Consider the following 57,671-nt stretch of genomic DNA (forward strand, 5'->3'; position numbering starts at 1 on the left):
AGCTCCTCCTGCAGGGCGAGGGTGACCTGGTCGACGTGCAGCCAACTGAACGCCGAGCCGGTGAGGTCGGGCCGCGTCGCCCACCGCCGGGCGAGCCGGCCGATATCGGTCCGGACCTGGTCGGCGGCCAGCCCGGTCCCGAGCGCACGCGCCAGCGTGAACCAGTGGGCGAGCTCCTCGTCCGGAGCGGCCGCGAGCACCTGGCCGATCAGGTCGGCCGCATGCGCCGCCGAGTCGGCGTCCGCCCAGTTCAGCTGCCGCTCCTCCGACGCACTACGCGGCAGCGGGTGCGAGCGGGCCCAGGCACCGGCGGCGGCGGGCACCTGCACGGCCCACTCCAGGCCAGCCAGCGCCAGGCCCGCGGCGAGCGCGCCCTCACCAGCCTCGTGCAGCCGCCACAGCGCCGTCGTGAGCGCGGCGATGTCGTCGTCGGGCTGCGGGCGACGGCCGACGACGACGTCGAGCAGCGCGTCGCCGTAGGCCTCCAATTCGTCGCCGTGCGCACCGTCGGCCAGCGCCCCCAGAGCGACCAGGGCCGCCGCGAACCCCGGGCGGCCAGCCTGCTGCTCGGCACCCTCCAGGCAGGCCACCGATGCGGCCAGCGCCGCCGACCCCGCGGGGACGACGGCGGCCCAGCGGCGGCTGGTCTCCACGGCGTCGAGCGCCTCGTACGGGTCGTGCTCGAGGAACCAGGCGGCGTGTAGGGCCGCCGAGGGTGACACCTCGACCGCCGTGGCCACCCGCTGGTCGAGGTCGACGACGTTGCAGCCGACCGCCCGGTCCGGCGTGAGGTCGGGCGAGAGCGCCGGGTGGGCGCCCACGATGTGCGCGGACTCGGCCAGCGGGTTGGCCGCGTAGACCCGGAAGGTGAGCTCCAGCGCCCGGGGGCCGTCCTCGAACAGCGAGGCCAAAGCGATCCACCGCATGACGACGTCCTGGTCGGGGTGGACGACGATCAGCTTGACCCGCTGCTCGGCCGTCGCCTGCTCGACCATGGTCAGGAACCGGGGCAGCAGGTCCCGGGACCACGATTCGGAGACGACCAGCTGGTGCAGCCCGGCCGTCTCGAAGGCGGGGTCGATCTCCAGCGGGGCCTCCCAGCCGGGCACCTCCCGGGCGGGTGCGCGCTGAAGCGACCATGAAGACGACGAATACAGCTGCGCCGGCCGCAGCGGCAGAATGTCGGCCGCCGACTCGGTGACGATCGCCTGGGTCACCTGGTTGCCCGGCCGGCCGCTCAGCGTGCGGCCGGTTGACCGGCCGCGCGCGAGGTAGAACCGGCCGTCCACGGCGGTGTAGGCGCAGGTCGGCGGATGCTTCTCCGGCCGCTCCGGAGCCAGGCCCATCGGGACGACGTGCAGCAGCCCACTGCTGATCCGGTGCTCGTCGGTGGGGGTCGCCTCCGCGGACTCCGCCTGGAACTGAAAGCCGCTCCGCCCGCTGACCGACTCGTCGGCCGCGCAGTCGGTGTAGGTCAGGACCGCGAACACGCCGCTCACTTCTCCTTGGGCAGGAAGCCGCGGTCGGCCATCAGCCACAGCAGCGGCTCAGCTACCCGGTGCGGTCGCAGCCCCCTGTTGTTGGCCCGCGCGCTGGCGTATTCGGGCTCGGCCCCTAGCGCGGAGGCGACGAAGAAGCGGTAGCTGGTGTAGTTGTGCCGCAGGTGGCGGAGCACGTCGTCACCGCCCCACCGGTCGACCAGCGACTCCACGTGGTGGTGCAGGTCCAGTGACTCCTGCTCGTCGAACACCGGCAGCGCGGCCGGCACCCGCCGGATCGGGTCGTCCGCGCCCACGTCGGCGAAGAAGGCGTCGATCTTGGCCAGCACGACCGCCAGCGGGCGCTTGATCTTCTTGTTCGGTCCCAGCCGGTCGGCCTCCTGCAGCATCCCGGTGACCGCGGTCAGTACCTGGATGGGCGTGTCCCTCAGGTTCTGCGGGTCGATGCCGCGGGCCAGCGCGGTGTCCCGGTTGGCCGGCAGTCCGAAAGGGTCCAGCAGCAGGATCAGCCCGTCGGTCGCCGCCAGGTAGTGCTGATTCCGCGCCCGGTCCAGCGTGGCGAGGTCCTCACCGGAGGTGTCGTAGAAGGAGATGATCGTCGACGCACTCCCCCCGCCCAGCCCCCGGCGTTGCGTGGTCATCTGCCACTCGAAGACCGCCGGGACTGTGTCGGTCTTGGTGAACTCTGGGGTCTGCTCGGGCAGCGTCCCGTCGCCCCCGGGCTCCAGGGCTCGGCGGTAGCCGTCCAGCCGGGTCAACAGCGCCGAGTTGCCCACGGTGTCGATGGCGGCCCCGAAACGGCGGGCGACGCTGCTGGTCAGCTCCTTCGACAGCACCGACAGCAGCACCGTCTTGCCGCTGCCGCGTACGCCGATCAGCCCGAACAACGGGCTGTTGCCGGTAAAGTTGGCCGGCAGCGGCGAGTGGCAGGTGGGGCACAGCCGGATGCCGGTGCGGCTGAAGCAGTGCGGGCACTCCGCTTCGACCAGGGAACCAATCCGCCGTCCCTTCTGTGGCCGGAAGACCGGGAACGTTGGCGTGGCGTCGGCCAGAACTTCGTCCCGGACGTCGTCCCGCTGCTTCTCGCACGCCTTCCGGCCCGGCGCCGGCCGGCCCGTGCAGCGGAACGCAGGGGTGCTGGTGTCGACCCCCTCGTAGCAGTAGGGGCACGGGGCCAGTCGTCTGCCGCCGAACATCAGGCTCCTCGAAGCTCTCGGGCCGGGGGGTCGACCAGTCGGAAGTCGGTCGGGCGCTGGGGGAACGCCCGGATCCAGAAGTGCGGCCCGAGGCCGCTGAGCGGGACGGTCAGGGTGGCCGGCCCGGCGGAGAGGTCGAGGGACCGCTCGGCCAGCACCACCCCGCTCTCCTTGGCGTAGGGCATGACCTCCCCCGCCTGGCCGACGACCACGACCGGCACGGCCCCGGGCCGCTCGTCGCTGTCGAAGGTGAGAGTGACCTCGCTCGGCGGGCGGAGCAGCCGCTTGTGCCACGCGACGGTGTACCGGACGCCCGGCGGGGCCGCCGGGACGTCCACCACAGTCTCCGGCGAGGACCAGACCTTGTCGCCCGAGGCCGGCACCGTCTGCAGCCAGAGCCGGGTGCTGCCGGTGCCCGCAATGATTCGCAGACCGCCCTCGGCGGCGTACTGCGGGCGGGTCAGCCGGCGTTCGCCGGGGGTCTGCCCCTCCCACACCACGTGGACGTCGAACTCCTCGCCGGGCCACGCGAAGCTGACCACGACCGTGTCGTGGAACCGCTCGGCCGTCACGTCGGTGAGGCGGGGGCAGACCCCCACCTCGTTGACCTGGCCGACCACACCGCTGTCGCCGTCCCGGGTGACCGGGAAGTAGTGCCGCAGCCCGGGCATGACCGCCCCCAGGACGCCGTCCCGCCGCCCGCCGCCCGCGGTGCCGCCGGTCAGCCGCGCTGCGCCCGCGCTGATCTCCGCCATGGGCACCCGAGCGCCGTAGGGCCAGCGCGGCGTGCCCGCGGTGTGCCAGACCTCGACGGCGAAGCCGGTGAGTGGTTGCCAGGTGGCCTCGAGCGCAACGTCACCGGCGCCGCCGGGCCGCAGCCGGAGGTTGACGAAGGGCACCGGCCGCACCTGGCCTCGCGGCGTGCCGGTGACCCGGCACGGCTGGGCGGCCAGCTCGCCGGCGGCCGTGGCGTACAGGGCCGTGAGCAGGTAGGTGTACGTCGCCCCTGTGGTCAGCCCGGTGGAGGTCACCCCACCCTGGCTGTTGGGCCGCAACTCGGTCTGCTGGCCGTCCGGCGCCGTCTGCAGCACACGCACCGCCCGGGCGCCGAGCGGCGGGTTCCAGCTGAGCGTCACGCTGTCCGGGTCGGCGGTCACGCGCACGTCGCGCACCGGCGGAAGCACCGTGATCGCCTGGGAAACGACCGGTGAAAAGCCGGCCCCCCGGGTCGCGGCGACGCCGTAGTAGACGAGCGTAGCCAGTTCCGGCGTGCGGTGGTCGAAGCGGGTCCCGGTCACGTTCTCGGCGACGATCGTGCCGTCGTGCGCGTTCTTCGGTGGCACCCCGGCCCGGCAGACTATGACGTAGACCACGTCCGAGGTGGTGCCAAACCCCGGCTCCCACATGACCTGGACGGTGCGGCCGTCCTCGCTGGTCGTCACCGCCAGGTTCAGCGGTGCGGCCGGGGGCAGCCCCGCGTGCATGTCGGCGAGCGACTCGTCGTCGGTGCAGATGGTCAGCGCCTCGTTGAGGGCCTGCGCGGCTACCCCCAGGTCACCGGCCTCCACTGCTGCCTGGGCTCGGGCCCGCAGTTCGGTGACTCGGCGCTCGGCGCCTTCCAGGGCCTGCTGGGCCTCGGTCCGCGCGTCGGTGACCGAGTCGGCGGCGGCGGCCGACAGCGCCTCGAAGAGTCGCCGGGCCTCCTTGAGCACCCCCTCGGCCACCTTCTGCTGGACCTCGGGGAACCCGGCTCGGCTCTGCCCGTCGGCGAAGAGGGTGAGGATCCGGGCGGCGTCCTGCTTGTCCAGCCGCGTATCGGTCAGCCGTTTGAGCGCCAGCGCCAGCGCCGGCTCGGACTGCGCAGCCTGCCGCCCCAGCTCGATGAACCACGCGCGCACAACCTGCTCGAGGGCGGCGTCGTCGGGCAGCCCTTTGAGCACGCCCAGCGCCCGCTTGATCGCGCCGTTCTCGTTGTCGTTGGACGAGCGCTGGTCGGTGATCTGCCGGCTGTCGGTCACGGTCTGCAGGGACAGCCGCTCCCCACCCTCGCCGACGAAGCCGTCGACCACCGTGAAGCTGGCCGGTGGGGCCTGCAGAAAGACGGCATCGACGATGCTGGCGCAGGAGGTCGACCCCAGCTCCTTGAGAACCGCGGCGGGCACCGCAACAGGCGAGGGCGTCACCGGCGGGACCACGTCCACCCCGGCGGCCTGCACCGCGGCCTCAATGTCGGGAGCAGAGACGTACCCGGCGATCCCGACGTCGGCGGCCAGCCCCGCCAGCTTTGTCGTGGTGATCAGTCCGAGGACCCCGACCTCGGCGACCACCACCCCGACGAAGTCGGCCAGCCGCTGCTGGCCGCGGGAGGCGCGGTCGGCCAGCCGCTCCTGCCAGAAGGCGGCGATCGCCAGGTCTGGGTTGCGCTCGGCCAGCAGCTGGTTGATCTCCACCAGCGTCGGGCCAATCTTCTTGATGCTCTGGGTGTTCAGGCTCTTGGCGAACACGTCCTGGACGCTTGCCACGTGCGCGGCGACCTCAGCGTCGGACCCGACCGTGGACAGGTCGTAGAGCTCGACAATGTCCAACGACGCCGGGACCTTCGCCCGTGGGTCCCGCTTCAGCTCCCGGAGGCCGGCCTGAAGTTCGGGCAGACGCTTGTTCTTGAACGGGGTCAGGACCCGCTTGCGGTACTCCGCGGCCACTGCTTCCGGGAAGGCCATGTCAGACGGCCCGCTGCATGCCGGCGACGATCTTAGTGGCCGCCGCCAGCTCCTCCTTCTGCATGACCGACAGGGTGGCCGTGACGGTCAGTTGCTGACCGCTCCGGGGCTCCACAGCGGAGAGCGTCGCCAACCCCTCCGCGTCGATCGCCAGGCGGACCTCGATCGGGGACCCCTTCGGCAGCCGCGGCAGGCCGGTGAAGGTCGCCCCGGCCTCGGGCGTGATCTCCCGGTTGTCGGCGATCGTCTCCGACTCCGCCTCCCCGGTCTGCTCGAAGATGCGGATGCTGAGCTCGGTGGTGTCGTCGCTGTAGGTCTCCGGCGTTTCGCGGATCTCCAGCGGCAGCGAGGCCTGGGCGTGGGCGAGGAAGCCGATGTACTCCTCCACCTGCCCCGGGTGTGCGCCGTCGCGCACGAACTGCACGCCGATGCTGCGGGACAGCACGTTGGCGATGGTCATCGCCCGGCCACCGATGAGCAGCGTCCGGCCCTGGCTGTCGTCCTGCGGCACGTCGCCGAGAGCCGCCGCGGCGCCGGTGTCGGCGCCGGTCACCGGGTCGACCCAGCCAGCCGTGCCCTGGCCGTAGATGGCCGCGCCCTTGGCCACCGCGAGGTCGAACTCGGTCTTGGTCAGCGTCCAGCCGAACCGCTCGTGCAGCGACGTCTCGATCATCGGCATGCGCGAGGAACCGCCGACCAGCAGGACGTCGTCGTAGCCCAGCCCCGGCGACTTCTCCTGGGCCGCCTCCATCGCCCGGGCGACGATGTCGAGGGTCTGGTCGACCAGGTGCCGGGTGCCGGACTCAAACTCGGCCCGGGTGATCTCGACCATCTCCACCGCGCTGCCGAAGCTGCACTTGATGCTGGCCTTCTCCTTGCGGCTCAGCGTCATCTTGCAGGTCTCGACCTCGGTGAGCAGGCGCTGCGCGAAGTCCTCGTCGTCCACCGGGTCTTCGCTGAGACCGGCCTGGTTGCGGAACTTCTCAGCGACCAGGTCGAAGAGCATGGAGTCCCAGTCGGCACCACCGAGCAGCCGGTTGCCGTCGGTCACGAGCACCTCGATGCCGTCGGGTGAGACCCGCATGATCGTGCAGTCGAACGTGCCGCCGCCGAGGTCGTAGACGAGCAGCGACTTTTCCGCATCGCCCTTCAGCCCCGTCGAGAGGGCGGCCGCCACCGGCTCGGTGATGACCCCGACGACGTTCAGGCCGGCGATCTCCCCCGCCTGGCGGGTCGCCTCCTTCTCGGCCAGACCGAAGTAGGCAGGCACGGTTATGACGACGTCGTTGGTGTCGATGCCGGTGGCGTCCCGGGCGCTGGCCACCAGGTCCTTGAGGATCACCGCGGAGATCGTCTCCGGGAAGAAGGGCTGGCCGAAGAACTCCAGCTGCGTCGCCGTCCCCATCTGCCGCTTGATCAGGGAGACGGTCTGGTCGCGGTAGACGATCGCGCCGTTCTTGGCCTCCCGACCCACGACGTAGTTGTACTCGCTCTCGAAGAAGACGACCGACGGGGTCGTCTCGTCGCCCTCGCTGTTGCGGATGACCTCGGGTCGGCCGTAGTCGTTGATGTAGGCGATCGCCGAGTAGGTGGTGCCGAGGTCGATGCCGAAGACGTGCTCACTCATTGGTCGACTCAACTTTCGTGGTAGCCCGGCGGGACGGGCGGCAACGGAACGTCGGGAGGCCGAGGGGCCGGCGAAGGTGGACCGGCCACGGCGGTCACCGCGTTCGGCTGAGGTGCTGCAGGAGGGGTCGGTGTGGGGGCGACCGGCGGCAGGGGGACGGCGGCGGGCGGCGTCGGAGCTTGGGACGGCGGCACCGCGGTGGGTGCAGCGGAGGCGTCGCCGGCGGCCAGCGTCGGGTCGTACTGGTGGATGGTCACCCGCGCCATCACGGTGGCCCGCGTGGAGCCCTCCGCACCGAAACCCTGGCGAACCACGGCGGCGATGGTCCCGTCGCGGTCGGGGTCGCCGGTGGGCACGCGCCGCGTCGCGGTGTGCCACCGGCGGTCGAAGGCGACCCCGGGAGCCGCTCCGACGGTCTCCATGCCCAGCAGCTCTAGGCCGGACTCGACGCGGTGGACGAGCATGCCGACCTCCTTGGCCAGCTGCTCCGCGGTCATGGTGGCCGGGTCGCGGCCGGCGATCTCGGACAGCTCGCCGTGGAGCGTCGCCAGCTCCGTGGCCACCGGTCCCAGCAGCGCGCGCACCTGGTCGGCCTGCAGGTCCTCGATGCGCTCCTGCATGCGCTCGATGACCTGCTCTTGGGCCTGGGCCCGGTCGTGGAACCGCTCCACCTGGCCGCGCAGCTCGGCCAGTGCGGCCGTGTACGTCGCCAGGGCGTCGGCGACCACGGCTTCCGCCGCGGGAATTTCCATCACCGCGGCGTCGGCGGAAGCGGCGTCAGTGGAGGCGGCGTCGGGAATCGCGGCGAGCGGGGCCGGCTCGGCCGACGCGTCGGTGACCATCGGCTCGACCGTGGCGGCGTCCACCCCTGGGTCGGGAACTCCGGCGGACGGCCGGGCACCACCGTCCAGCACGGGGTCCAGTGGGGTGTCTGCGGCGTGGGTCATGCGTGCGCAGATTCGTCGACGCGCAGCAGCGCCGGACAGCCGGCCGACAGCTGAAACAGGACAGAACAGGGCACAGCGTCGAATCGCATGGATCCCCCCGTCGCACCCGGGCCCCCGGGGCGACAAATCTGACCGTCTCGCCCGCGCACTGTCAATACCTTTGCGGGCAGTAGCCGTGTTTTCGGGCAGGAGCTACGCCGGCTCTGCACCCCGCTGCCCGGCATCCCGGGCAGCGTTCGGCAGGGTGCTCCAATGCACCGATAAGCCGCTGATGCGGCCGGCGATGAGGGAGTAGGTAGTAGAGCTCGCTGGCGATCAGTCGCTTGGGGCTGCGGATCATGTGCTGTCTTCGACAGGCCTTCCTCGGTGCGGCGCTGGACGTAGGCGCGGGTGCGGGGATCCCAGCGCATCCCGCAGAGCGTGACCCGGTGGATCGCGGCATTGGCCTGCCGGTCACCGCCGCGGTTGAGCCCGTGCCGGTGGGTGCGCCCGGAAGATGTGGGGAGTGGTGAGACGCCGCAGAGGGCGGCGAACGAGCGAGCGGACAAGACGGTGACGGGTGCCTGCTGGCGCGAGCTCCTATGAAGTCACGAACCCTCGACCGGTGAGTGCGAACCAGCCCTGCAGCGGCCGAACCGACAGATCGGCTTGAAGACCCGAAGTCAGTCAGGCGGTGGGTGAGGAACGACCGCTGCGGGGCTCGTTCGCATCCTCACGTTCATGGGGCTAGTTTTTAGGCGCCGTCGGCACTCGTTACGACGAATTGGCTCACCTGAGATGCAGAAGGTGTGGCACTCGACCCCGACTTCCTTCAGTGCAAGGCGGCGAGGTCGCCGGCAAACGCCCGGAGCCGGGGCGGCCCTGTCCCAACAGCAGGCGAGACGTCAGCTCAAGACGTGAACATTCCCCTCAAGGTCGGTTCGCTGTCGGCCGATGTAGTTCCCGCTGGGGTGCTCGCCTGACCGAGGGAGCGCCGAGCTCTGTGGGAATGAGGTTGCCTTGGGCGGGGTCCCGGCAATGCCTGCGCAAAGTCAGACGGTGGCTCCGCGAGCCAGAATGGCGCAGGCGGCGCTGGCAATCGCCGACGGCGTGCGGCAGGCGGCCGCCGAGTCGTCGCTGACGGCGGACGCCGCCAAGGACGCGCTGCGGGCCATCGATGCACTCGCGGGTATGGAAGCGGCGCAGCAGGGTTGCCGTGATGCGACCGCTCGGGTCATCGAGGCTGTCCAGCAGGCGGATGTGCTCAGCCGCGGTCACCTCGTCATGCAGGCCAACTTGCTGGCCCGATTGGGAGACGGCGCCGCGGCGGCGGAGGTATTGGTCGCCGCGCATGCCACGTTCCCGGACGGGTTCACCGAAACGCACGGGCTGACCGCGTGGCGACACCTCTCCAAGCGCGGCACTGAGCAGGCGGAGGCGTTGGTCCGGATTCTCCTCCGTGCAGGGGTGCCACTCGCTACCGAGGGTGATACGACGGCGTTCCTCTCCGGTCTGCAAAGGGCGCGGGGGCGTTCGCAGCTGACCGAGGCCATCGAGTATCTAGAGCGCTCCGGTGGCTTCTCCAGCGTCATCGCAGCCGGACGCGCAATGAACATCGTGCGGACGGCGCAGGGTCGCACCGCCGAGCACGTGATGCGTCTGACCCAGCTGGCGACCGCGACCTGCGGACTCAGCGTCCGTGTGGTGAACGACGCCCTCGTCGTCCTTGCAGAGCTCGGCGCCGCCGATGAAAGCGAAGCAGTCCTCAGAAAGGCCGTGGCGGCCGGCCTGGATCCGACCGCCGAGCATCGACTGGCCCATGTGACGGCTCTCGCCAACGCCATGCGGTTCGAAGCAGCTCTCGCCGCCTATCAGCAGTACCTGGACGACGGCTTCCCGGCGTCGATCAAGGCACGCCGGGTCCAGGTCTACGCATTGTTGGCGATGGACGAGACGGGCCGAGTGTGTTGTGCGCTGCTCGACTGGGCCGCCGACCTCCGTGACAGCGGCGGCGTCGACCCACCGGCGAGCCTGCTCACAGCGGCACTGAGCGCCCTGCTTCGAGACGACGTCAGCGTCGCCCTGCGGCTGGTCGAGGGCTCGGCGGATGTCTTCACCTACAACGGCACACACCGCAAGCTCGTCCTCGACAGTGCCGCGAGGACGCGCGCTCCGGAGACGCTAGCTGCCGCACTGGCCGCATTCGCGCGCGGTGGGGCGGTCCCCTCCGAGACCGACCTCGAGCGCCTCATCGATCTGACTGCCGACTGCCACGCCGTCGATGTCGAGGCCGCACTGATGCACCTCGTCGAGGCGGCGCCCGAGACGCTGTCCCGGCTCGCCCTTCCCTTGGCGCTGGCTCAGATTGCCGGGGGAGACCTGGCAGCGGCAGAGGCCACGGCCCGTCTCTCCGGCAATCCCGCTGTGGTCCAGGCGGTCGTGACCGGGCATTTGTCCGGCGATGACCTCGATGGCGCGCTTCGGACCAGCGAGATCCTCGACGTGGAGGACGACGGCCTCGGCGCCCGGGCGAAGGTGCGACGGCACATGCCGCATCCGCCGGTGATGGTGGCGCACCTGGTCCGCGTGTTGGCCGTGCGCACTGGGCCGCCAGCGGCGGAGACGTGGATGCGTCGCTACCCACAGGTCGCCTGGCCCATGGAGGCATGGGAGGCGCTCGCCCTGGCCTACCGACGCGACGGAGGGAAGCACAAGGCGATCGAGCGGCTCATGGAGCGGATGCGCCGGGTGGGCCGCACGCCATCGAGTGCTGTGTGGACGCAATGGCTGTCGGCCTTCCCGCGTGCCCGCCGCACGGACCGTGTCGATGAGGCGCTGCGTCAGATGGCCGCCGACAAAGTTGTCGCGATGGCCGGCTTCCACACCGCGGCGATCGTCGGCGCGCTGCTTCCCGAGAAGGTCCTGCCGCAACCCGACCGCGCCACCGAGGACGTGGCCTGGGAGAACGCACGGAAGGCGCTGTGCACGGCGGAGGAGTTGCTGGTCCGGGCGGTCCGAGCGCTCAGCCGGCACCGTGGCACCGACCCCGAGGCCTGGTTCACCCCCGCTCAGCTGCTCGAGATCGCCCGGAGCTACCCCCTGCGCCGCCGTCCGTTCGCCCAGCTGGACGCCGTGGTCGAGGTGCGGCTGAACGAGGACGACGACGCGGATGAGCAGTTCGCCGCATTCCTCGGCGCCGTGGCATCGGCACATGCACGGGCCCTGTTGCCCGCGGGTGTCGAGCGACTCCGTGAGGCGGCTCGTCCGCTCGGCCTGGCCGATCGCCCAGACCTGGTGGGCGCCCTCTTCGATGCGCACGGCGGAAGCCCCCAGGATGGCCTCCTCGTCGTCCAGACCGAGGTGGCCGCCGGCGCCGTCCAGTTGCCTGCGGTCGCGCAGGCCGCCGGGCGGCTGCTGGCAGGCGTCGGTTCTCCGGACGCCGTGCTGCAGGTCCTCGACCTGCCGAGCGGGACCTCCCTGGACAGGGAACTGGCCGAGGAGCTGGCCAGCGCCGCGGTGCGCGCCTTCCACGAGGCGGGGCAGGCGGACCTGGCGCAGGAGCTGGGGCGGGCCGCCGCGCAGCGCAACCTGGTCCTGTCGACCAGCGCGCAGGCGAGCCTGATGACCACCTACCAGCCGCAGGAGGCGTTGAGCTCTGCCGACGAGGGTCCGGTCTGGACCACCGCTGAGCTGGCCGCCTACAACTCCCTGCTCCAGCACGAGCTGGCCAACCACCTGCGGGTGGGCCGGAACCGGACCGACACGCTGGCCACGGTCGTCCGCAAGCTGCGGGAGCAGATGCCGCCCGAGGTGCAGGCGGACATGTTGCGGTACCTCGACCTCCTGGACAAGGTGGAGCGCGGCCTCCGGGTGAGCCTGGACCACCAGCAGCGGAGCATCGACAAGATCGCCGCGGCGGCCGAGCAGGAACGCGTCTCCGCCGGGGCCGTGAACGTGCGCGACTCGATGGACGTCGTCATCGAGCAGCTGGGCAACGACGCCGAGGGGGCCAACAGTCGCCTCGTCATCCAGGATCGCGACGGCTGCGCGTCCATGGCTGTGCGTGCGCACGCGACCTTGCTGCAGTTCGCGCTGCACAACCTCGTGACGAACGCGCTGAAGGCCCACGGGCGGCGCAAGGACGACGTCGAGCGCGATGTCGAGCTGCTTGCGACCTTCGACGAGTCCGACCGGGACGACCTGACCGTGGCCCCGTACGGCTGGGTCGTCGTCTCGGTGCGCGACCACGGGGACGGCGTCCCTGCCGACCTGCCCGACAACGTCGCCAACTGGACCATTCCGGGTCAGCCCGGCCAGGGAGCCGGCATCGGGCTGCGGGTCACCGAGAACATGATCCGTCAGGCCGGCGGTCAGCTCTGGGTCGACACCGCGGTCACCGAAGGCAGCCGCTTCTGCTTCCGACTTCCCTCCGCCGCGCGCCGTCAGGGGCGGGCCTCCCGACCGATCCCCCGAAAGGACAACAACAATGACTGAGCGACTTCCGGTCGTCGTCGTCGACGACAAGGACGACCAGCTCGCCGGCGCCGTCGACCTGCTGGAGGCGGAGGACTGGGACGTCACCACCTTCGACGACATCGACGAGGCCGCTCGCGTCCTGGTCAACCGGACGGATCCCTTCGTCATGGTGCTGGATCACGACTTCGACCGGCCGGACGGGCGAACCGGGCTCGACCTCACCGAGCTCCTCCGGTCGGCGCACCCGTGGGGGCTCGTGCTCCCCATCTGCTACTGGAGCGGACGCATCGGCGGGGCCGAGTTCCTGGCGGTGCAGCGCGACCGCCAGCTGATCTCCCCCAGCTCCTACACCTACAAGGGTGGCGACGAGTCCCTCGTGCAGGTCGTGGAGCGCGCCGAGAAGACCTTCCAGGACCACCGTGCCACCCTCGAGCGTCAGGCGCTCCGGCGGGCGTTGCTGAGCGCTGACGAGGACCTGCTGGAGGAGGACCTGTGACCGCCGGGCTCCTCACCACGCCGATCGGGATGCGCAAGGTGGTCGTCGACACCTGCGCGGTCCTCCGCGGCGGCAAGTGGCACAACGAGTTCAAGCCGCAGGTCCAGGAATGGCTGGGCGGCGAAGGCGTGGCCGTCGTGCCCGGACGTGTGGTCGCCGAACTGGCCCGGGTGGCCGCTCACAAGGGGTTGCAGAACGGCAAGGACGCCGGGGCGGTGGCCCGGCGTGCCGGGATGGCGCTCAGGAACCCGCAGCAGCTCCTCGACGTCCACGCCGCGCGCCGGGCCGTGCTCAGCCGAGCGGACGTCGACGAGCTGTGCCGGGACAGCGGGGACCTGGACCTCGTCCTGCCCGGGGACAAGGGTCGGTGCGTCCCCGGTGACGCCGACTTCGAGGTGGCGCACACAGTGCGGGTGCTCACCGCAGCCGCGCACGAGGCATGCCTGGTGACCGACGACGGGGATCTCCAGCAGGCGGCTGATCGCCTTGGGGTGAACCTGCTCGGCGCGCTCCTGCCGGTCGCCGACCGGGAAGCGCCGCTGCCGGGGTCAGCCGTCGCAGGGCTGCCCGACCCGGTGAACGGAGAGGTGCTGCACCTGCTGGGGCTGGAGGCCGCGTACGCGCTGCTCGAGGGAACCCTGCCGGCACCGGCTGCCGCCGGTGAGTCCTTCGTCGTCCTGTCGTCCACGCTGGTCCGGGCGGTGCAGCGGGCCGCGCTGAAGGTGCGGAAGCTGGAGGGGGAAAGCAGGGATGCAGCACTGGCCGCGATCCATGAACGCCTGCACCTCCTGCTGACCACTGGGGAGCTGCCAGGTCATGACGGTCGGGCCGCGGTGTGGGCCACCCCGTGGGGGGTCTACCGGCAGGCCGCCGAGCGCATCATCGACCTGCGGTTCGCTGCCGACGGTGGCACGGGAGAGCCGATGGACATGCACTCGCTGCTCGTCCTGACCGCGGCAGAGGCGCTGGGCCAACGCGGACACGCCGTCCGGCTGGTGTCCAGCGGGTCGGATGCAGCCACCGATCTCGTCCTCACCGCGATGGCCAGCTGGCGGCGGGCGGGTGCGCTGAAGGCACTCTCCGCGGCGGCATACCACGCGCGGAACACCGACTCCCTGGTCGACATCCCGCTGCCGGACGAGGGGCTGGACCTAGGCGCCCTGCTCGACAAGTTCCGCCGGCCCTGACCGCGGCGGTGGAGCGGTCCGTCGACCGCCCCACCGTCGGGGACTCCTGCTGCCCGCACACGATGGTGAGGATCTGATGGGCACCTACGACACGCTCCACGACGGCGACCGGTACGAGCAGGTGAAGCTCTGGGGCAAGGGGCTTCGTCACTTGCACGTCGGGGACCGGGTGGGCCTGCCGCGCGGAGGTCTGGGGCCCAGCGGTACCTACACCGTCGTGATGCGAGCAGGCGGTTACGTGCACGTCGTCGACGGTGTCCTCACTGCGTGGGAGGACCAGCCCGGCGCCGGTCCACAGTTGATGACCGGCGGTGGGCGGTTCCTCCACGACGAATGGCCGGGGGGCCCGTTCGGCCCGTGGTACCGGAACGAGGAGGCGCCGGCGAGTCGGCGCGTCACCGTCCACGCCGACCGGGAATGCCCTCGGAGCGCAGGAGCGTCGCTCCGGCTCGTGCGTGGCGACGATCCGGAGTCCGGTCTCGACCTCGCCCGGGCGGTAGCCCGCGCCGCCGTCGCCGCACGGCTGGATGCAGAGCCCGACGACGGCTCTCGCGTGGCCGCGGCACGTGCATATCTGGCCGACCGCACCGGATACCTGCTCGTGTCGTGTGAGGCCGCGGCCGCACTGCTCGGGGTGGCTGAAGAGCCCGAGCGGGCTGGCACGCTGCTGGTCGAAGTGTTGTCGACCGTCGAGCCGGGCGGCCCCGAATGGCGCAATGCCGCGGCACTGCTGAAGGACGTCGCCGACGTGCTGCCGTCGGCAGCGGTGGCAGAGAGCCTGCGCCTCCTTGCAGCAGCCCTGCCAGTTCCGGATGCGCCGGCGGCCCCGCCATCCGACGCGGCGGATGCCGCTCAGCGCCCCGGGCGCCGTCGCAGGCGGATGCGGGCGGCGTCTCGGGACGAGGACCGGCTCGCAGGGGCGGGCCGATACGGCGACCTGGACTTCCAGGGCGCAGCGGAGGCCGCGGTGGCCCGCCACGGTGCGGCTGTCCTGCCCGCGATCCCGCTCACCTTCTGGGGGCGCGACATCGTCGATTTGGAGATAGCGGCGTCACTGCTGGCGCCGATCCTCGGTCGGGAGCTGACGCGCTCCGAGATGGCCGTCCTGCTGTGGGCTGTGCTCAGTGTGCCCGGGACTGTGGAGACGCTCGACGAAGAGACACTCGTGGCGGCGTTGCAGCGCGCACTGGGCGCTTGACGGAGGCTGCGGCGTCGCTTTGATGGGCGCTGGCTCCAGCGGCCGGCCACCACGGTGCCGGCAGGGCCAACCCGGACGAACGCCCCTGGCTCCCTCGTGCCGCCTTGACGGAAAGCGACGACATGTCGTTCTACAGATGGCCGGCGACACCCTGGCCGATCAGACGCTCGCCTCGAGCAGTTCCTCGACGTGATCGAGCACCCTGTTCCACTCCCATCCGTCCGGAGGGTGACGCAGAAGGTTCGCGGTAGCGATGACCAGAATCATGATCAGATCCCTAGGGTCGACCTGGTGGTCGATCTCGTGCCCGCAGGCCCGAACCAGAACGGTTGCGAAGGATTCGGCCGGCGGGAGCGGGGCCCAGTTCGTCCCCTCCTCGTCGGTCACTCGTTGAGCCAATTGGCGCGCGATCTGCTCCGACGGGAGACGACCACCGTGCAAGGTCGCCAAGGTCGCGGGGAGAAGGACCTGGGCCATCGCGAAGGTCTCCATCACGCCCACCTCCTCGTATGCACCCAGTGCCTCGACGAGCATGTCGCGATCGTCCGCGAGGATCGCCCGATAGGTGTCCCGGAGGGCGTTCTCGACTGCGGCGTTCAGTCCCACGCCATCAACCTTTCCATGTGGCCAGGCGGAATTGCGTCCGCCGCGGTGTGTGTCCGGATCCGTTCCCCACACGGGTCATTGTCCAGACTGCGGTTCGCCGTAGACACCTATCCAGTGCTCGATGTGCGCCCCGGCCTCGGCCCGGAGCTTCCGGACTTCTTCCTTCGCATCCTTGTCCAGCCGGGCACGGGGCGCCACGTAGTAGAGCGCCAGGTGGCATACAGCCATCCAGAAGGTGAGCCCAGGACTGGCGTCCACGCCCGTCAGCGCGTTGAGGACCTCACTGATCGCATCTCCAAGGTGCGGCAGGGTCTCGGCGATCGTCATCGCGAGCTCCGTGCTCAACTCAGCTGCTCGCGCGTCGTCGTCGTCTGTTTCGGCTTCGCGCGTGACCGGCGAGCCGGTGGAGGGAATGCTCCCGGGCGCATCGGTGTCCACGGACGTGGTTCCGGCCGATGAGATCACCAAAACGTAGTCACCAATCGCAACGATCGCCTTATGGACGTCGCGCTGGGCCTGGCGGGCTTCCTTCTGAGCCCCCTCGAGAAGCTCGACGACCCGGCGCGTCCGGTCCGTCGAGGATCCCGACAAGGTTGCCGTGGCCGCAGCGATTGCTGGCTTGAGACGCAGCTCCGCCTCGTTCAGCTCTGTGCGCAGCTTCGTCAGGCGCTTCTGCGGGGTACGGAGCTGCTTGACGAGCTCGTCGACACCGATCGTCACGTCCGTCATCCGCCGCGCTCGTTCGGCCGCGCGGCCGATGACGTGGTGGGGGCTGCTGGGGCGCCCGGATGGTATAGCGGGAACATGCTCACTGCCTCCGGCGCGGACATCGACTAGCGGAAAGGCCCCCGGGGAGTTCGCAGGGACGTATAACCCTCATCGTCAGGAATGAGACTGAGCTTGAACGCGGGCGGGACCGTTCATCGAGCTGCCAACCGTCCCGAGGAGCCGTAGACGGCGGTCCAGTTCGCGTCGTCGAATATGGCGTCGCGTGCTGCGTCGTAGCGGATGAAGGGCGGGATGACGAAATGGGACTGCACGTAGTCCCAGTCGATCCGCTGGTCGAGTACGGCGATGTACCCCTCCGGACTAGGCCCGAAAGGAGTGTTCGGCTGCCCAGGCCTCGTCAGGTTCGCCCCACGCCTGAGCAGCGTGGCGACCAGCGGCTCCAGCGGGGCATACGGCTCGCCACCCGCTGCTGGCGGGAGCGTGGCACGGTCGTTCATGGTTCCTCCGGTGCAGGTGAGTGACGACCGCCGCTCGGGATGCTCGCTTCGATGTCGTCCAGGGGGAGGTGGTGGACTTTCCGGATGTAGCCGGAGGCCTCGAGATCGGTCAGCGTCTTCGGGAGGAATCGCTGCGAGAACCCGCCGTCGCCGAATTGTATGTTGGCGCGGGCGACTGATTCGGCCCATGGCAGGGGCTTCACGACTTCGTACCCCTGGAGTCCTCCGCCGCGGTAGCGGTGGTGGCCGTCAGGACCCTCGCGGGGCCCGACTTGCACACCTTCGTAATAGCGCCTGGCACTACCGTCGGCCTTCGAGACCTCCGCCTCGGGGACCACGAACCGGCCGGCGCCTGGTTCTCCGACGAAGAAGCGGTCACCGACCTGCGCGACAGTGTCGGTCCACTCGTCCGCGTGGGGGTACAAGGGTCCCGACTGGAAGAGCCGGGCGCCGGCGGAGGGCGAGCCCTCGGTTACAAATTCGGAGAAGTCGTGCAGCGATACCGGACTGGCAGACGGCGCGCTTGGCACCCGCGCATCCTGAGCGGCGACGGACGTCACGTCGTCCAAGTACCGGCGAACGGCTGACGCGGCCGCATCGAGTCCGTCCTCGGCATGCCGCACCCGGTCAGCGGCCGTGGCGAAGGTGTCGATGGCCCTGCGTGCGTCGGAGCGAGACGAGCTGCCCAGCGTGGCGCGTGCGGCGTCCACGGCGGGCCCCAGTCGGAACTTGCCGTCGGTCAGGCGTGCGCGCAAGCCCTCGAATTCGCGTTCGAGGCGCTGGAGGCGGCGGGTGAGTGCGGCGACGGTGGTGGTCACGCCGCCCTGGACCCGAATACGGCGAGCGACGTCACGCCACATTCACGGGACGCCGAGAACCCACTGTTGCGCAGTGTCGTGCGCCGCGAATGCGCCACGTCCCCGTCCCTCCGATTGACGACTCAAGGTGTCACCGCGGCTGCCGATGAAGCTATTGCCGGGCGCACACAGAGCATCGTCCGGGCGGCACCAATGTTGAGGGGAACCCATGTCAGTCGCACAGCTCAAGCAGGCCGTCAACGCGGTCGCGAAGGAAGCCCGCACGCTGGGGGAGACGCTGAACCAGTTCCACAAGGCCAACCGCGCCAGCCTCAGTGACGCCAAGGCAGCGCTCAACGGCACCGGGCAGAACGTGGCGACCGACGTGGCCGCGGCACTGGACGAGGCCAGCGAGAAGATTAAGAGCGCGCGGGACGCCCTGGCCGAGGCCGAGCGCGCCGCCAAGGACTACGCGGCGAAGTTGTAGCCGCGCTCCTCTTCATCCACTCGTTCCATCACACACACAAGGCGGTAGTCGGACATGACGCAGACTGCGGGTGACCTGAAGAAGGCCATCGGAGACGTTGCGCAGAAGATGGGCAAGCTGAGCACCGGCATGGGCGGGGCGCAGGCGAAGTTCCAGACAGTGGTCAGGCAGGCCGAGTCGGTGCTGGGTGGGTCCTCCACGGGGGTCTCCGGGAAGGTCGCTGAGTCGGTCAAAAGGGCGCAGAAGGCGGTCACCGAGGCGGCCGAGTCCGTGCGCAAGGCCGAGCAGAAGTCTCGCGCCTACAGCCAGAGCGTCTGAGCGGTCCCGGAGTCATGTCCAGCGCGCAGATCAACCGTCTCCTGCTCATGGTCGGCGTCCCGATCATGTACATCGTCGTCTTCCTGTGGTTCGGATTCACCGCGTTGTGGGGCATGTTCGTCGTCCTAGCGCTGGTCGGCTCCGGCGTTCTGCTCTTCCTCCGCTACCGTCCGCCGGCGCGGACGTCGGTCACCCTCCGCGGCGTCGACCAGGCGTACGCGCTGGCCACGACGGTGCACGCGCTCCAGGTGCTCGACGACGACCGGTTCGGTTTCCCGTCGGGCAGCTTCATCGTCGGTGACGGAACGGAGCCGGGGTCTCTCCTGGCCAAGGAGTACGTGCCCCCGGCCCGCGGGTTCAGGACCTTCATGGCTCTCATCTCGCTGCCCTGGCGCCTGACCGCCCCGGTCACCCGCTTGCTCGTGCGGATCGGCGGGGACGCGGCCGGCTGGGTGCTGATCGCAGCCCAGATCCTCCGCCTCTGGGTCGCGCTGATGATCGCGTCCTTCATGCTCGTCCCCATCGTGCTGGCTTCGGTGTTGGAGATCATCCTCAAGCCGTTGGTCGCCTCCGTGATCGCGGTGGAGAGCGAGGCCGTCGGCACCGACGTAACGCTCCATTTCGCCTTCCAGGGGCCGACCGCGATCGCGGTGCAGAGCCGGCTGTTGAGGTCTTTCGAGGCCGCGGCCCTTCCCGAGCGCTTCGCGCGCACGCTCACCAGCAGCGCGGCATGACCGACGGGCAGCCAGCCCTGACCGACATCGCAGCCGACATCTCCGGGCTCAAGGCCGACGTCGACTCCATCCTCCCGAGCCTCGTGACGGCACTGAAGCGGGACCGGGCGTTCGACGAGGTCCAGGCGCAGCTGCGGTCCGCACAGCGGGTCGCCGAGGCCTGGCGCGAATGGCCTCTGGTCCTGACCGTGCACGAAGCGGTCCTGCACCTGAGGCGGCTGGATGACGACGGCCACCGCTGGCTCGAAGAGCACCTCCTCCAGGGCCTCGCAGGCTCCGGGGTGGAGGAGTTCGGTTTCCCGGGCGAAGAGGTCGCGTTGGACCACGTCGAGGTCGTCGCGGCCACGGGCACCGGCCCCCGCCCGGTCGTCGTGGAGACCCATCGCCCGGGCCTGCGCATCGCCCACGCACCACTTCGCAAGCCGATCGTGACCATCGACAGAAGAGACGAGAGCTCCGCATGACAGTCATTGGCATCGACCTGGGGACGACGAACTCCGTCGTGGCCGTGACCGACAGCAACGGCGTCACCACCACGATCGCCGCCCGGGACGGGGCGCGGATCGTCCCGTCGGTCATCCACTTCCCCGCAGGCGGCGACATCGTCGTCGGGGACCGGGCCAAGTCCATGGCCGCAGTGGAGCCCGAGCGTGTGGCATCGCTGTTCAAGCGCGGGATGGGCGCGAACACCTTCCTGGCTAACGGCGACGACTTCGCCGTCGACGGCAAGGTGTGGCGACCGGAGGAGCTCTCCAGCCTGGTCCTCAAGAAGCTGAAGCAGATCGCTGAGGAGCACCTCGGGGGGAGCGTCCACCGGGCAGTCGTCACCGTGCCGGCCTACTTCGGGGAATCCGAGCGCTCCGCGACCCGGGACGCCGCCGAGCTGGCCGGTCTTCAGGTGGTGCGGATCCTGAACGAGCCGACCGCTGCTGCGATCGTGCACGGGCTCGACAGCCGTGCACGCGGTGCCAACGTCCTGGTGTTCGACCTGGGCGGCGGCACGTTCGACGTCACCATCATGCGGGTGGAGGACAACGCCGACATGATGGTGCTCGCCACCGGCGGCGACCGGAAGCTGGGGGGTGCGGACTTCGACGCGATCATCATCGAGCTGATGGCCGAGCACGCCCGCAAGGAAGCGGGGATCGACATCCTGAGCGAGGCCTGGATGATCCAGGACGCTCGCGACAAGGCCGAGGACATGAAGAAGGAGCTCTCGTCCGCCGAGACCTCCACCCGGACGCTGTCCACCGGCGCCCGTCCGCTCCCCTTCACCCTGAGTCGTGCGGAGTTCGAAGCCGCGATCGGCGACGCCCTGAGCGACGTGAGCGACACCGTGGAGGTGACGCTCGAGGAGTCCGGCATCGCCGCAGGTGACATCGACACCGTCCTCATGGTCGGCGGCTCGTCCCGCATCCCGGCGTTCCAGAAGGTCCTGACCTCCCTGATCGGGCGGGAGCCGGAATTCTCCAAGAACCTCGACGAGGACGTGGCCCGTGGGGCCGCGGTGCTCGCGACGAAGCTCAGCGGGAACGCCGACCCCCGGTCGGAGCTCGCGACGATGTCGATCCCGCAGGACATCGCGTCCCACGGGCTCGGCATGACCACGGTGCGCGACGCCCGCGGCATGGAGGAGATGAACTCGATCATCATCCCGTCCGGGCACGCCGTGCCCGCTTCCGGCTCCGGCGTCTTCTGCACCGTGGAGGATGGCCAGACCGGTATTTGGGTCCGCATCAACGAGGGCGACGAGGAGAGCCTCGACTTCGTGCGGCAGATCGGCGAGGGCCACGCCCGGTTCGGCCGGCCGGTCCCGGCGGGCTACCCGATGCGGGTGGAGCTGTCCTACACGGCCGACCAGATCGTCAGGCTCCTCGCCTACGACGGCGAGTCCGGAAACCTCATCGGTGAAGTCACCGTGGAGCGCGAGGGTGCCCTCTCTTCGGTGCAGAAGCGCGACGCGATGGCTGCCATCGCTGAGCTGGGAGTGCAGTGATGACCACACCAGAATGGGTGCTCGAAGCCGTTCCGCGGAGCACCTCCCGCCCTGACATCCTGGCCTACTTCGGTGTTCCGCCGGAGCCCGAGGCCGAGCTCGAGAGCAACATCAAGCGCAAGCGGCAGTTCTGGGGCAAGCGGGCCAACGGCCCCGGTGGCCGAGAGCTGGCCGAGCGCATCAAGAAGGACATCCAGAACCTCTCGCTGGTCATCCTCAAGGGCAATGACGCCGACGACCTCGTCGTCACCGAGGACGGCCACTACACGATCGTCACCTTCGCCGAAACGGTCGAGGAGCTGTGCGAGCAGCTCGCGGACCTTCTGCGTCGTGGCGATGCCAACGGCGTTCAGACCGCGTGCCGTCGCGCGCTCGCCCGGTGGCCCGGCGACGCCGAGGTCGGTCTCGCCGTCGCACTGTCGCTGTCCGACCTCGTCGCGGACAACATCGCCGTGGAGGAGGACGGTCGCCGGATGGCGCTCGTGACGGCGCAAGAGGCCGTGCGGAGCCGTCCGCAGGACGCGCGCGCCTGGCTGGCGATGGCACGGTGCTCGCTGGCCTTCGACAGCCCGTCGGCGGTCCTGGCACTCGAGCCCCGCGTCGCGAGTGCGCTGGCCGCTACGCCAGCAGAGCTGCACGGGATCTTTGCGGCAGCTAGCTTCCGAACCGGAGACAAGGATGCGGGCCTGATGCGGTTGGTCAACGCGGTCGCCGCGAGCAACGGTGACCCTGCCGTCCGCAGCGCGGCCACGGACACGGTCATCGCTGAGGTGCTTCTCCCGGCCCTGCCCCTCCGGTCCACGAAGGACGTGGCGGCGTTCGCCGAAGGCGCCGACATTGCGGCCTGGTGCGCCCAGGATGTTCCGGAGGCTGAGGCCGCCGTCCTGCCCTTCCGCGTTTGGTCGGTCACCGCTGCGAACCAGGTGTTCATCGGTGATCACGGGCTCAAAGCCCTCGTCGGCGTCCTGACCGGTTTCAGCGCGCTGCCGCTGTACAACCGCATGGCGTCGCGTCCCGGCTGGCGCGTCCTCCTGGACGGTCCGACGAACGCGCGCTCGTGGCCGGGGTGGTGCCATGTCGTCAGCGGTTCCGTGGTGCAGGAGTTGCATGCCCGCGCATCCGGGACATTCGACTGGCACGAGGCCGGGCAGGACTGGCCCGACCCGCAGGCCGTCCACGCGCAGATGATGACTCGCGGCTGATTCGATGCCCAAGACCCTGCTCGCCTGCGGCAAGTGCGGTGCGGCGGTACGAGGGACGGCCCGTTGCCTAACCTGCGGCGGGCTTCCCGTCGACGGGACGACGATCCTGCCGGCTCCACCCGTCGCACCTGCACCGGAGGTGGTCGACCCGCGGGTGGCCGACCTCCGCGCGGTCCTCAAGCACAACCACACACGGCTGAGCGAGCTCGACGGCCGTGAGGGCGCTCTCACGGCCGAGCTGGTCGCCGTCCTGGGGGCGCTGGCTGCCGACGTCGACGTCTCCGTGCAGCGGCACGATGCCGCCGCGCGGACAGCCGCGGCGGCGTTCGACCAGCAGCGGGCGGACCTGGAGCGGAACCGCGACAAGCAGGGCAAGGTGCGGGCGACGCGACTGGCCAACGAGGTGAAGGCCGGGTCCATCGCACTTCGGGATGCGGCCGCCAGCTTCGCCGGGCGACGTCCGGCTGCGCCGTCGGATCGCCTCCGCGCGGAGGACCTCTGCCCGTCCCTCGCCGTCCGGGACATCGTGAGCGTTGGGACCCTGCGGCTGCCTGCGGCGAGCCAGGTCGATCGGCAGTTGCCGGAGGTGCCTGCGCTCCTGTCGCTGTTAAACCGCGGGCACGTGGTCATCGAGGCCGAGCGCAGCACTGCGGGGTTCGGCGACATCGTCACCTCGCTCGTGGCCCAGACGTACCTGTCGGCACCGGCCGGGCAGGTGGTGGTCACGGTGTTCAACCCGCGCCTGAGCACCCACCTCTCCGGTTTCCAGTCCGCGGGCGCCGCGGACAACGGGATCCTGGTGAACCTGCCGCCTACCGAGGCGGCGTTCCAGGCGTCCCTGGAGGAGCACCTGGCCCACATCGTGAACGTCGACCAGTCGATGGCTGGGCAGTACCCGGACATGGGTTCACTCGTAGTGGCCACGGGTCAGCACGAGCACCAGTACCGCTGCCTCGTGGTGCTCGACGCCCCCGCCCAGTGGTCTACGACGACCCACGACGCCCTCGAGCGCATCCTCCACGAGGGTGCAGCCCGCGGTGTCTCCGTGATCCTGCACGTGGACCCGTCGGCGCCGGCGCCCGGCGACCTCCCGTTCGCCCGGCTCAGGCAGGGACAGCCAGTCCTGCGCCCCGATCGGCCCGGACGGTGGAGCCTCGCCGTTCCCGGAGCCAGGGGCGCAGCTGTCGTGACCACGCCGCCACCGGTGCCGCTGACCGCCCAGCAGCGCGTCATGGCCCTCGTCGTCGAAGCCGCGAAGGTCGGGTCGCTGCCGAACGTGCCCTTCGCCGAGATGGTGGCCGGAGCGCCTGTCGGCAGCAGCATTGACGGAGTCCGTTGCATCCTCGGGCGCAACGGCACGCAGACGGTGGACTTAGTCCTCGGCGACACCGCGAGCAATCTGCACAACGTGCTGGTGGGTGGGGCCGTGGGCACGGGTAAGACGAACCTGCTCATGGTGCTGATCTACTCGCTGGCCGCGCAGTACGGGCCGGACGAGTTGCGCTTCTTCCTCCTGGACTTCAAGGAGGGCGTCGAGTTCCAGCGCTTCGCTGGTGACCGACGGGCCGCATTGCCGCACGCCTCGGTCGTCTCGATGGAGAGCGACGTCCAGTTCGGCCTGGCCACACTCCAGCACTTCGTGTCGGAGATCGAACGACGCTCGTCGCTCTTCAAGGCCGAGGGCGCCAAGGACCTGGCCGGCTTCCGCCGGACCACGGGACGGGTCCTGCCTCGCTGGATCCTCGTCGTCGACGAGTTCCAGGTCCTCTTCGAGGGTGAGACGAACGAGACCGCGACCGCGCTCCTCGAGACTGTCGTACGAAAAGGGCGGGCCTTCGGGCTGCACGTCATCCTGGCCAGCCAAACGCTCAGCGGTATCAGGTTCGCCGGCGGCAAGGACGAGGCCATCTTCGCGCAGTTCCCGGTCCGGCTCGTCCTCAAGCTGCCCAAGCCCGACTCGCAGATCTTCCTCGGACTGGGCAACGACGCCGCGGCACGGCTGCGGTACCGAGGGCAGGCCGTGCTCAACAAGGCTTACGGGCTGCAGGAGGAAAACAAGAGCCTCGTGGTCGCCTACGCCGACCACGACTACCTCGACGAGCTTCAGGAGGGTCTCGCCGGGCGCCATCCGCGGACCGACGAGCTCCGCGTCTACCGCGGCAACGCCCCGGCCCAGCTCCACGAGATGCTCCAGGTCTCGCGGCCGACCGGCGACGACGACGTCAGCCAGATGTGGCTCGGGCAGGAGTGCACGGTGGCGGCGGCGCCGGCCACGGCGATGCTGGAAGTCGGCACGGGCAACAACCTCATGGTGCTGGGCAACGACGTCCTGGGTGCCGTCGCCACGGTGCAGACCGCCTCGCTCAGCGTCCTGTCGTCGCTGGCCACGGGCGCGCAGGTGCTCGTCCTCAATGGGCTTCCCGCGCGCTTCCGTGCCGGTGCCGGCATGGAGCCGTGGCAGCAGGCGCTCGTGCGGCTCGGGGCGGAGGTGCGCACGTTCGGCGGTGACGAGACCGAGGACTACATCTCGGCTGTCGCCGACGCCGCCCGCGCCGGGCGTCGCACCCTTGCGGCTCTGCTCGGTGCGGAGTACACGGACTTCCAGCAGCGGGCCTACGACGAGGACTGGGGGGACGACCTCCAGAACTTCAACCGCAGCGGCGTGCACGTCCTCGGTCACTGGACCGACCTCCGCTCGACGCCTGTCCCCGCGCAGGATCCGAAGATCGACCACCACACGTTGGTGTTCGTGGGTGCCGCCCGTCAGGTGGTGGAGGACGCGACCGGTCTCCTGCCGTCGGACGTCCCTGCCTGCGGTGCGGGACGCGCCCTGCTCTTCCACGCGCGCGATGGTCGGGCCGGGCTTCGCACCATCGCCGCACTCCGTCCACTCGAGCACGAGGACTTCGCGGCATGGTGACCGACAAGGCCGGTGTGGCCGACCTCTACGCGCACTGGGCGCGGCTGGAGTCCCTGCCCGCTGCCGCCGCCCGGCAGCACGAGGCCGAGGAGCTGGCTCTGCGGCGAGCGGCCGCTGAGCTGAACGCCGAGCGGCAGCGGCGTCTGGACACGGTCCGGCAGGCGCAGGACTCGCTGCGGAGGGGGTTGCGCCGGGCTCTGGACACCGCCGCGCAGCGCGGGATCCAGCCGGGGCGGCGGGCGGCCGCGCGTGGTGGGGCGCCCGACTTCGCGGCTGTGGATCGGCTCTGCCAGGAGCTGGACAGCCTCCGGGCCCTGCGCGCCGACCTGAACGCGCAGGGGGAAGGTGCGCACGCCACGCTACGCCAGATCGAGGACGAGCTCAGTCGGCAGCTGGAACGATCGGAGGCGCTGGCCCGGGCCCGTGCGCGCGACCGGGTCGTCCTCCTGGCGGTCGGCGCGTGCGCTGTGGTCGGGTTCGTCCTGGGGTCCTCGCTGCTCGGTCTCTTCGTCGTCCTCGGCGGGGCTGCCCTCGCGGCCCACCACCTCTACGGCGGCATGTCGGCGGTCGTCGTGCGCCCGACACCTGCGGGTTCCGGGCCGGGTCTGTCGGACGGCGTCCGAGGCGCGGTGGCGCTGCTCGGTGCGGGCGCCTTTTCTGTAGTCGCGCTGATTCTGACTGCCGCTTCGCCGGAATCGTGCGACGCGCTAGGTCGGTGCGGCCCCGCCGTGCTGCCAACAGCTCAACTACGCGAGCTGCCCATCCTTGCCTTCTCCCGATCGGGGTCGGCCATATGGTTGATGACCCTCCTTGGTGCGATCGCGGCCTGCGGGTACGGAGCCCGGCACCTGGCTGGCGTCAGGGCCCACTCGCTGCGCGGGAAGTAGTCGTGCCGACCGAGGAAGTGGTCGAGAAGGTGTTCCTGCAAGGCTTGGTCGCCTCGCTCTCCGCATGACTACCGCGCGTTGAGTGCAGCGTGACCGCCGCTCCGGAAACCTGGGGTCGTGGACTGCGCGGTAGTCGGTTCACGTCGTCGTCGAGACTCCAACCCCGGGGCTCGATGCGTCGGCCGGATGGCTGAACCGTGGGACGTGGCTGTGGTCCGGCCATGTCGGTTTGCGCCCATGGTTGGCAACCTGCCTAAGTGAGTACGCGCGACGCGGCGAGAACGGCTGCCGCCACAGCGACCGCGGCGGGGAGTGCAGCTCCCACGCCCTGGAGCGCGAGCTTCGCCGCCACGGGGCGCTGGCCAGCATGGGGAGCGTCGCATGCCTCGACAACGCCCTGGCCGCGAGCGTGTTCGCCACCCTGGAATGCGAACTGTTCGACCAGCAGCCCGGCGGCTGGTTCGCCACACGGCGGGAGTCCAAATCCGCCGTCTTCGACTACCTCGAGACGTTCCACGACCTCCGCCGACGGCACTCTGGCCCTCGGCCAGATCCCGCCGGCGGCCTTCGAGGCACGGCACACTCTCACTACCGCGGCCTGAGCCTCAGACCGCAGGAACGAGGTGTCCCCGCAAGCGGGTCAACTCCAGAAGGTCTGGTGCGTCCTTCTCGTTGACGGGGTTGAGGTCGGGGGTTCCGCCGAAGGGGCTCGATGACCTGGCCCAGGTGTATCCGCGCGACGTAGTTGGCGATGTTCCAGTCTGACGGTCCAATCAGGGACACCGTGCGGTTCAGGGCGACCTGCGCCTCAGTGAACGCGACCACACCAACGAGCCCGATCGGCTCGACCCCAAAGGTCTCGCTGAAGGCTAGGACGGCCACCGCCGGATCTTGCGCGGGACGGAGTCGTGAGCACCTGCCCGGCCCCGCACTTGCCCCATCGCGGAATCACTAGATCCGCGAGCACGTGTAGATGCTCCCAAGCGCGCATGCGTCATTGCCCTGTGTGACCGTACGCCGGGAGCGGCGCGGTCCGTGCGCTAACGCCGGGCTAGCGGCGGACGCGACCTGAGGCGACCTGACGGATACTCGGACGACCCTCGGCCTGCTGTCTACCTGCATAAACGCGACGCGCCGGGTCCTCTCGGGTCGCGTCGGCGAGAGGTAGAGCGGTCCAGAAAATCCTAAGAGGCAATCCCCGTTCGGGGGTTCAAATTCCCACGCCCTCCCGCACACCGCCGGTCCGCCCGTGCGTCCGGGGAGGGCCCCTGGGTCACCAGGACGTTGTGTTCCGATCATCGGTGCGCCACCCCCTTGACAGCTGTTTGTAAGGACGGTTGCCTAACAAATGTGACCACCGTCGCAGACCCCCCGCAGCCGAGGCGAGCGCTGCGCTCCACCGCCAAGGTGCTGCCCGAGCACGCCCGGGCGAGCAACCGCTCGATGGTGCTCCAGCTGCTCTTCCACGCCGGTCCGCGGTCCAGGGCCGAGCTGGCCCGCGCGACCGGGCTGACCCGGGTGACGATCTCGGACCTCGTCGCCTCGCTGCTCGCCCAGGGCCTGGTCACCGAGCTGGGCCAGCAGGCCGACGGCAAGGTCGGCAAGCCCGGCACGCTGGTCGGCCTGGACGCCGAGGCCTTCCAGATCGTCGCGGTCGACCTGGCCGACGACGAGCGGGTGCACGGTGCGGTGCTCGACCTCTCCGGCGCCGTCCGGGAGCGCCGAACGGCGCCGGTCGGCGGCTGCACCGGCGCCGCGGCCGTCGAGGTGCTGCTGGGGCTGTGCCGGGAGCTCGTGGCAGCGACCACCCGCCCGGTGCTCGGGGTGGGCGTGGGCTCCCCGGGCGTCATCGACCTCTCCGGCCGGGTGCTGCAGGCCCCGAACCGCGGCTGGTACGACCTGCCGCTCGCCGAGCAGCTGAGCGCGGCGCTGGAGCTGCCGGTGCACGTGGCCAACGACGCGGACACCGCCGCGCTGGGGGAGTTCACCTGGGGTGGCGCCTCCGGCAACGGACTGCTGGTGCTCACCGTCGGCGGTGGCGTGGGCGCCGGCATCGTGCTGGACGGCGCCCTCGTCCAGGGCAACGAGCACGCCGCCGGTGAGCTCGGGCACGTCACCGCCCTCGACGAGCGCGACGAGCACGACCGGGCCCCGCTCGGCCGCCCCGAGCTCTGCGCCTGCGGGCGCCGCGGCTGCCTGGAGACGGTGCTGTCCGTGCCGGCCATGCGCCGGCGGGTCGCCGGCCTCGACGCCGCCGGCCGGGACGCCGCGCTGGCCTCGGTCGGGCGCCGGCTGGGCATCGTGCTGGCCCCGGTGGTCAGCGCCCTGAACCTCTCCGAGGTCGTGCTCTGCGGCCCGGAGGAACTGCTGGGTGGGCCGCTGCGCGACGCGGCGCTGGCCACCCTGCGCGAACGCACCATCCCGGTCGTCAGCAGCCACGTCCAGCTGCGGATGACCTCGCTCGGCGAGCACGGTGCCCTGTCCGGGGCCGCCGTGCTCGTGCTGTCCGGTCAGCTCGGGGTCACGTGACCTCGCGAACGCGGTCACGCGACCTGGGTGGTGGTGCACCCAGGCGACGACCCCGAGCCGACCTCCTGCACGTCGGGAGAGCACGCCCCTGGGACGGCGCTGTCCGGCACCGTCCCCGCTTCGGGAAGGAACCCCAACATGAAGAGCGTACGCACGAGTGGCCTGGCCGCTCTGGCCGTCGGGATGCTGGCGCTGACCGCCTGCGGCGGCGGGGACGCCGCGGGTGACGAGGGTGGTGGCGGGGGCGAGGTGCGGCTGTGGCTCGCCGGCTCCGACACCCCGCAGGAGCTGCGGGACCACCTGGTCGAGACCTTCGAGGCCCAGCACCCCGACTCGACCCTGGTGATCGAGGAACAGGACTGGAACGGGCTCGTCCCGCGGCTGCAGACGGCGCTGACGTCGGAGAGCCAGACGCCGGACCTGGTGGAGATCGGCAACACCCAGAGCCCGACGTTCACCTACGCCGGCGCCTTCAGCGACATCAGCGACATGTACGAGGAGCTCGGCGGTGACGACCTGCTGCAGGGCTTCGTCGACGCCGGCACGGTCGACGACACGCTCTACGCGGTGCCCTACTACTCCGGCGCCCGCGCGGTCTTCTACAACAAGGAGCTCTTCGCCGCCGCGGGGGTCGAGGTGCCCACCACCCTGGCCGAGTTCACCGAGGTCGCGCAGACTCTCCAGCAGGCCAACCCGACCGGGGCGCCGAGCTTCTCCGGGTTCTGGCTGCCCGGTCAGGACTGGTACAACGGCGTCGCCTGGCTGAACAGCCACGGCGGCGAGCTGGCCGTCGAGGAGGACGGCGAGTGGGTCGGGGCGCTGTCCACCCCCGAGTCACAGGAGGGGCTGGCCGCGGTCCAGGAGCTGTTCGGCACGGCCACCAGCGCACCGCGGGACGCCGACTCCAACGAGCCGTGGATCGCCTTCAACAACGGCGAAGCGGCGATGTTCTCCGCCCCGACCTGGGCCCGCTGGAGCATCGACCTGCCCGAGTGCAACAAGGGCGTGGCCGCCGACGACGAGTCCGAGGCGGCGAAGGCGCTGCTGGCCGAGCAGCAGGCCTGCAACGAGGAGAAGACCGGCATCTTCGCCCTCCCCGGTCTGGAGGAGGGCTCGGCCGCGCCGGTGTTCGCCGGTGGCTCCAACATCGGCATCCCGGCGAAGTCGGGCAACCAGGAGCTGGCCCGGGACCTGCTGCGGATCATCTTCAGCCCCGAGTACCAGACGATGCTGGCCGAGAACGGGCTGATCCCGGGCAACACCGAGTACGCCGACGCGCTCGGTGACGACGTCTACGCCCAGGCGGCGCTGGCCGCGGCGGTCGACGCCGAGCTGACGCCGCCGGCCGAGAAGTGGGCCGACGTCGAGGGCGCCCGGATCCTGGAGGACCTCTTCCAGGAGATCGCCAGCGGCACCGACTCGGCCACGGCCGCGGCCGAGGCGGACGAGCTGATCACCGACACGCTCAACTGACCGCCTGACCTCGTCCGCCGGGGGCGCGACCGCGCCCGTCCGCCGTCCGGCGCCCACGCGCCGCGATCGCGTCCCCCGGCCCGGTCCTGCCCGGATCCAGGAGCCCTGCCATGTCCGCGCCACCCGCACCTGCGACGTCCGCACCCGCCCCGCCCCGCGCACCGCACCCGGCGACCGGGAGCAGCCCCGCGGCCCCACCGCGTCGGCGGAGACCGCTCCGCTCCCGCCTGGGGCCCTACCTCCTGCTCGTCCCGGCCCTCGTCCCGCTCGCCGTGGGCCTGGGCTACCCGCTGGTCCGCCAGTTCGTCTTCTCGTTCCAGGAGTACGGACTGGCCCAGCAGTTCGGCCGCCCGGCCGAGTGGGTCGGCCTGGACAACTACGCCACCCTGCTGTCGGACCCCTACGTCTGGGGGGTGATCGCCCGGTCGATCGCCTTCTGCCTGGTCAACGCGGCGCTGACCATGGCCCTGGGCATCGCCCTGGCGGTGCTGATGACCAGGGCCGGCCGGGGAGCCCGGATCACCCTGCAGGTCGGCATGCTGCTGGCCTGGGGCACCCCGGTGCTGGCCACGATGACCGTCTGGCAGTGGCTGTTCGACTCCCAGTACGGCGTCGTCAACTGGGTGCTGGCCGGGCCGCTGGGGATGGAGGGGCAGCGCGGCCACTCGTGGCTGATCGAGCCGCTGTCCTTCTACGCGGTCGCCACGGTGATCGTGGTCTGGATGAGCGTGCCGTTCGTCGTCTTCACCGTCTACGCCGGGCTGCTGCAGGTGCCCGAGGAGTGCATGGAGGCCGCGCAGCTCGACGGGGCGAGCAGCTGGCAGCGGCTGTGGGGGCTGGCGCTCCCGATGATCAAGCCGGTGCTGTTCGTGGTGGCCCTGCTCCAGGTGATCTGGGACCTGCGGGTGTTCACCCAGATCCACGTGCTGCAGCGGGCCGGTGCGCCGACCCGGGAGACCCACCTGCTGGGCACCTACATCTACTCGCTGTCCAAGGAGTTCTCGATGGCCGGGGCGATGGCCACGATCATGCTGGTGATCACGCTGGTGCTGACCACCGCCTACATCCGCCGGATGCTGCGCGAGGAGGAGTCATGACCTCCGTCGTCCCGCCGCCGGCCACCGCGGTGCCGGCCAGGGCCCGGGAGGTGCCCGCCCGGCGTCGGCCGCGTCGCCGGGGCACCGCGGCCCGCCGGCTGCTCGACGTGCTGGCGGTGCTGACCGCGCTGGCCTGGGTCTTCCCGGTCTACTGGATGATCAACAGCGCGTTCCTGCCGACCAACCGGCTGCGCACCCCGGAGCCGTCGTTCCTGCCCTTCGGCGGCACCCTGTCGAACTTCCGCCGGGTGCTCACCGACCCGTCGTTCTACGACGCCGTCAAGGTCTCCCTGGCCGTCACCGGCCTGACCCTGACCGCCGCGATCCTCTTCGCCTTCGTCGCGGCGCTGGCGATCAGCCGGTTCCGGTTCCGGGGCCGCAAGAGCTTCATCGTGACGGTGCTGGTCGTGCAGATGATCCCGGCGGAGGGGCTGTTCATCTCCCAATACCAGATGCTGGACACCTGGCAGCTGGTCAACTCGGTGGTGGGCCTGTCGATCGTCTACGTCGCCGCCGTCCTGCCGTTCACGATCTGGATGCTGCGCGGCTTCGTCAGCGGCGTGCCGATCGAACTGGAGGAGGCCGCGATGATGGACGGGCTGTCGCGGACCGGGGCCTTCTTCCGGATCACCTTCCCGCTGCTGGCCCCCGGGCTGGTCGCCTCCGGCGTCTACGGGTTCCTGCAGGCCTGGAACGAGTACACCCTCGCGCTGGTCGTGATGACCGACCCGGCCGAACGCACCCTGCCGCTGTGGCTGCAGGGCCTGGTCGAGGCCAACCGGGCCACCGACTGGGGGGTGGTCATGGCCGGAGCGGCGCTGATCACCGTGCCGGTCATCCTGTTCTTCCTGTTCGTCCAGCGGCGGATGAGCTCCGGTCTGGTGGCCGGGGCGGTGAAGGGGTGACCGCGCTGCGGGCCGGCGACGAGGCGACTCTCCTCGGGGCAGCCGCAGGCGGGTGGAGCGTCGGGCTGGACATCGGCGGCACCAAGGTCCTCGGGGTGCTGCTGGACGACGCCGCGACGGTGCGGGCCAGCGTGCGGGTGCCCAGCCGGCCGGGCACCGAGGGCGTGGTCGGTGCCGCGGCCGAGGTGGTGGGGCAGCTGTGCCACACCGCCGGGATCTCGCCGGCCGAGTTGGCCGGGGTCGGTGCCGGGGTGCCCGGGCTGGTCGCCCCGCTGACCGGCGAGGTCTCCCACGCGGTGAACCTGGGCATCTCCGAGGAGCCGGTCGCGCTGGCCCTGCTGCTGGCCGACCGGCTGGGGGGCGCGCTGGTCACCGTGGAGAACGACCTGAACGTCGCCGCCGTCGGCGCGGCCCGGGTGCTCGGCCTGGGGGGCGACCTCGCCTTCCTCTCCCTGGGCACCGGGGTGGCCGCCGGGCTGCTGCTCGGCGGGGAGCTGCGGCGCGGCCATCGCGGCGGCGCCGGGGAGATCGGGCACATCCCGCACGACCCGGCGGGCCCGCGCTGCCCGTGCGGCCAGCGCGGGTGCCTGGAGCTCTACGCCTCCGGGGCAGCACTGGGCGCGGCCTGGCCGAGCCGCACCGGCCGGCCCGCCGCGGTGGAGCTGTTCGAGGCGGCCGCCGCCGGGGACCCCGCCGCCGTGCAGGTCCGGGACGCCTTCGCCGGGGCGGTCGCCGCCGCCGTCCGGCTGCTGGTGCTGACCTGCGACGTCGAGCACGTGGTGCTCGGTGGTGGGGTCGCCGAGGTGGGCGTCCCGCTGATGGCCGCGGTGGCGCACCAGTGCCGTCGGCAGGCGTCCGGCTCGCCGTTCCTGGACAGCCTGCGGATCGCCGACCGGGTCCAGCTGGTGCCCGGCGGGGTGCCGGTGGCCCCGATCGGGGCCGCGCTCGCCGTGCGCGACCGGGTCGCCAGCAACGGGCACCGCCGGGTGCCCGCCCCGTCGTGACCTCCCCGGCCGCACCCCCTTCCCCCGACGAGGAGCTCCGCAGGATGGCCACCGAGCACCGCAGCACGCCCGACCTGGACCGGCTGGTCAACGCCTGCCTGATGCCGGGCTTCACCGGCCCGACGCTCCCGGCCTGGGTCGCCGACGCCCTGGACGACGGTCTCGCCGGGGTCTGCCTGTACGGCCAGAACCTCACCGGCGAGGGCCCGCCGGTGACCGAGCGGGTCGCGGCGATCACCGCCGCGGCCCGGGCCGTGCGCGGCGACGTCCTGGTGGCGCTGGACGAGGAGGGCGGGGACGTGACCCGCCTGGAGTACACGGTGGGCAGCAGTTGGCCGGGCAACGCCGCCCTCGGGGTGGTCGACGACGAGGCGCTGACCACCGCGGTGGCCACCGGGATCGGCGCACAGCTGCGCCGGGTGGGGGTGAACGTGGACCTCGCGCCGTCGGTGGACGTCAACAGCGACGTGCGCAACCCGGTCATCGGCGTCCGCGCGTTCGGCGCCGACCCCGCGCTGGTCGCCCGGCACGGGGTGGCCTTCGTCCGGGGGCTGCAGGCCGCCGGCGTCGCCGCTGCCGCCAAGCACTTCCCCGGGCACGGGTCGACCACGGTGGACTCGCACCTCGGCCTGCCGGTCATCGACGCCGACGAGGCCACCTTCCTGGCGCGGGAGCTGCCGCCCTTCGCCGCCGCCGTCCGGGCCGGGGTCGACCTGGTGATGACCGCGCACGTCGTCTTCCCGGCGCTGGACGCGGCGCCGGCGACGCTCAGCCGCCGGCTGCTGGTCGACCTCCTCCGCGACGAGCTCGGCTTCACCGGGGTCGTGGTCACCGACGCGCTCGACATGGCCGGGGTCCGGGCCGCGCACGGGCTGGCCGGGGCGGCCGTCCTCTCCCTGGCCGCCGGCGCCGACCTGCTGCTGCTGGGCGCCGAGGACGGCGAGGCGCACTGCGCGGCGATCCGGTCGGCGGTGCGGGCCGCCGTCGCCGACGGCGCGCTGGCCGAGGACCGGCTGCAGGACGCCGCGGCCCGGGTGACCGCGCTGCGGCAGCGGCTGGCCGCCGCCGGACGCCCCGCACCGCAGGAGGCCGCGCCGGACACCGGGCGGGCCGCCGCCCGGGCCGCCCTCCGCACGCGCGAGGTCGCCCCGCTGACCGGGCCGGCGGTCGTGGTCGAGCTGCGCGCCGGCACCAACCTCGCGGTCGGGGACGCCGCCTGGAGCCTGGCCGGGCCGCTGGCGGAGCACGGCCTGCTGGCCGGGCTGCAAACGGTGACCGAGGACGGCGTCTCGGCCGACGAGGTGGTCACCGCGGCGGCCGGCCGGCCGGTGGTGGTCGCCGTACGGGACGCCTACCGCAGCCCCTGGCAGACGGCGTGGCTCGACCGACTCCTCCGGGCCCGGCCCGACGCGGTCCTCGTCGCCCTGGGCCTGTCGGTCGACGCCGAGCGGGCGCCGGGGCCGGCGGTCGCGGCACACGGTGCCGCCCGGGCGGTCACCCAGGCGGTCGCCGACCTGCTCCACGGCGACTGAGTCACCGGCCCGTCGAGGGTCCTCCAGTGAGCCGGCCGGCTGCCCTGGGGGCGAGCGATCCGGAGCAGACGGAGGTGAACAGGACCTGTCCGTATCGACGACTGGCTGCTTTCATGTCGACACGTCACGTTCACACGGATGAGTGACAGTCCACGGCGTCGTACCGACCCGTCGCACCCGGAGGCCACACGTGCCCTTTGCCCACTCGATGACAGCGCGCAGGGTCGCTGCCGTCACCGCCGTCGCCGTCGGGGGTGCGCTGCTCGGCGCATCGCCCGCACTGGCGCTCGAGCCGCCCGCCGGCAGCCCGTTCATCAGCGAGTTCCACTACGACAACGGCGGAGCCGACGCCAACGAGCGGGTCGAGATCGCTGCGGCACCGGGCACCGACCTCACCGGCTGGACGCTGGTCGAGGTCAACGGCAACGGCGGGGCGCTGAAGGCGACGCAGCTGTCCGGCCTCGTCGGCGAGTCCGGCCTCGTGGTCGTCGACGTCCCCGGCCTGCAGAACGGTGCCCCGGACGGCATCGCGCTGGTGGCCCCGGACGGCACGGTCGTGCAGTTCCTCTCCTACGAGGGGGCGTTCAGCGCGACGTTCGGCGCGCAGACGGTCGAGTCCACGGACGTCGGCGTCAGCGAGAGCGGCAGCGGTCCGGCCGAGGGCTCGATCCAGCTGGTCGACGGCGTCTGGGTGGTCACCGACACCAACACCTTCGGCGCCGCGAACGCGGTCGTCGTCCCCCCGGTGACCGACCCGGAGCCGGCCGACTGCGCCACCGACGGCCTCACCGCCATCGCCGACGTGCAGGGCACCGGGGACGTGAGCCCGCTGGTGGGCGACCCGGTCACCGTCGCCGGCGTCGTGACGAGCAGCCCCGAGGGCCTCGGCAGCGTCTACGTGCAGGACCCGGCGGCGGCCCCGGGCGCGGCCTCGACCGCCGTCAACGTCTTCGGCTCCACCGACGGCCTGGAGATCGGCGACGCCGTCCAGGTCACCGGCGAGGTGGCCGAGTACCAGGGCCTGACCCAGATCACCGCGGACGCGGTCACGGTCTGCGCCGAGGACGCCGCGCTGCCGGATCCGGTCACCGTCGACTGGGCAGGCACCTCCGCCGCCCAGCGTGAGGCGCTGGAGGGCGTGCGGATCTCGCTCAGCGGCCCCTACACCGTCACCGAGGTCTACAACCTCAACCGGTTCGGCGAGATCATGCTGAACCCCGGCGACGAGCCGCTGCGCCAGGCCACCGACGTCGTGGAGCCGGGCGCGGAGGCCATCGCCTACGAGCAGGCCAACGCCGAGCGGGTGCTCCTGCTCGACGACGGCCGCAGCACCAACCTCGCCAACGCCGGCCTGGAGCCGAGCTACGGCGCCCTCGAGAACGCCATCCGGGTCGGGGACCAGGTCGCCTCCTTCGGCGAGGTGCCCTACGTCCTGGACTACCGGTACGACGCCTGGCGCGCGCAGCCGGCCACCGTCGTCACCGCGGAGACCACCGGCAAGGCGTCCTTCGACGACAGCAACCCGCGCACCGATGCCCCCGAGGTCGTCGGCGGGGACGTCCAGGTCGCCTCGTTCAACGTCCTCAACTACTTCACCACCTTCGGCGGTGAGGCACGCGGTGCCGAGAACGCCGCGGAGCTGGCCGAGCAGGAGGCCAAGATCGTCGCGGCGATCAACTCCCTCGGTGCCGAGGTCGTCGCCCTGGAGGAGATCGAGAACTCGGTCAAGTTCGGGGAGGACCGCGACGAGGCGCTGGCTGCCCTCACCGCCGCGCTGAACGCCGCGGCCGGCGAGGAGCGCTGGGCGTTCGTGCCGTCGCCGGCGGTGCTGCCGCCGGTCGAGGACCAGGACGTCATCCGCAACGCCTTCATCTACCAGCCCGCCGCCGTCGAGCTGGTCGGTGAATCGGTCGTCGACACCGACGAGGTGTGGGCGGGCCTGGCCCGCCAGCCGCTGGCGCAGACCTTCCGCGCCGCCGGCGAGGAGTTCACCGTCGTGGTGAACCACTTCAAGTCCAAGGGCTCGGCGCCCGCCGGCGACGAGGACACCGGCGACGGCCAGGGCAACGCCAACGCCACCCGCGTCGCCGAGGCGCAGCGGCTGGTCGCGTTCGTCGACTCGCTGGAGACCGCGGCCGACGACGTCCTGCTCATCGGTGACTTCAACAGCTACACGATGGAGGACCCGCTCGACGTCCTCGCCGCGGCCGACTACACGAACCTCGGCGCGGAGTTCGCCCCCGGCGAGAGCAGCTACGTCTACAGCGGTCGGGTCGGCTCCCTGGACCACGCGTTCGGCTCGCCGGCGCTGGTCACCGACGTCACCGACGTCGACATCTGGGACATCAACTCCGTCGAGTCCTACGGCTACCAGTACGACGGCTACCCGGGCTGGTACGACGACGACCCGTTCCGGTCCTCCGACCACGACCCGATCGTCGTCGGCCTGGACCTGGGCGAGGAGGGCGTCGGCGGCGGTGACGGTGGTGAGGACGACGGCACCACCGAGCTGCAGCTGCTGGGCATCAACGACTTCCACGGCCGGCTCGGCGACGCGGTGGCCCTCGCGGGCACCATCGAGCAGCAGCGGGCCCGGGACGACGTCGACGCGACCGTCCTGCTGTCGGCCGGGGACAACATCGGCGCCTCGCCGTTCGTCTCCTCCAGCCAGCAGGACCGGCCGACGATCGAGGTGCTCAACGAGATGGGCCTCGACGCCTCGGCCGTGGGCAACCACGAGTTCGACCGCGGCTTCGCCGACCTGACCGGCCGGGTGGGCGTCGACGGCGAGAGCGGTCTGGCCGACTTCGACTACCTGGGCGCCAACGTCTACGGCAGCGACGGTGCGGCGGTGCTGCCGGAGTACGAGCTGGTGGAGGCCGCCGGCGTCACCGTCGGGGTCATCGGCGTCGTCACCCAGGAGACGAGCTCGCTGGTCTCCCCGGCCGGCATCGAGGGCATCACGTTCGGCGACCCGGTGGAGGCCGTGAACCGGGTGACCGACGAGCTCACCGACGGGGTCGGGGACGAGGCCGAGGTCATCGTCCTGGTCGCCCACGAGGGCGCGCCGGAGGGTGAGGCCACCAGCACGCTGGAGGCCGAGCTCGCCGCCGACACCGCGTTCGCCGCGATCGTCAACGGCGTGGACGCCGACGTGGACGCGATCTTCACCGGGCACACGCACCAGACCTACGCGTGGCAGGCGCCGGTCCCGGGCACCGACGAGACCCGTCCGGTGATCCAGACCGGTTCCTACGCCGCGGACCTCGGGCGGATCGTGCTCAGCTACGACGAGTCGACCGACGAGGTCACCGCCTCGACGGTGGAGAACCTGGCACTGACCGAGGTGCCCGAGGAGGAGCTGGTCGTCGCCTACCCGCGGGTGGCCGAGGTCGCCGAGACCGTCGCGGCCGCCGAGGCGATCGCCGAGGAGGTCGGCAGCCAGGTCGTCGGGTCGGTCACGGCCGACATCACCCGGGCCTTCACCACCGGCCCGGACGGCCAGCCGGCCGAGGACCGTGGTGCGTACTCGGCCCTCGGTGGCCTGGTCGCGGACAGCTACGTCGCCGGTGCTGCCGACAGTGCGATCGAGCCGGCCGACCTCGGCCTGGTCAACCCCGGCGGTCTGCGGGCTGACCTGCTCTACGGGGAGGACGGTGAGATCACGCTGGCCGAGGCGAACGAGGTCACCCCGTTCGCCAACGACCTGGTCGTCGTCTCGCTGACCGGGGCGCAGCTGGTGCAGGTGCTGGAGCAGCAGTGGCAGCCCGAGGGCAGCTCGCGGCCGTTCCTGGCGCTGGGCACGTCGGAGGAGCTGACCTGGTCCTACGACCCGGAGGCGGCCCCCGGTGAGCGGATCATCGTCGACAGCATCCGGATCTCGGGGAAGCCGATCGACCTCGACGGCACCTACCGGGTGGCGACCAACAGCTTCCTGGCCTCCGGCGGGGACAACTTCACCACCTTCGCCGAGGGCACCACGGAGCAGACCGGTCTGATCGACTTCGACTCCTTCCAGGCCTACCTGGAGGAGAACTCGCCGCTCAGCCCGGAGGAGTTCACCGGGCGGGTGACCGTCGGGGACGCCTCCGAGCAGCCGCAGCAGCCGACGGCCGAGGTGGCGGTCTCGCCGTCGACCTTCAGCCGCGGCGACCTGGTGACCTTCTCGGTGAGCGGCTTCGGCCCCTCGGAGCGGGTCGAGGTGACCGTGGACGGCCGGCGGCTCGGTCGGGTCACGACCGACGCCGAGGGTGCTGCGACGGTCCGGGTGCGCGTCCCGGGCTCGGTGGACACCGGCACCCTGGAGGTCACGGGCACCGGGGTGACCTCCGGCGCGACCGCGACGGTCGAGGTGCAGGTCACCGAGAAGGCGAGGCCCGGCACGGGTGGCAGCGTGGTGGAGAAGCTGACCTCGCTGCTGCGCCAGCTGTTCGGCACCTGGCTGCGGTGACCACCGGTGCCTCGGCTCGGGTGCAGGCCCGGCCCGAGCTGAGGCACTGACCACCGCACGACCGACGACGGCGGGCCCCCCACTGCGGTGGGGGGCCCGTCGTCGTCGGTGGCCGGCACTCACCCGTCCGGGGCGGCCGGCCCAGCCTGGCCAGCAGCAGACCTCCCTGGCTGCCGATCACCTGGGGGTGCAGATCAACGAGCAGATGAGGGCGCGAGCCCCTCGGGCGGCGGCGCGGACCGCCGTCCCGGTGCTGTTGGTCTGTGCGGTGACGTTGCTGGTCTTCTCGCTGTTCGGGCCCAACGCGGTGACGGCGCGGGGTGTGGCCGCCTCCTGGGCGTGCGCCGCGCTGCTCGCCGTCCTGGCCCTGGCCTACCGGCGCACCGACCCGGCCCGGGTCGACGCCCGCGGCGGCTACGTGCTCATCGCCCTCCTCGGCGTCGTGCTGTGCTGCGGGATGAACTGGATCACCCGCGACCCCTCCGCCGGCGGACAGGCGTTCCTCGCCTTCCCGGTGCTCTGGGCCGGCGTCCAGCTCCGCCGCACCGCGGTGGCCCTGGTGACCGCCACCGCGCTGGCCGGGGACGCCGTGGTGCTGTTCCACCTCCAGCCGGCCGGCCACGCGGTCAGCGACCTCAGCTTCTTCGGCGCCGTGCTGGTGGTCATGGCGACGATGCTCGTGCGCGCCGGGGAGACCCAGGACCGGCTGGTGGCCCAGCTCCAGCAGCAAGCCGCCACCGACTCGCTCACCGGGCTGGCCAACCGGCGGGTGCTGAACGCGGCGCTGAGCACGGCGCTGGCCGCCCCGGTCGCACCGCGGGGCACCTCGCTGGTCCTGGTGGACGTCGACTCGTTCAAGGCGATCAACGACGAGCACGGCCACCCGGTCGGGGACGACGCCCTGGTGCACATCGCCGCGGTGCTGCGCTCGGTGGTCCGCGCCGGGGACGCCGTGCTCAGCCGGACCGGCGGTGACGAGCTCGCCGTCCTGCTGCCCGACTGCCCGGCGGACGTGGCCGCCGCCCGGGCCGGCGAAGTGCTCGACGCCGTCCGGGCCGCGCCCCTGGTGCTGCCCGATGGGACCCTGCTGGCGGTCTCGGTGAGCCTGGGCGTGGCCCACGCCCCCACGCACGCCGTCGGGCTGGAGGAGCTCTACGCGGCCGCCGACGCCGCCCTGTACGCGGCCAAGCGCGCCGGCCGCGGCCGGGTCGAGGTGGCCGCGGTCAGCTGACCCGGCGGGGGACCGCCCGGTCGGAGGACTCCAGGACTGCGCCGACCAGCGGCGCGCCGAGCGTGTGCAGGAGGGAGGTGACGTCGTGCAGCTCGCGTCGCGTCGTCCCTCCGGCCCGGACGGCCAGGACCACCCCGTCGCTCAGCGTGGTCAGCGACGCGGCCCCCGAGCGCTGGTCCAGCGGCGGGGGCACGACGATGGTGACGTCGGCGTCGCCGGAGACCTCGGCCAGGACCTCGGCCATCCGGGGGCCGTCGAGGAGGTCCTCGCCCCCCGCGTCCGGCGGCCGGCCGGCCGGCAGCACGCGCAGGCCGTGCGGGCCCGGGCGCAGCGCCTCCTGGACGGTGAGGCGGCCGGCCAGCACCTCGGCCAGGCCGGGGGTCTGCTCCGGCAGGCCGAGCAGCCCGGCGGCCCGGGGGGCCCACAGGTCGGCCTCGACGAGCACCGTCCGCAGCCGCGCGGCGGCGAACACCCCGGCCAGGTCCCAGCCCAGCGCGGCGCCGTCGGCGCGCGCCGTCGGGCCGAGCACGGTGACGGTGCGCGGTGCTGCGGTGCGGCGCCCGGGACGGTCCCCGAGGTGGGCGCGGATCCGGCGCAGCGCCTCGCCGCGCTCCACGCCCGGCCCCTCGCCGCGACGCCGCCGGTCGCGCCGCGGGACGACCGCGAGGGCCGGGACGCCGGCCGCGGCGAGCTCGTCGACGTCCCGGACGGTGTCGTCCATCGACTCGCGCACGAACGCGACGGCGACGCCGACGGCCAGCCCGAGCAGCGCGCCGACGGCGAGCAGCACCCCGGTGGTGGGCGCGGTCGGGGTGGTCGGCAGCGCCGCCGGCCGGATGGTGCTGACCTGCACGGTGTCCACGGTGGAGCCCGGCGCGTCCTCCAGCTCCGCCAGCAGGTCGGAGAACGCACCCCCGGCGGCGTTGGCGATCTCCTGGGCGCGCTCGGGCACGGGGTCCTGCACGCGCACGGTGAGCAGCACCGTCTCCGCCGGCACCTCGACCGTCATCTCCCGGGCCACCTCGGCGCCGGTCAGCTCCAGGTCGAGGCCCTCGGCGACCCGCTCGCCGAGCAGCGGGCTGCCCAGCACGGCCGCGTAGGACTGCATCCGCTGCTGCAGGTAGGCGGTGTCCTGCCGGGTCACCACGCCCTCGTCGGCCTCCTCCGACGCGCCGAGGAACAGCTGCGCCTCGGCGACGTACACCGGGGTGCGGAGCAGCGCCACGGCCAGGGCCAGGGCCATGCCGAGCACGATGCACAGCGCGATGGGCAGTGCACCGCGGCGGAGCGCGCGGGAGATCTCGCGGAAGGTCATGGAGGTGCCTCATCACATCGACGGTGTCCGGGTGGCGACGTCCGCACCTGTACCGTGCCCTCGGTGGCGCCGAGCCGACGTAGCGTAACGAGCCGCTCGCAGGAAGTCGTGGAGGGCGCACGTTCGTGGGCACGGAGACCCCGGTGACGGGCATGGGGACAGCAGCTGCGCCGGCCGGCTCGGTCGGTGCGGTCTGCGTGCTGCACGGCGACCCGGAGGTGCCGGACTGGCTGTTCCGGCTCGCCCGGGCGATGCCCCTGGTCCTGGTCGTCAACGACCCCGGGCCCGGCCGGTACGCCCGCCTCCCCGCGGCCGCGGTCACGCTGGTCAACGACGAGCCGGCGGGCTTCGCGGTGAACGTGGACCGGGGGGTCGACGCGCTGCTGGCGGCCGCGCCGGTCGACGTCCTGCTGAGCGTCAACTTCGACCTGGAGCTCGAGCTGGACGCCGTCGACTCGCTGGTGGCCGCGCTCGACCAGCACCCGGAGGTGGCCGCCGCCGGGCCGCTGCTGACCGGGCACGACGGCGAGCCGGTGTTCAGCTCCGGCCGGCTGCCGCGTCCGGTGCTGGAGTTCCTGCGGGCCGCCGGCCTGCGCCAGGGGCGGCTGCTGGAGTGGCAGCGGCTGCTGCTGCGCCGCTCGGCCACCTGGCGGGCGCGCAACTCCGGAGCCACCAGCGCGCCGGTCCGGCTGCTGCCGGACGGGGAGTACCTGCCGTGGACGTGCGTGGCGGTGCGCCGCACGGCCTGGACGTCGGTGGGTCCGCTGGACCGCCGGTTCCGCCTGTACGCCGAGGACATCGACTGGTCGGTGCGGGCGGTCGCGGCCGGCTGGCGGCTGTGCGTGGTCACCCCCGGGTCCCCGGTGGTGCACGCCGAGCGCTGGACCCGCAGCCCGACCACCGACGCCTGGTACGAGGCGAGCCACACGCGGCTGCACCGCAAGCACGGCTGGACGGCGAGCGGCCGTGCGCAGCGAGCCGGGCTGGCGCTGCGCCGCTGGACGCCCCTGCGCTGGGTCAGCCCGCTGGTCTGGGCGGAGACCCGCCGGTGACCTCCCCGGCGCTGTCCCGCCGGTTCGTGCTGGGCTACGCCCCCCTCTGGCTGGCCGGTGCGGGTTTCCTGTGGTGGCCGTGGCTGCTGGTCCGGCTGGTGCTGCGCGCCCGCGCCGAGCACCGGCCGCCGCTGCTGCTGACCGGGGTGGCGGGCTTCCTCGGGCTGAGCCTGCTGCTCGCGCTCGTCCAGGCCCCTCCGGCCGGACGGGTGCTGGGCGCCGCGCTCAACCTCCTGGTCTGGGTCTGCCTGGTGCTGCTGGTGGCCGCCCGGCCGTCCCGGCGTCAGCTCGCCGAGGCGGCTGCGGGCCTGGTGGGGCTGGCCCTGGTCCAGGCCGCGCTGACCCTGCTGGCCCTGCTGGTGTACCCGCGGGCGCAGGACCTCGTGCTGCCGCTGGGGCGGCTGCTGCCCGACTCGGTGCTGGCCGATCCCAGCATCACCGCCTTCGCCGTCACCCACCTGGCCTTCCCCGACTACTTCGCGATGCCGGTCGTCCGCAGCGGCGGGATCCTCGGCAACCCGACCTGGGGCGGCGCGCTGGCCGCGCTCGGGATCCTGCTGCTGGTGGTGGACCCGTTCGGCGTGCGGCGCCCCGGGGTGCGGGGCTGGGTGCTCACGGCGGCGGGCGTCGTCGTCCTGCTGCCGTCGCTGGTGCTGTCGTACTCGCGCAACACCCTGCTCGCCCTGCTCGTCGCGCTGGTCGCGGCCGGGGCAGTGCTGCTGCGGCGCCGGTTGGGCGGCCCCGGTTTCGCCGCCCTGGTGTCGCTGTCGGTCGCCGGCGGCGTCGCGATCCTGGCGGCGCTGCCGGTCCCCGCGTTGATCGCGTCGCTGAACGGCACCCGGGCCGGCTCGGCCGAGACGCGCGGGGAGATCTACTGGATCACGCTGGACCGGGTGCTCGCCTCGCCCACCCCGCTGCTCGGCTCCGGGGTCAAGGAGCGGGTGCCCGGGCTGGTGGCCAGCCTGGGCAGCCACAGCAGCTACCTGGGGCTGCTGTACCGCGGCGGCGCCGTCGCCCTGCTGCTGTTCCTGGCCGCGCTGGTCGTGGCCGGCTGGGTGGCCTGGCGGCGCGGGGAGGCGGCGGCGCTCGCGCTGGTCGTCTTCACCGCGGTCTGGTCGGTGGCCGAGGACGTCGACGTGGGGCACTTCGTCCCGCTCGCGCTGGTGCTCGCGCTCGGGCTGCTCGGGCAGCCCGACGACGCCGGACCACCGGAGCACGAGGTCAGCGCCGCCGACCGCCCGGCACCGGTGGGCGCGGCGGCCGGTGCACGTGTCGGCTGACCAGGCCGTCCCGGGGGAGGACGTCCGCCCCGGACGTCAGCGGGTGTTCACCCTGCTCGACCAGGGGCTGTCCAGCGTCACCAACTTTGCCCTGTCCCTGGTGGCCGCCCGGGAGCTGGCCCCCACCGAGCTGGGCGCGTTCGCCGTGGCCGTGGCCACCTACCTGATCATGCTGGGGCTCGTGCGCGCGGCCTGCGGGGAGACGCTGCTGGTGCGCCATGCCGGGGCCCCGGCCGACGACTGGCCGGTGCTGACCCGGGCGGTGACCGGGCTGGCCGCGGCAGGGGGATGTCTGGCCGCGGTGCTGGTCGCGGCGGTCGGGCTGGTGATCGGCGGCCGCGTCGGGCCGGCGCTGGTGGTGCTCGCGCTCACCCTGCCCGGCCTGCTGGTGCAGGACGCCTGGCGGTACTGCCTCCTGGGTGCCGGGCGGGCCGGGGCGGCGTCGGCGCTGGACGGCGTCTGGGTGGTGCTGCTCGTGCCCGCGTTCGCCGTCCCGCTGGTCGCCGACCGGGTGAGCGCCCCCTCGCTGCTCCTGGCGTGGGGGGTCGCCGGGGCGGCGTCGCTGCCGCTGGCGGTGCTGCTGGACCGGGTGCGCCCGGACGTCGTCCTGGGCTGGCGGTTCCTGCGGGAGAACTCCCAGCTGATCCGGCGCTACTGCCTCGAGTCGCTCACCGGCTTCGGCGCCTACCAGGTCTTGGTCTACGGGCTCGCCGCACAGTTCGGCCTCGCCCTCGCGGGCACGCTCCGGCTGGCGCTGACCGCGCTCAGCCCGGTGAACGTGCTGTTCCAGGGGGCGTACACGATCGCCACCGTGCGCAGTGTGCAGCTGCGCGGACAGGGCGCGGGCCCGCACCAGCGCTGGTCGGTCACCGTCGGCGCGACGCTGGCCGCGGTGGCGGTGCTCTGGACCGGCGTGCTGCTGTTGCTGCCCGCCGGGGTGGTCAGCGCGGTGCTCGGGCCGGAGTGGCCGGAGGTCCGGGGCGTGGTGGCCGTGCTGGGCCTCTGGCTGGTGGCCGTCGGCGTCCAGTCGGGGGCGGCCACCGGGTTGCACGGGCTGGTCGACTCGCGCCGGAGCCTGGCCGCGCAGCTGACGTCCGCGCCGGCGCTGCTGGTCCTGGCCTGGGCCGGTGCCGCGCTGGCGGGCGTCCTGGGCGTCGCGGTCGGCTACGTGGCGGCCGGGCTGGTCTCCGGGGTCGTCTGGTGGAGCCTGTACCGCCGCTCGTTGCGGCTGGGTCCCGCGGCGGCCTGAGGCTCGACGCCGCCGACTCCACCGTTCCATTGAACGGAAGAGTCGTCACGGTGTGTAGTCGTGCACCGGCACTGCTGCGAACGGGCGTGCACCCGAACAGGTGAAACGGACCGCACGGGCCCGAATGGTGTGACTCAGCGTTGCCTGGTGCACAACTGGCGACGTAGCGTCCTGCCCCGAACGCCCGAGCGCCCACCGGTGTGCGGATCGGCGTGTCGTCGTCCTCGGAGCCTGTCTCCTCGGCCCCTGCAGAGAAGAGCTCGTCTGTGTCTCGCGCTTCCCGTCCGCCCGCACTCGCCTCGCGTGCCGGCGCTGCCACCCTGGCGGCCGCCGCCCTGCTCGGCAGCCTCGTCGTCGGCGTGCCCAGCGCCGCCGCCGCCACCGGTTCGACCCCCGTGGCCGACTTCGACGGGGACGGCGCCAGCGACCTCGGCGTCTTCCGGCCCGCTGCGGGCCAGTTCCTGATCGAGGGCCAGGCCGCCACCTGGTGGGGCGGTGACGGCGACGTCGACGTCTCCGCCGACTACGACGGCGACGGCACCACCGACATCGCGGTGTTCCGCCCGTCGACGGGTCAGTGGTTCGTCGAGGGCGGTGCCAGCACGTTCTGGGGCGGCGAGGGTGACGTGGCCGTGCCGGCGGACTACGACGGGAACGGCAGCGCCGACATCGCGGTGTTCCGCCCGTCGACGGGTCAGTGGTTCGTCGAGGGCGGTGCCAGCACCTACTGGGGCGAGGCCGGGGACGTGGCCGTGCCAGCCGACTACGACGGCAACGGCAGCGCCGACATCGCGGTGTTCCGCCCGTCGACGGGTCAGTGGTTCGTCGAGGGCGGTGCCAGCACGTACTGGGGCGGCGAGGGCGACGTGGCCGTGCCGGCGGACTACGACGGGAACGGCGCGGCCGAGGCCGCGGTGTTCCGCCCGTCGACCGGCGAGTGGTTCATCGAGGGCGGGACCAGCGCGTACTGGGGCGGCCCGGGTGACGTGGCCGTGCCGGCCGACTACGACGGGAACGGCGCCACCGACATCGCGGTGTTCCGCCCCGAGACCGGGCAGTGGTTCGTCGAGGGCGGCGCCAGCACCTCGTGGGGCGGTGCGGGCGACCTCGCACTGACCCGCAGCCTGGGCGAGCGGCAGGCGGCCGAGGCCGCGCCGATCGACCCCGCACCGGTCGACACCACCGCACCGGCCGCACCGACCGACGTGACCACCGTGCTGGGCGACAGCTCGGTCACCGTCACCTGGGCCGCCGCTGCCGAGGACGACGTCACCGGGCACTCCGTCCAGCGCACCGAGGCCGGTGGCGAGCCGGTCGTGCTGACCGGCGAGCCGGTCGAGGGCACCTCCTTCACCGACGCCTCCGCCACGGTCGGGACCCGGTACTCCTACACGGTCACCGCGACCGATACCGCGGGCAACGCCTCCGCTCCCTCCGCCGCCGCCGTCGCCACCCCGGTGGACGCCGACGTCGTCGTGGCCGCCGACGGGTCCGCCGACGCCACGACGGTGCAGGCCGGCGTCGACCTGGTGCCGAACAACGCCGACCACCGCGCCGACCCGCAGCTGGTGCTCGTCCAGCCCGGCACCTACGAGGGCCTGGTCGCCTCCGGCAACCGGTACGGCGTCACGATCATGGGTGCCACCACCGACCCCGCCGACACCGTCCTGACCGCCGCCGACGCGGTGAAGCCGACCGTCTCGCTCTCCGGGGAGCAGTGGTCGCTGCTCAACCTGACCGTCGCCAACACGAACGGCACCGGGGTCGCCGGTGCCACGGCGACGGCGATGAAGGTCAGCTCCGGTGACCGCGACGTCTTCGACAACGTCGCCTTCCTCGGCAACAAGCAGACCCTGCAGCTGCAGACGTCGAACACCACGACCTACAGCCGGATGTACTTCTCGAACGCCTACGTCGAGGGCGCGCAGGACATGATCCTGGGCCGCGCGGTCGCCGTCTTCGAGGACAGCACGATCCACGTGCTCGACCAGCCCGGCGCGGCGATCACCGACTCGGCGATCAGCTCCGCGCACCCCTACGGCTTCCTGATCACCGACAGCGAGATCGTCACCGACGGGGTCGCCGAGTCCATCTACCTGGGCCGTCCCTACCCGGCGAGCACCACCGCGCAGGCGCAGGTGACCATCCGCGACACCGAGCTCGGTGCCGGGATCAAGACCGCCCAGCCCTGGAAGGACTGGGACGCCACCACGCCCTGGACCTCGGCTCGCTTCTCCGAGTACCAGAACACCGGCCCGGGCGCGACGGTCAACGCCAACCGCCCGCAGCTGACCGACGAGCAGGCCGCGCAGTACACCAAGGCCGCCTACCTCGCCGGCACCGACGGCTGGGCCCCGGTCGGGCAGCAGCTGCCCACCGAGCCGGCCGACACGACCGCCCCGGCAGCCCCGGCCGGCCTCGCGGCCACCGCCGGGAACGCCCAGGTCGAGCTGGTCTGGACGGCGAACGCCGACAGCGACCTCGCCGGCTACCACCTGTACCGGGCCGCGGGCGCCACGGTCGAGGTGACGGCGGAGAACAAGGTGGACACGGAGCTGCTCACCGGCTCCTCCTACACCGACCGCGCCGTGGTCAGCGGCACCGAGTACGCCTACGTGCTCACCGCCGTCGACGGTGCGGGCAACGAGTCGGCCGCCTCGGCGACCGTCTCGGCCACCCCGACCGGCGAGGTGCTGCCGGTGCACGACCTGCTGGTCGCGCAGGACGGCTCGGGTGACTTCGCCACCGTGCAGGCCGCCGTCGACGCCGCCGGCGCCGGCACGGCCGGCGACCCGGTCGTCATCGCCATCAAGCCGGGCACCTACCGCGAGCTGGTCAGCATCACCAAGAACCAGGTCTCGCTGCTCGGCACCACCGGGACGGCCACCGACGTCGTGCTCAGCTACGACAACGCCGCCGGCACCATCAACCCGGCGACCGGCTCGGCGTACGGCACCGGCAACAGCCAGAGCGTGCTGGTCAAGGGCAACGACGTCACGGTCAGCGACCTGACGATCGAGAACGCCTTCGACGAGGCGGCGGCGACGTTCAACGACAAGCAGGCGGTCGCGCTGAACACCACCGGCGACCGGCTGGTCTTCGACAACGTGCGCCTGCTGGGCAACCAGGACACCCTGCTGGTCAACTCCGGTGACGCCAACCGGGTCGCCCGGTCCTACTTCGTGGACAGCTACGTCGAGGGCGACGTCGACTTCGTCTTCGGCCGGGGCACCGCGGTGTTCGACCGGAGCACGATCCACGCGCTGAGCCGGGGCAGCAGCTCCAACAACGGCTACCTCACCGCTGCGAGCACCGCGGACGACAACCGGTACGGGATCCTGATCACCAACAGCGCGGTGACCAGCGACGCCCCGGCGGAGACGTTCTCGCTGGGTCGCCCGTGGCGCGGCTGGAACGACGACTACACGAAGAACGGCATCGAGATGCCGAACTCGCGTGGCCAGGTCACCATCCGCGAGACCGAGCTGCCCGCCGCGATCCGGACCAGCCAGCCCTGGGCCGACATGGCCCCGAACCTGTGGACCGACGGCCGCTTCGCCGAGTACGAGAACACCGGCGCCGGCGCCACGGTGAACGCCAACCGGCCGCAGCTGACCGCCGCCGAGGCCACCGAGTACACGAAGTGGGACTACCTGGCCGGCAGCGACAGCTGGAACCCGATCGGCTCCGAGGAGCCGGCGGCCGGCGACATCACCGCCCCGGCGGCACCGGCCGGGCTCACCGCATCGGCGGAGGACGCCGGTGTGACCGTGACCTGGACGGCGAACGGTGAGGCCGACCTGGCCGGCTACCACGTCTACCGGGCCACCGGCAGCACGGTCGAGGCGACCGCGGCCAACCAGCTCACCACCGAGCTGCTCACGGAGGCCGGCTACCGCGACACCGCCGTCTCCCCGGGCGTCGAGTACAGCTACCTGGTCACCGCGGTGGACACCACCGGCAACGTGTCGGCCGCCTCGGCGCCGGCCACGCTGACCACCGCGGGGACGCCGCTGCCCGACCACGACCTGCTGGTCGCCCAGGACGGCTCGGGTGACTTCACCACCGTGCAGGCCGCGGTGGACGCAGCCGGCGCGGGCACCGCGGCCGACCCGGTCGTCATCGCGGTGACCCCGGGTGAGTACCGCGGGGTCGTCGCGATGCCGCGGGACCACGTGACGCTGATCGGCACCACCGGCAACGCCGCTGACGTCGTCATCGTGGAGGACCACGCGGCCGGCACGCTCAAGGCCGACGGTTCCGGCACCTACGGCTCCTCCGGCAGCGCCACGGTGCTGATCAAGGGCAGCGACATCACGGTCCGGGACCTCACCCTCGCCAACGACTTCGACGAGGAGTCCTCCGACCTCTCGGCGAAGCAGGCGCTGGCGCTGAAGACCCAGGGTGACCGGCTGGTCTTCGACAACGTCCGGTTCCTGGGCGACCAGGACACCCTGATGGTGGACTCGCCCGGCACCGGCGTGCAGGCGCGGTCGTACTTCGTGGACAGCTACGTCGAGGGCGACGTGGACTTCATCTTCGGCCGGGGCACCGCGGTGTTCGACCGGAGCACGATCTTCGCGTCCACCCGGGGCAGCAGCTCCAACAACGGCTACATCACGGCCGGCAGCATCGACATCAGCCTCCCGTACGGGATCCTGATCACCGACAGCAACGTGGAGAGCGACGCCCCGGCCGGCACCTTCCACCTGGGCCGCCCGTGGCACCCCAGCGGTGACGTGAACGCCATCGCGCAGGTCGTCATCCGCGACACCGAGCTGCCCGCGGCGATCAAGTCCGCGCCGTGGACGGACATGAGCGGGTTCTCCTGGACCGAGGCCCGGTTCGCCGAGTTCCAGAACACCGGCCCGGGTGCCGGGGTCAACGAGAACCGTCCGCAGCTGAGCGCCGCCGAGGCCGAGCAGTACACCAAGTGGGACTACCTGGCCGGCAAGGACGGCTGGAACCCCACCGGTGAGGTGGAGCCGCCGCCGTCGGACACCACCGCGCCGGCCGCGCCGGCCGGGCTGGCCGCCACGGTGGCACCGGGTGCGGTGACGCTGGACTGGGCCGACAACGCCGAGCCCGACGCCGCCGGGTACGTGGTCTACCGCGCGCTCACCGAGACCGGGAGCTACGCCCGTCTCACCAGCAGCCCGATCAGCGCCTCGACCTACCTGGACAACACCGTCCCGGTCGGCTCGACCGGCTGGTACCGGATCACCGCGGTCGACGTCACGGGCAACGAGTCCGCGGCGGCGACGGTCAGCGCCACGGTGACCGAGGGCAGCGGCGAGACCCGCCCGCTCAGCGTCTTCGTCATCGGTGACTCGACCGCGTCGGTCTACCAGGCCAACGAGGGCCCGCGGACCGGCTGGGGCCAGGCGCTGGGGCTGTTCACCACCGAGAACGCCACGGTGGTCGACTACGCCAAGTCCGGGGCCAGCTCCAAGGACTACTACGACAGCGGCCTGTTCGACCGGACGCTGGCGGAGATCCAGCCGGGCGACTTCCTGCTCATCTCCTTCGGGCACAACGATCAGAAGGCCGACGACCCGAGCCGGTACACCGACCCGTACGGCACCTACCAGGAGTACCTGCAGCGCTACATCGACGGTGCCCGGGCCGCCGGGGCCACCCCGGTGCTGGTCACCTCGGTCGAGCGCCGTCGGTTCGACGACGCCGGCAACGCGAAGACGACCCACGGCGAGTACCCGGCCGCGATGCGGGCGCTGGCCGCCGAGCAGGGCGTCGCGGTGGTCGACCTGACCGCCATGAGCACCGACCTGTGGAACGAGCTGGGGCCGGAGGGGACGAAGGACTACTTCCTCCACGTCGAGCCGGGTGAGTACCCGAACTACCCGGACGGCCGCGCGGACGACACCCACTTCCAGGCGCGGGGGGCGATCGAGCTGGCTCGCATCGTCGCCACGTCCCTGGCCGAGCAGGGGGTCCTGCCGGCGGGTGGCGACTACTTCCAGCGGCTGGACGGCGCCGTCGCCGACGACGAGGTCGTCTGGCCGGCCAAGCGCCCGATCTGACCCGACCGGGTCCTACGTCCCCCGGGAGGGTGGCCGGCTGCCGCCGGCCCACCCTCCCGGGTGACGTACCGGCCCGTGGGCGAGCACCGGGGCTCCGCTGCGGGATCAGATGGACGTGCACAACACGATCGACGAGGCGAGGACAGCACGTGCGCACCCCGGACACCCCACCGCTCGGCTCGGTCGTCGACTTCACCACCGAACGGGCCCTCCGCCGGGCCGAGCCGGTCACCCGGCCCGCACCGGCTCCGCAGGCCGACCCGGTCGCCGAGGTGGCCGGCCACCTCGCCCGGCTGCACGACACCGGCCAGCCGGTCGCCACCGTCTCCTGGGTGAACCACCACAGCGCCCTGGAGCTGCTGCACTCCGACCCCGAGCTGCTGGGGCGCCTCACCTACCTCGGCGTCGACGGCCTGTTCCTGCGCAGCCTGCTGGGCGGCGGGCTGGTGCCGAGGACGAGCGCGGACCTCGTCCTCCCGGAGCTGCTCGGTCGGCTCCGGGCGCCCCGGGTGGCCGTGGTCGGCGGGCGACCGGAGGACGTCGCGAGCCTGCGGCGCGCGGTGGCCGCACTGCTCCCCCCGGACGGCGAGATCGTCTCCGTCCGGGACGGCTACGCCGGCCGCCCGGCCCCGGGAGAGCTGGACGTCTGGCTGGCCCGCACCCGGCCGACCGTGGTGCTGGCCGGGCTCGGCGCACCGCTGCAGGAGCAGTTCGTGCTGGACGTCGCCCGGCACCTGCCGCAGGGGCTGGCGCTCACCTGCGGGGGCTTCCTCGACCAGGTGCAGCAGGCCGGCTACTACCCGGCCTGGGCCTATCCGCTGAAGCTGAACTGGCTGGTGCGGCTGGCCCGCGAGCCGCGGCGGATGTGGCGCCGGTACTCGGTCGAGGCGGTGGCGGCCCTGCGCGCCCGTGCCGCGCTGCGCGCCGAGGTGCTGGCGGCCCCGGGGTTCCGGCGGCTGCGGTGGTACGCCTGGCCCGAGGTCGACGACCGGTGGGCCGCCGAGGCCAGCAGCTCCTGAGCCCGGGCGACCGACCCGGTCAGCGCAGTCGGCGGGCCGTGGCCGCCAGGGTCCGGGCGGTGAGCCGCCCGTCGGCCAGCCCGAGGGCGACGACGTCGTCGAAGACCCGCTGGTCGGCCTGGGCGGCACGCACGGCGGCGTCCATCAGCACCGGCCACCGGCTCAGCTGGGAGGTCATAGAGGACGCGCGGAGGTGCCCGCCGAGCCGGCGGCGCAGCAGTCGCCGGTGCACCCCGCCGGCCCGTTCGCCGTGGCCGGCGGCTGCACCGGCCAGCGCGCCGGACAGCACGGCGTAGAAGATCCCCTCCCCGGTCAGCGGGTTGATCAGCGACTGCGCGTCCCCGGCCAGCAGCACCCGGCCGCCGGGCAGCCGGGGCCGGCCGGTCGACAGCGGCAGGCGGTGCGCCCGCAGCCCCTCGGGCTGCACGCCCGGCAGCATCCGGTGCAGCCCGGCGACCAGCTCGGTGCGGGTCACGCCCCCGGAGACGAGCTCGCCGTAGCCGACGTTGGCCCGCCCGTCGCCGAGCGGGAAGGACCAGGCGTAGGCCGGCCACCGCTGGTCGGTGGTGGTCACCACCTGCACGCCGTCCATGCCGGGGAGCGCGGGGGCATAGCCGCGGATCGCGATGGCCAGCCGGTCCGGCGGGTTGGGGGGCACCCCGAGCGCCCGGCGCACCACCGACTCCGCGCCGTCGGCGCCCACCAGCACCCCCGCCCGGACGGCACCGTCGACCTCGACGTGCGTGCGGTGCACGGTGACCTGGCGGACGGTGTGCCGGCGGAACCGGACGCCGGTGGCCAGCACCTGGTCCAGCAACCGCCCGTCGAGCACCGCGCGCGGGACGACGAGCGACGGCCGGTGGAGGGTGCGCTCGACCGTCGCCCCGCCCGGGCCCTGCAGGCGCAGCCGGGGGACCGGCGGGAACCCTGCGGTCAGCGCCGGGACGTCGATCCCCAGCCCGGCCAGCACGTCCAGCGCCTCGGGGGCGATGCCGTCGCCGCAGACCTTGTCCCGGGGGAAGTCGGCGCGGTCGAGCACCAGCACGTCGGCGTCCGGCCGGGCCCGGCGGACGGCGGCCGCACACGCCGCACCGGCCGGCCCGCCCCCGACCACGACGACGTCCGCGTGCTCCATGGCCAGCAGGCTAGGCGGCCGGCGGCGGGGTCCACTTGCGGGCCGGGTGCTCATAGCCCGCGACGAAGGCCAGCAGTTCCGCGGCGTCGTGCACCACACCGAGCGCGTCCAGCCGGTTGGCGGCCAGGTAGCCGTCGTCGACCATCCGGCGCAGCTGGTCCAGCAGCGGCTGCCAGAACCCGTCGACGTCCAGGAGCGCGGTCGGCTTGGCGTGCAGCCCGAGCATCCCCCAGGTCCAGGCCTCGAACAGCTCCTCGAGGGTGCCGGCGGCACCGGGCAGCGCGACGAAGGCGTCGGACAGGTCGGCCATCACCGCCTTGCGCTCGTGCATCGTCTGCACGACCTCCAGCCGGGGCAGCCCGGGGTGGGCGACCTCGTCGTCGACGAGGTGCTGCGGGATCACCCCGACCACCTCGCCGCCGGCAGCCAGCGCCGCGTCGGCGACGACGCCCATGAGGCCCACGTTCCCGCCGCCGTACACGATGCCGACACCGGCCCGGGCCAGCTCGGTGGCGAAGGTGGCGGCGGCCTGCTGGTGGGACGGCGGCCCGGACTGGGACCCGGTGAAGACGGCGATGCGCACCCTCGGACGGTATGCGCATCGCCGCCGGGCCCTCCTGTAGGGGGCAGGAGGGCCCTCTCTCTCACGCGTAGGCGCGGGTGACCCACTCGGCGATGCAGACCGGCTTGTCGCCGCCCTCACGCTCGATGGTGACGGCGAAGGTGTTCTGCAGCCCGCCGGCGACCTCCTCCACGTCCTTGAGCGTCACGCGGGCCCGGACCTTCGAGCCGACCGGCACGGGCGCGGGGAACCGGACCTTGTTCAGCCCGTAGTTCACGCCCATCTTCGCGTCGGTGATCGTGTAGGTCTGGGTGACCAGCGGCACGAGCAGCGACAGGGTCAGGTAGCCGTGGGCGATCGGGCCGCCGAACGGGCTCTCGGCCTTGGCCCGCTCCACGTCGACGTGGATCCACTGGTGGTCACCGGTGGCGTCGGCGAACAGGTTGACCGCCTCCTGGGTCACCTCGTACCAGTCGCTGGTGCCCAGCTCCTGGCCCTTCAGCGCGGGCAGTTCGGCGATCGTGGTGGTGGTGCTCATGCGTCCTCCTCGGTTGGCACGTACGTCTGTCGCAGGTCCGGCTTGCGGATCTTGCCGGTCGCGGTCTTGGGCAGCTCGTCCACGTAGCGGACCTCCTTGGGCACCTTGAACCCGGCGAGCCGTTCTCGCAGCGCGGCGCGGAGCGCGTCCGCGTCGCGGGGTGCCCCGGGCGCGGGGACGACGACGGCCAGACCGACCTCGCCCCAGTGCGGGTCGGGCGTGCCGATCACCGCGACCTCCTGCACCTCGGGGAGCTCCAGCATCACCGACTCGACCTCGGCCGGGTACACGTTCTCCCCGCCCGAGATGATCATGTCCTTGTACCGGTCGCGGATGTAGAGGTAGCCGTCCTCGTCGGTGGAGCCGGCGTCCCCGGAGTGGTACCAGCCGTCGACGATCGCGGCGGCGGTGGCCTCGGGCGCGTTCCAGTACCCGGCCATGACGTTCGGCCCGGACAGCATGATCTCGCCGACCTCGCCCGGCGGGCACTCGGTCCCGTCCGGCCGGACCACCCGCACGTCGGTGAAGAACTGCGACCTCCCGGCCGACCCGACCTTGGCCACCGCGTCCGCGCTGTCCAGGACCGTGCCGGCGGGTGCGGACTCGGTCATCCCGTAGGCCTGCTGCACGGTCACCCCGCGGTCCAGCCAGGTGCGCAGCAGCGGGAGGGGGAGCGGTGCCCCGGCGGCGCCGATGGTGCGCAGCGCCGAGAGGTCGAGGGTGCCGAAGTCCGGCTGGCGGCTGAGCGCGTCGAGCATCGTGGGGACGGCGAAGAACGACGTCACCCGCTGCTCGGCGATGACCGCGAGCGTCGCCGGCGGGTCGAAGCCCCGCACCAGCACGACGCAGCCGCCGCGCAGCAGGGTCGGGTTGAGGGTCCCGTTCAGCCCGCCGATGTGGAACAGCGGGGCGAGGGCGAGGGTCCGTTCGTCGGGGGTGAAGTCGAAGCCGAGCACCTGGCTCATGCACGACCAGGTCATGTTCCCGTGGGTCAGCACCGCGCCCTTGGGTCGTCCGGTGGTGCCGGAGGTGTACATGATCAAGCAGATGTCGTCGAGGGTGACCGGCTCGTCCCGCTGCACCGGCTCGGCCTCCGCCAGCAGCGTCGCCCAGTCCAGCGAGTCGGCGCCGCCGGCCGGCGGGGCCTCGGCGGCCACCCAGTGCCGGACGGCGGGCAGGGCCTCGCGCAGGGTGTCCGCCGAGCCCCCGTGCTCCCGGCCGTGCACGACCAGGGACGCCCCGGAGTGCTCGAGCACGTACTGCGCCTCGGGCGGGGTGAACCGGGCGTTCACCGGCACCCAGATCGCGCCCAGCTGGCCGCAGGCGTACAGCGTCTCCAGCCCGGCGGGGTGGTTCGCACCGAACCACGCCACCCGGTCGCCGCGCTGCACCCCGAGCCCGGCCAGCGCGGTGGCGGCCCGCCGGACCCGCAGCGCGAACTCGCCGTGCGTCGTCGTCGTCCCCTCGAACCAGAGCGCCGGCCTGTGCGGGGAGCTCCGCAGCCGGCGCTCGGGCCAGGAGCCCAGCCCGGCGTTCCTCACCGCAGCCCCAGGGCCACGATCGCGTTCTCCTTCATGATCAGCGGCCGGACCTCGTCCTTGATCTCCAGGGCCTCGAAGTCGCGGATCCAGCGCTCGGGGCGCAGCAGCGGGTAGTCCGAGCCGAAGAGCACCTTCCGCTTGAGCATCGAGTTGGCCGCCCGCACCAGCTGCGGCGGGAAGTACTTCGGCGACCAGCCGGAGAGGTCGATGTAGACGTTGGCCTTGTGGGTGGCCACCGAGATCGCGGCGTCCTGCCAGGGCACCGACGGGTGGGCCATAATGATCGTCAGGCCCGGGAAGTCGGCGGCGACGTCGTCGAGCAGCATCGGGTCGGAGTAGCGCAGCTTGATCCCGCGGCCGCCGGGCAGCCCGGCGCCGATCCCGGTCTGCCCGGTGTGGAACAGCGCCGGGACGCCGAGGCTCTGCAGCTCCTCGTACAGCGGGTACACCGTGCGGTCGTTGGGCAGGAAGTCCTGCAGGCTGGGGTGGAACTTGAACCCCCGGACCCCGTGCTCCTGGACCAGCCGGCGGGCGGCCCGGATGCCGGCCACCCCGCGTGCCGGGTCGATCGACCCGAACGGGACGAGCACGTCGGGGTGCTGCGCGGCGAGGTCGGCGATCTCCTCGTTGGACAGCGTCATCTGCCCGGTGGCCGCCTCGGCGTCGACGGTGAAGACGACCGCGGCCATCTTCTTGTCCCGGTAGTCCGCGGCGATGTCGGGGACGGTCGGGTCGTAGGGGTCGCCCTTGAAGTACTGGCTGGCGGCCGCGTTGAGCTCGTCGTCGAGCGCCAGGTGCCCGGAGGAGTCGGCGTGCACGTGGACGTGCACGTCGATCGCGACCAGCGCGTCCAGGTCCAGCCCGGTCGGGGCCGTCACCGGGGTGGCTCCGGCAGCTGCTGGCCGACGGGCTGGTGTGCGGCGACGAACCGCTGCGGCCACACGTCGGCGATGGCGTCGGGCGACCAGCCGGTGCCGTCGGCGAGCTCCACGACCACCTCGGTGGGGTGGGTCCACAGGGCGAGCCGGTCGCCGCCGATGCCCACGGCCTGCCCGGTGATGTCGGCGGCGGCGTCGGAGGCGAGGAAGGCGACCAGGCCGGCGGCGTCGGCGGGGCTGCCGAAGCCCAGCTCCTGGCGGGCGTAGGCCGGCAGCGGATCCCCGGCGGTGAGGGCGTCGACGTAGGGCCTGAGGAAGGGCACGGTCTCGGTCATCGCGGTC

The 57,671-nt window shown here is 72.3% G+C and carries 42 protein-coding genes (2 of these 42 only partly in view); 25 read left to right on the forward strand and 17 right to left on the reverse strand.

What is annotated here, in order from left to right:
* The 6 genes in view from O2W16_RS14120 to O2W16_RS21695 are tightly spaced (at most 8 nt apart) and all read right to left on the reverse strand, a layout consistent with a single transcriptional unit that may run on beyond the window.
* Positions 1 to 1,490, reverse strand: the 5' portion of a protein-coding gene (locus O2W16_RS14120) for a GAP1-N2 domain-containing protein (protein ID WP_269159447.1). It extends 934 nt beyond the left edge of the window; only the first 1,490 of its 2,424 coding nucleotides appear in the window; its start codon is at positions 1,488 to 1,490; its stop codon lies off the left edge, out of view.
* Between the two features lie 5 nt (positions 1,491 to 1,495).
* Positions 1,496 to 2,695, reverse strand: coding sequence for a hypothetical protein (locus O2W16_RS14125; protein ID WP_269159448.1), 1,200 nt, complete (start codon positions 2,693 to 2,695; stop codon positions 1,496 to 1,498).
* A complete protein-coding gene (locus O2W16_RS14130; RefSeq protein ID WP_269159449.1) occupies positions 2,695 to 5,415 on the reverse strand; it encodes a hypothetical protein in 2,721 nt (906 codons plus the stop codon). Before O2W16_RS14130 ends, O2W16_RS14125 begins: the two co-directional genes overlap by 1 nt.
* Before the next feature lies 1 nt (position 5,416).
* Complete coding sequence (locus tag O2W16_RS14135; RefSeq protein ID WP_269159450.1) at positions 5,417 to 7,042, reverse strand: Hsp70 family protein; 1,626 nt, start codon at positions 7,040 to 7,042, stop codon at positions 5,417 to 5,419.
* An 8-nt stretch (positions 7,043 to 7,050) separates the two neighbouring features.
* Positions 7,051 to 7,989, reverse strand: coding sequence for a nucleotide exchange factor GrpE (gene grpE / locus O2W16_RS14140; RefSeq protein ID WP_269159451.1), 939 nt, complete (start codon positions 7,987 to 7,989; stop codon positions 7,051 to 7,053).
* On the reverse strand, positions 7,986 to 8,537 hold the full coding sequence (locus O2W16_RS21695) for a transposase (RefSeq protein WP_442928916.1): 552 nt from the start codon (positions 8,535 to 8,537) through the stop codon (positions 7,986 to 7,988). The genes grpE and O2W16_RS21695 overlap by 4 nt, the downstream gene beginning before the upstream one ends.
* A gap of 508 nt (positions 8,538 to 9,045) precedes the next feature.
* Between O2W16_RS21695 and O2W16_RS14145 the strand changes: the two genes are divergently transcribed.
* The 4 genes from O2W16_RS14145 to O2W16_RS14160 all read left to right on the forward strand — a co-directional run bounded on the left by O2W16_RS14145 (position 9,046) and on the right by O2W16_RS14160 (position 15,325).
* Complete coding sequence (locus O2W16_RS14145) at positions 9,046 to 12,462, forward strand: sensor histidine kinase (RefSeq protein WP_269159452.1); 3,417 nt, start codon at positions 9,046 to 9,048, stop codon at positions 12,460 to 12,462.
* A complete protein-coding gene (locus O2W16_RS14150) occupies positions 12,455 to 12,940 on the forward strand; it encodes a hypothetical protein (protein ID WP_269159453.1) in 486 nt (161 codons plus the stop codon). The genes O2W16_RS14145 and O2W16_RS14150 overlap by 8 nt, the downstream gene beginning before the upstream one ends.
* Complete coding sequence (locus O2W16_RS14155; protein WP_269159454.1) at positions 12,937 to 14,127, forward strand: hypothetical protein; 1,191 nt, start codon at positions 12,937 to 12,939, stop codon at positions 14,125 to 14,127. The genes O2W16_RS14150 and O2W16_RS14155 overlap by 4 nt, the downstream gene beginning before the upstream one ends.
* Positions 14,128 to 14,203: 76 nt before the next feature.
* Positions 14,204 to 15,325 (forward strand): hypothetical protein, encoded by a 1,122-nt coding sequence (locus O2W16_RS14160; RefSeq protein WP_269159455.1) that lies wholly within the window; start codon positions 14,204 to 14,206, stop codon positions 15,323 to 15,325.
* A 159-nt stretch (positions 15,326 to 15,484) separates the two neighbouring features.
* Here the strand turns inward: O2W16_RS14160 and O2W16_RS14165 are convergent, their stop codons facing one another.
* From O2W16_RS14165 to O2W16_RS14180, 4 genes are all read right to left on the reverse strand, one after another.
* Complete coding sequence (locus O2W16_RS14165; RefSeq protein WP_269159456.1) at positions 15,485 to 15,931, reverse strand: hypothetical protein; 447 nt, start codon at positions 15,929 to 15,931, stop codon at positions 15,485 to 15,487.
* 75 nt (positions 15,932 to 16,006) lie between these two features.
* The gene (locus tag O2W16_RS14170; protein ID WP_269159457.1) at positions 16,007 to 16,660 is read right to left on the reverse strand and encodes a hypothetical protein; all 654 of its coding nucleotides are present in this window, start codon (positions 16,658 to 16,660) and stop codon (positions 16,007 to 16,009) included.
* 191 nt (positions 16,661 to 16,851) lie between these two features.
* Positions 16,852 to 17,157, reverse strand: a complete 306-nt coding sequence (locus O2W16_RS14175) for a hypothetical protein (RefSeq protein WP_269159458.1) — start codon at positions 17,155 to 17,157, stop codon at positions 16,852 to 16,854.
* Entirely contained in the window at positions 17,154 to 17,975 is an 822-nt protein-coding gene (locus tag O2W16_RS14180; RefSeq protein ID WP_269159459.1) for a hypothetical protein, read from the reverse strand. The genes O2W16_RS14175 and O2W16_RS14180 overlap by 4 nt, the downstream gene beginning before the upstream one ends.
* Positions 17,976 to 18,183: 208 nt before the next feature.
* On the opposite strand from O2W16_RS14180, the gene O2W16_RS14185 reads away from it, so the two are divergent.
* The 16 genes from O2W16_RS14185 to O2W16_RS14260 all read left to right on the forward strand — a co-directional run bounded on the left by O2W16_RS14185 (position 18,184) and on the right by O2W16_RS14260 (position 40,719).
* Positions 18,184 to 18,441: a hypothetical protein gene (locus tag O2W16_RS14185; protein WP_269159460.1), complete on the forward strand. Its 258-nt coding sequence runs from the start codon at positions 18,184 to 18,186 to the stop codon at positions 18,439 to 18,441.
* Between the two features lie 54 nt (positions 18,442 to 18,495).
* Positions 18,496 to 18,759 carry a hypothetical protein gene (locus tag O2W16_RS14190; protein WP_269159461.1) on the forward strand — a complete coding sequence of 88 codons (264 nt, stop codon included), beginning with the start codon at positions 18,496 to 18,498 and terminating at the stop codon, positions 18,757 to 18,759.
* 14 nt (positions 18,760 to 18,773) lie between these two features.
* Positions 18,774 to 19,493, forward strand: a complete 720-nt coding sequence (locus tag O2W16_RS14195; RefSeq protein WP_269159462.1) for a hypothetical protein — start codon at positions 18,774 to 18,776, stop codon at positions 19,491 to 19,493.
* Positions 19,490 to 19,957 carry a hypothetical protein gene (locus O2W16_RS14200; RefSeq protein ID WP_269159463.1) on the forward strand — a complete coding sequence of 156 codons (468 nt, stop codon included), beginning with the start codon at positions 19,490 to 19,492 and terminating at the stop codon, positions 19,955 to 19,957. Before O2W16_RS14195 ends, O2W16_RS14200 begins: the two co-directional genes overlap by 4 nt.
* Complete coding sequence (locus O2W16_RS14205) at positions 19,954 to 21,489, forward strand: Hsp70 family protein (RefSeq protein WP_269159464.1); 1,536 nt, start codon at positions 19,954 to 19,956, stop codon at positions 21,487 to 21,489. The genes O2W16_RS14200 and O2W16_RS14205 overlap by 4 nt, the downstream gene beginning before the upstream one ends.
* On the forward strand, positions 21,489 to 22,691 hold the full coding sequence (locus tag O2W16_RS14210; RefSeq protein ID WP_269159465.1) for a hypothetical protein: 1,203 nt from the start codon (positions 21,489 to 21,491) through the stop codon (positions 22,689 to 22,691). The genes O2W16_RS14205 and O2W16_RS14210 overlap by 1 nt, the downstream gene beginning before the upstream one ends.
* A gap of 154 nt (positions 22,692 to 22,845) precedes the next feature.
* Entirely contained in the window at positions 22,846 to 25,611 is a 2,766-nt protein-coding gene (locus O2W16_RS14215; RefSeq protein ID WP_269159466.1) for an FtsK/SpoIIIE domain-containing protein, read from the forward strand.
* On the forward strand, positions 25,605 to 26,498 hold the full coding sequence (locus O2W16_RS14220; RefSeq protein ID WP_269159467.1) for a hypothetical protein: 894 nt from the start codon (positions 25,605 to 25,607) through the stop codon (positions 26,496 to 26,498). The genes O2W16_RS14215 and O2W16_RS14220 overlap by 7 nt, the downstream gene beginning before the upstream one ends.
* 1,350 nt (positions 26,499 to 27,848) lie before the next feature.
* Entirely contained in the window at positions 27,849 to 29,027 is a 1,179-nt protein-coding gene (locus tag O2W16_RS14225; RefSeq protein ID WP_269159468.1) for an ROK family transcriptional regulator, read from the forward strand.
* Positions 29,028 to 29,165: 138 nt separating this feature from the next.
* The gene (locus O2W16_RS14230) at positions 29,166 to 30,500 is read left to right on the forward strand and encodes an extracellular solute-binding protein (RefSeq protein WP_269159469.1); all 1,335 of its coding nucleotides are present in this window, start codon (positions 29,166 to 29,168) and stop codon (positions 30,498 to 30,500) included.
* 110 nt (positions 30,501 to 30,610) lie between these two features.
* Entirely contained in the window at positions 30,611 to 31,597 is a 987-nt protein-coding gene (locus O2W16_RS14235) for a carbohydrate ABC transporter permease (RefSeq protein WP_269159470.1), read from the forward strand.
* On the forward strand, positions 31,594 to 32,502 hold the full coding sequence (locus tag O2W16_RS14240) for a carbohydrate ABC transporter permease (protein ID WP_269159471.1): 909 nt from the start codon (positions 31,594 to 31,596) through the stop codon (positions 32,500 to 32,502). Before O2W16_RS14235 ends, O2W16_RS14240 begins: the two co-directional genes overlap by 4 nt.
* Complete coding sequence (locus O2W16_RS14245) at positions 32,499 to 33,506, forward strand: ROK family protein (RefSeq protein ID WP_269159472.1); 1,008 nt, start codon at positions 32,499 to 32,501, stop codon at positions 33,504 to 33,506. Before O2W16_RS14240 ends, O2W16_RS14245 begins: the two co-directional genes overlap by 4 nt.
* Before the next feature lie 44 nt (positions 33,507 to 33,550).
* The gene (locus O2W16_RS14250; RefSeq protein WP_269159473.1) at positions 33,551 to 35,038 is read left to right on the forward strand and encodes a glycoside hydrolase family 3 protein; all 1,488 of its coding nucleotides are present in this window, start codon (positions 33,551 to 33,553) and stop codon (positions 35,036 to 35,038) included.
* A 208-nt stretch (positions 35,039 to 35,246) separates the two neighbouring features.
* Positions 35,247 to 39,488 (forward strand): ExeM/NucH family extracellular endonuclease, encoded by a 4,242-nt coding sequence (locus tag O2W16_RS14255; RefSeq protein WP_269159474.1) that lies wholly within the window; start codon positions 35,247 to 35,249, stop codon positions 39,486 to 39,488.
* 205 nt (positions 39,489 to 39,693) lie between these two features.
* A complete protein-coding gene (locus O2W16_RS14260; RefSeq protein WP_269159475.1) occupies positions 39,694 to 40,719 on the forward strand; it encodes a GGDEF domain-containing protein in 1,026 nt (341 codons plus the stop codon).
* Here O2W16_RS14260 and O2W16_RS14265 read toward each other — a convergent pair.
* The gene (locus O2W16_RS14265) at positions 40,712 to 42,034 is read right to left on the reverse strand and encodes a polysaccharide biosynthesis tyrosine autokinase (RefSeq protein WP_269159476.1); all 1,323 of its coding nucleotides are present in this window, start codon (positions 42,032 to 42,034) and stop codon (positions 40,712 to 40,714) included. The genes O2W16_RS14260 and O2W16_RS14265 overlap by 8 nt on opposite strands.
* 152 nt (positions 42,035 to 42,186) lie before the next feature.
* Here O2W16_RS14265 and O2W16_RS14270 point away from each other — a divergent pair, with 152 nt between their 5' ends.
* The 5 genes from O2W16_RS14270 (at position 42,187) to O2W16_RS14290 (ending at position 52,675) form a co-directional block, all read left to right on the forward strand.
* Complete coding sequence (locus O2W16_RS14270) at positions 42,187 to 43,086, forward strand: glycosyltransferase family 2 protein (RefSeq protein ID WP_269159477.1); 900 nt, start codon at positions 42,187 to 42,189, stop codon at positions 43,084 to 43,086.
* Positions 43,083 to 44,366: an O-antigen ligase family protein gene (locus O2W16_RS14275; protein ID WP_269159478.1), complete on the forward strand. Its 1,284-nt coding sequence runs from the start codon at positions 43,083 to 43,085 to the stop codon at positions 44,364 to 44,366. Before O2W16_RS14270 ends, O2W16_RS14275 begins: the two co-directional genes overlap by 4 nt.
* Positions 44,356 to 45,615 (forward strand): hypothetical protein, encoded by a 1,260-nt coding sequence (locus O2W16_RS14280; protein ID WP_269159479.1) that lies wholly within the window; start codon positions 44,356 to 44,358, stop codon positions 45,613 to 45,615. The genes O2W16_RS14275 and O2W16_RS14280 overlap by 11 nt, the downstream gene beginning before the upstream one ends.
* Before the next feature lie 266 nt (positions 45,616 to 45,881).
* Positions 45,882 to 51,656, forward strand: a complete 5,775-nt coding sequence (locus O2W16_RS14285; protein WP_269159480.1) for a pectinesterase family protein — start codon at positions 45,882 to 45,884, stop codon at positions 51,654 to 51,656.
* A gap of 149 nt (positions 51,657 to 51,805) precedes the next feature.
* Positions 51,806 to 52,675 (forward strand): WecB/TagA/CpsF family glycosyltransferase, encoded by an 870-nt coding sequence (locus O2W16_RS14290; RefSeq protein WP_269159481.1) that lies wholly within the window; start codon positions 51,806 to 51,808, stop codon positions 52,673 to 52,675.
* A 19-nt stretch (positions 52,676 to 52,694) separates the two neighbouring features.
* Here the strand turns inward: O2W16_RS14290 and O2W16_RS14295 are convergent, their stop codons facing one another.
* From O2W16_RS14295 to O2W16_RS14320, 6 genes are all read right to left on the reverse strand, one after another.
* The gene (locus O2W16_RS14295) at positions 52,695 to 53,810 is read right to left on the reverse strand and encodes an NAD(P)/FAD-dependent oxidoreductase (RefSeq protein ID WP_269159482.1); all 1,116 of its coding nucleotides are present in this window, start codon (positions 53,808 to 53,810) and stop codon (positions 52,695 to 52,697) included.
* A 10-nt stretch (positions 53,811 to 53,820) separates the two neighbouring features.
* The gene (locus O2W16_RS14300; protein ID WP_269159483.1) at positions 53,821 to 54,393 is read right to left on the reverse strand and encodes a TIGR00730 family Rossman fold protein; all 573 of its coding nucleotides are present in this window, start codon (positions 54,391 to 54,393) and stop codon (positions 53,821 to 53,823) included.
* A gap of 61 nt (positions 54,394 to 54,454) precedes the next feature.
* Positions 54,455 to 54,910, reverse strand: coding sequence for a MaoC family dehydratase (locus O2W16_RS14305; protein WP_269159484.1), 456 nt, complete (start codon positions 54,908 to 54,910; stop codon positions 54,455 to 54,457).
* Positions 54,907 to 56,451, reverse strand: a complete 1,545-nt coding sequence (locus O2W16_RS14310; RefSeq protein ID WP_269159485.1) for an acyl-CoA synthetase — start codon at positions 56,449 to 56,451, stop codon at positions 54,907 to 54,909. Before O2W16_RS14310 ends, O2W16_RS14305 begins: the two co-directional genes overlap by 4 nt.
* The gene (locus O2W16_RS14315; RefSeq protein ID WP_269159554.1) at positions 56,448 to 57,311 is read right to left on the reverse strand and encodes an amidohydrolase family protein; all 864 of its coding nucleotides are present in this window, start codon (positions 57,309 to 57,311) and stop codon (positions 56,448 to 56,450) included. The genes O2W16_RS14310 and O2W16_RS14315 overlap by 4 nt, the downstream gene beginning before the upstream one ends.
* A 14-nt stretch (positions 57,312 to 57,325) precedes the next feature.
* Positions 57,326 to 57,671 carry the 3' end of an SDR family NAD(P)-dependent oxidoreductase gene (locus O2W16_RS14320; RefSeq protein ID WP_269159486.1) on the reverse strand. The gene runs 563 nt beyond the window's last position, so 346 of the gene's 909 nt are visible here — the last part of the coding sequence; its start codon lies beyond the right edge, outside the window; it ends in the stop codon at positions 57,326 to 57,328.

Source organism: Modestobacter sp. VKM Ac-2984, assembly GCF_026967985.1.
Taxonomy (GTDB): domain Bacteria; phylum Actinomycetota; class Actinomycetes; order Mycobacteriales; family Geodermatophilaceae; genus Modestobacter.

Coding starts and splice junctions, on each gene's coding strand:
- O2W16_RS14125 (WP_269159448.1), bottom strand. CDS start 2,695: ATGTTCGGCGGCAGACGACTGGCCCCGTGCCCCTACTGCTACGAGGGG.
- O2W16_RS14130 (WP_269159449.1), bottom strand. CDS start 5,415: ATGGCCTTCCCGGAAGCAGTGGCCGCGGAGTACCGCAAGCGGGTCCTG.
- O2W16_RS14135 (WP_269159450.1), bottom strand. CDS start 7,042: ATGAGTGAGCACGTCTTCGGCATCGACCTCGGCACCACCTACTCGGCG.
- grpE (WP_269159451.1), bottom strand. CDS start 7,989: ATGACCCACGCCGCAGACACCCCACTGGACCCCGTGCTGGACGGTGGT.
- O2W16_RS14145 (WP_269159452.1), top strand. CDS start 9,046: ATGGCGCAGGCGGCGCTGGCAATCGCCGACGGCGTGCGGCAGGCGGCC.
- O2W16_RS14150 (WP_269159453.1), top strand. CDS start 12,455: ATGACTGAGCGACTTCCGGTCGTCGTCGTCGACGACAAGGACGACCAG.
- O2W16_RS14160 (WP_269159455.1), top strand. CDS start 14,204: ATGGGCACCTACGACACGCTCCACGACGGCGACCGGTACGAGCAGGTG.
- O2W16_RS14170 (WP_269159457.1), bottom strand. CDS start 16,660: ATGACGGACGTGACGATCGGTGTCGACGAGCTCGTCAAGCAGCTCCGT.
- O2W16_RS14175 (WP_269159458.1), bottom strand. CDS start 17,157: ATGAACGACCGTGCCACGCTCCCGCCAGCAGCGGGTGGCGAGCCGTAT.
- O2W16_RS14185 (WP_269159460.1), top strand. CDS start 18,184: ATGTCAGTCGCACAGCTCAAGCAGGCCGTCAACGCGGTCGCGAAGGAA.
- O2W16_RS14190 (WP_269159461.1), top strand. CDS start 18,496: ATGACGCAGACTGCGGGTGACCTGAAGAAGGCCATCGGAGACGTTGCG.
- O2W16_RS14195 (WP_269159462.1), top strand. CDS start 18,774: ATGTCCAGCGCGCAGATCAACCGTCTCCTGCTCATGGTCGGCGTCCCG.
- O2W16_RS14200 (WP_269159463.1), top strand. CDS start 19,490: ATGACCGACGGGCAGCCAGCCCTGACCGACATCGCAGCCGACATCTCC.
- O2W16_RS14205 (WP_269159464.1), top strand. CDS start 19,954: ATGACAGTCATTGGCATCGACCTGGGGACGACGAACTCCGTCGTGGCC.
- O2W16_RS14210 (WP_269159465.1), top strand. CDS start 21,489: ATGACCACACCAGAATGGGTGCTCGAAGCCGTTCCGCGGAGCACCTCC.
- O2W16_RS14220 (WP_269159467.1), top strand. CDS start 25,605: ATGGTGACCGACAAGGCCGGTGTGGCCGACCTCTACGCGCACTGGGCG.
- O2W16_RS14230 (WP_269159469.1), top strand. CDS start 29,166: ATGAAGAGCGTACGCACGAGTGGCCTGGCCGCTCTGGCCGTCGGGATG.
- O2W16_RS14235 (WP_269159470.1), top strand. CDS start 30,611: ATGTCCGCGCCACCCGCACCTGCGACGTCCGCACCCGCCCCGCCCCGC.
- O2W16_RS14240 (WP_269159471.1), top strand. CDS start 31,594: ATGACCTCCGTCGTCCCGCCGCCGGCCACCGCGGTGCCGGCCAGGGCC.
- O2W16_RS14250 (WP_269159473.1), top strand. CDS start 33,551: ATGGCCACCGAGCACCGCAGCACGCCCGACCTGGACCGGCTGGTCAAC.
- O2W16_RS14255 (WP_269159474.1), top strand. CDS start 35,247: ATGACAGCGCGCAGGGTCGCTGCCGTCACCGCCGTCGCCGTCGGGGGT.
- O2W16_RS14260 (WP_269159475.1), top strand. CDS start 39,694: ATGAGGGCGCGAGCCCCTCGGGCGGCGGCGCGGACCGCCGTCCCGGTG.
- O2W16_RS14265 (WP_269159476.1), bottom strand. CDS start 42,034: ATGACCTTCCGCGAGATCTCCCGCGCGCTCCGCCGCGGTGCACTGCCC.
- O2W16_RS14270 (WP_269159477.1), top strand. CDS start 42,187: ATGGGGACAGCAGCTGCGCCGGCCGGCTCGGTCGGTGCGGTCTGCGTG.
- O2W16_RS14295 (WP_269159482.1), bottom strand. CDS start 53,810: ATGGAGCACGCGGACGTCGTCGTGGTCGGGGGCGGGCCGGCCGGTGCG.
- O2W16_RS14305 (WP_269159484.1), bottom strand. CDS start 54,910: ATGAGCACCACCACCACGATCGCCGAACTGCCCGCGCTGAAGGGCCAG.